The sequence below is a fragment of the Paenibacillus shirakamiensis genome, from assembly GCF_017874255.1.
Classification (GTDB): domain Bacteria; phylum Bacillota; class Bacilli; order Paenibacillales; family Paenibacillaceae; genus Fontibacillus; species Fontibacillus shirakamiensis.
This window is the reverse complement of sequence record NZ_JAGGLD010000007.1, coordinates 1-57,671: the sequence shown is the minus strand read 5'-3', so window position 1 is coordinate 57,671 and position 57,671 is coordinate 1. Positions and strand designations below refer to the sequence as shown.

Below are 57,671 nucleotides of genomic sequence, written 5' to 3'. Positions count from 1 at the left end.
TTCAGGTCCAACACCATACTCCAGGCGAGGTGACGGAAGAGCGGCACTCGGTCCCATGCTGCGAGAATACATTATTAGTGAAGCGATGCATGGACTGGGAATTCCAACGACTCGTAGCTTAGCTGTGGTAGAGACAGGGGAAGAGATCCTCCGTGAAAAGGCATTACCAGGTGCTGTTCTTACACGCGTAGCGGCTAGTCATTTACGTGTAGGAACATTTGAATATGCTGCGCAAATCGGCAACATCGACAACATCCGTATCCTTGCGGACTATACGATAGAGCGACATTTTTCTTATATAAAAGATAGTGAACTTCGCTACCTTCATTTCCTTCAGGAAGTGATTCGGCGTCAGGCTAAGCTAATTGCTAAGTGGCAGTTGGTGGGTTTCGTACACGGGGTTATGAATACCGATAATATGGCGATAAGTGGGGAGACCATTGATTATGGACCCTGTGCGTTCATGGATAGCTATGACCCAGCTACGGTGTTCAGCTCTATTGATCGGGACGGTCGCTATGCGTATGGCAATCAGCCCTATATCGGGGAATGGAATCTTGCTAGGTTCGCGGAAAGCTTACTCCCCCTCCTGCACGATGATCAGAAAGAAGCGATCGAACAAGCTCAGGAAGCATTAGCCCAGTATGCTACGGTATATCAAGAGGCTTGGCTGTCGGGCATGCGGGCGAAGCTTGGCCTAAGTAACGAGGAGGAGGGCGATGAGTTGTTAATTAAGGACCTCCTACAGATCATGCAGACTCATCGTGCGGACTATACGAATACTTTTGTCGCCTTAACTTTTGATAAGAAAATGACGATGTCCACTACCCCGGAGTTCATAAAGTGGCATGCCGTCTGGCAGGAGCGACTTGGCAGAGGGCAGGAATCGACGCTGACTTCACATCAGTTGATGCGAGACAGCAACCCTGCAGTTATTCCACGAAATCATCAGGTGGAAGCAGCGCTGGAGGCAGCGGTGAACGAGGGAGATCTTAGTATCATGGAGCGTCTTCTCGACATGATTGCTCATCCCTTTGCCCATACACCGGAGCAAAAAGCTTATGCTTCTCTCCCCATGCATTCAGGTGATTCTTATCGAACTTTTTGTGGTACTTAAGGAAAAAGAATGATTAGGATATATTAAAAATTAGATTAAAGAAGAATAAGGTTCCTGCTAGGAAGGGGCACTCTGAATTATAGGGTGTCTTTTTATTAGCGGAATTTTAGCAACACTTTTCATAATTTCTCGTTTATATAGTAAAGGGGGAGAATTATGATTAAATGCAGTAGCTATATATTGATTTTGTTATGTGTGGTTTGTTAATGGCAGGTTGCTTCAATAGAGAGCGCATTGACAGTTCCAAGTCTTCTTTGCTCGGTAAGGTTACGATTGAAAGATCGGGTAAGAATACAGAGGTCAACTATACATTTCTAAACGAAGGTAGTAACAAAGTCGGTATTATTGGGGGTGCCAGCTATAAGCTATATAAGAATGATAGATTATTGGAAGAGGGTGCCGTACCTATCAAAGATTATATAGATCTTAAGCCAGAAGAAACGTATGCAGATAAAAAAGTGTTTATTAATTTATTACCAGGCACATACCGTGTCGAAGTGCGTTGGGATAATACCATGGCAGTAGGGAATTTCACTTTCTAAATACGCTGAAAATAAAGATAAAAGCGTCTGCAAACAACTCTAATATTACCTTTTTATGGACATATATACATAGTTAACATGATTAACTTTACTTATGTGGCAAGCTTAGGTATGTTTTATATAACACCAAAATCTGACATACAATGTATGGACTAACCAAAGCTGGAAGGAAGTTAATCTTGTTCGAAACGTTACTGTTGAATTTCTTATTTTTGCTAGTACCTGTTGTTATTTATTTAATATTTTTTGAGAATAGTTCTTATACGTATGATCGAAGAATTTTTGTCCTGCTTTCTACTGTAGCGATGATCTTATGTCTTGCCAAACCCATCCAACTCGACATTGGATATATTTTTGACTTACGCTATATTCCTTTTGTACTAGTAGCTTTATTTGGTGGTTATAAGAATGCGATTCCAATCTATGTTGTCTTAAACACTTGTAGATTCTATATTGGGGGAAATGGAATAGTCTTCTCATTCCTATATTCGACAGCGTTCCTTATTCTAATTCCCTTGCTTCATCCTAGATTTATTAGATTATCATCTAGAAACCGAATAATTGCGGCTACCACCATTTCTTTTTTCAATGTAAGTTGTTACCTGTCTATACTGAGTTTTACGCAATATTTGCATAGTCCGCAATACAACATACTGGTATGGAATGCTTTAATCACGTATGGAGGAATGACGGGTATTCTCATGCTCTTAATCGAGAAAATCATGACAAATACTAAAAACCGTGATCGGATTCTCCAATCCGAACGACTCAATGTGGTTAGCGAACTTGCAGCAAGCGTATCTCATGAGATTCGCAATCCACTTACAGTAACTAGTGGGTTTCTCCAGTTGTTAAATCGATCGAAGACCCTAACTTCAGAGGAAAAAGGATACGTAGAAATGTCCCTACAAGAGCTAGAGCGCGCAGAGAAAATTGTCAGCGATTATCTTTCTTTTGCCAAACCTCAGACACCATTTATGGTGTTCTCTGATCTGAGTGCAGAACTGGAATATACTAAAAATATTATTGTACCCTATGCATCGATACATAAAGTGGAGGTCGTATTCAGCTTTCATAACACTCTCACAACGATTTATGATCGCAATCAGATCCAGCAGTGCTTGATCAACCTGTATAAGAACGGGATCGAGGCTATGAAAGAAACAGGCGGCGGTACACTGTTCATTGATATATCTGAGAAAAAGCAACAGATTATCATCAGCATTTGTGACACGGGTGTTGGTATGTCTAAAGAAGAGATTTCAAGATTGGGTAAGCCTTATTATTCTACGAAGGCAGAGGGCACAGGTCTTGGAATGCTTATGGTCTATACCACGATTCACAAGCTTAAGGGGAAGATCGAAGTGGTTAGCGATAAAGGTAAAGGAACTACGTTCCTGATTACCATACCTACTTAGAGCTACTTAGAGAGAATTAAAAGGCAGTGTACCAAGACGAAATAAAGTCTTGGTACACTGCCTTTTGACCTTTTTACGATGGTTTTAATACATGGCATGGATATTAGGCACTAATCATCGCGTGTAAGCTTGAAATCCGTTAAGTGAACAAATTGAAAGCCTTTCTGTAGCAGAGCAGGGATGGCTTGAATCATACCTTCGGCCGTAACCCTCCTAAAAGTAAGATTGAAATTAGTAGAGCATGGGGAATTCAGTTCATTCATAGAGTGCTGAATTCAAGGAAATACATACTATAATTCAGCTTCTAAGAAGAACTGTATCGGCAATAAAATAGGTACTCCGTACAGCCTGCGAAGAGGACATAGGAAGTACCTAATTTTCAATATTTTTTGTATACAATCTGCGTTATTTATTCATTAGTCCAACGTATTGCAGTAAACGGCTTAACATTACGCCTGTTTCTGCACGAGTTACGGAATCATTAGGTGCAAAACGACCATCGCTATGACCTTGAATAATGCCTGCTGCTTGAGCCGTTAGGATGGAGTCCCGTGCCCAGCTACCGATAAGCGATTGATCCGTAAAAGGACGATTTGTTGCTGTGATAGTTAATGGCTGCCCCACTAGTGTAGCAGCGCGGCTCATGAGCACGGCGATTTGCTCGCGCGTGATTGGAGCGTTCGGATGAAAGGTTCCATCCTCGAATCCTTCAATTAAGCCTGCCTGTTGAGCTGCCTTAGCAGCATCTGCATACCAAGCGGTAGCTGAAATATCTTTAAAAACAACAGAGGTTGATGAGACTTGCAAGTCCAAGGCCCGGGACAATAAGGAAGCGAACTCTGCCCTAGTCATGAATGCATTAGGATTAAAGGTTGAATTTCCCGAACCTTTCATGAGTCCTTTAGTCGTGAGTAGCTCAATATCCGACTTTGCCCAATGCGTAGACATGTCAGCAAAAGATTTGGACGGAGCTTGAACAAGTATAATGGTCCCGTTCTGCTGACTAATTACCATGGCCTGTCCTTGTTTGAATGTAGCGGGAACTATCGTGAACGGCCCATCTTGGCTCACTCGAACGGCTACCATGTGGCTTGGGTCGGCATTTCCTGTATAGGCTAGGGTCCTCGATATATATGTTACACCCATGGCAGTCATTATGGTATTTTTACCATTTTTAGCTGTGGCTTGAAGGGTGAAGCGGACAGCAGCACCGAGTGGTGTATATCCTGCAAGTTGAAGCTTATTCAAGGCTGCCGCAGTTTCAGTTCCCGTAGGGTTATCTAGACGAATCGAGATCGTGATATCATTCAGCGAACTACCTAGGGTCGAAGCGAGCTGAGAGAAAGGAATGGATCCTATCGGTAGACGATACCCAGCCTGACTGGAATCTATTTGAATGAGTGTAGTCTTGGGTACAGAAGAGCCTATCAATGATGAAGCAGGTAGCTGAAGTTCTTGATTATGGATCTGTCCTGAAGGTAAAGAAATATGCAGAACAGGATTCGTCAAGCTAGAACGGGTTAAGCGCTGGATTGCTTCATTTAGGATTTGTGCATCAATGGTGGAGACCTGAATAGGCCGCCCACTTGCATCGTTCTGTTCCTTGGTTACTATTCCTTGTGATGTAATCTCAGCACCAAGTGCTGTCGGTATAGAAGTCACTAGATTCGGCGTTGGTACTGGTGTTGGTGTTGGTAACGGATTCGGTGTTGTTGGTGTTGGCGTCGGTGTCGGTGTTGGCGTCGGTGTCGGTATTGGATTCGGTGTTGTTGGTGTTGGCGTTGGCGTCGGAACAGGCGTAATACTTGCCGACGCACGAGTGACTATGATCTTATAGTTGTTGGTAGTCGTACCATCCTGTGCTTGGACAGTTATGAGTATGGCGTTGGTACCTTCTTTTAAAGTGACGTTTTTAGTCTTTGAACTATCATAAGTTTCTCCATTGATATGGAGCAGGGATAGTGCATCTGTTGCTGATGCTTGAATATCAAGCGAATCCACATCATGCGCAACGTCTACGGTATAGTTCAGGACGGATGGTGAGAAGACAGGGCTTAACGTTCCTTGACTAACGTTTAATTGATGCAAAGTAGCTACATCGATTAATTTGCCTGCCTTCATGTCCGCTGCGACAAGCGCATAGTCTTGGACAGCTTGATGAGCATATCCCTCAGCTGCATCGAGCACAAGAGGGGTGAGTGTATCCCACTTCGGGGCCACTTCTGTAGCAAAGGCATCCTCAAAATTCCCCGTAAGTCCGCCCTGTGACGCATCTTGATCGGATCGTGAATGAGCAAATGCATAGGCTTTAGCTGCATCCGACACATACTGCCCGAATTCACTAAGGTTTTTAAATGTGCTGTCCGTATAGTCCCCTTTATATGGAGCGATTTCTCGAATCAAATAGTCACGATCGGATCCCGTCAGTACACCTAAATAGGTATCCGTATCATTAGATAGGGATTGATATGCCCGCTTGGAGAGGTTCGCATCCTGACGTTGTTCTTTCACGTCTAATAGAATGTCGTCTGTATCCGAAGATGTAGGACCTTCAATTAAAACGTTATAGCGCAGAACACCCATACTACCAATCCCTTGGTTAATCCGGCGCACTGTTTTTTTGACCGCGAAAAAAGAATCGAAATCTGAATTGCTCATCGTAAAAGCTGATCTAATATTCGTCTTGTAGCTGTTCCAATGCGAAGATAACTCGGCAAGCTCGGCTATTGTAGCCGGTTGATATTTGGTCGATTCTGGCTTCATAATATCTGCATTCCACTTGGCTACTTGCTGGGTACGTGCTATAGCTAATGGACCGGCTTTGTCTGTGACTTTTTTCATCAATGCCTTGGTATACACGGATAATTGATCACTTGTAAGCTTATAGGAAGTCTCGTCTTTACTACCGTCGTGAATACTGAGAACGGTGTCCTTATACGTATCCAGAAATTGTTGAGCCAAAGACCTGATATCGGTATCGGATGCGCCTGCAATTCCTGAGCCGGAACTGTCGTATTTCGCCAGGTAGATGCTGGTGGTGAAGCGAAGCAAATCTTCATAGAAATGGCCAGTACGTGAACTGTCAGGGTCATTTAAATCAAACACAGCATCCCCTTTGCCATCATTGAAGAAACCCACATTTTGAATATGTGCATCACCTTGTATATAGGATTCTATAGCATCGAAGGCATGTAGTGGCTGGGGTAAAGGGAGCACACCTGTCTGTAAATCTGCTTCGTATAGAGCATTCGTTCCTCGGAAAAAGGTAAATGCATTCCCTGCTAAGCCATTTGCACTATATTTATAGGCTTTGATAATAGGGTCGTTAAAGAACTGATTATCTTTCAATATTTGTTGTTCCACATAAGTTTTGCGTGCTTGGCTTGAGTCAGGAGCGGTAGTCGCTTTTTGCAACGTAATGCCTGAGATGGTATCGGAATCGAGCCAATTCCCTGCAACAACAGACCCTTTTATAACGACAGTTAAAGGAATGTCATTTCGCACTGGGGTTAAGGCTTTGCCATGAATTGCGAACCTGATCTGATTCGATGCTAAATCAGCGGAAGCTTGAACTGTAAATCCTTGCGGTAAGCCTGCCACCACATAATCTGCACCTTCAGTCAAAGGGTTGCTAGATAAATCACTGCGAAGCGTGCTAGAACCCGTCAGTTGCACTGAGAAATGGGCTTGTGTGGCATCCAGTTCAGTACTAGTGCTCATTTTGACTAGCGCATCACTGGCTACAGATACTCCCGTTACTTTCGGATGAGATGTAGCGTGAAGAAGCTGAATACCACCAATGGTATTAGAATCCATATAGGCATACGCAGGATCTAGTGCTCTACTTTTGATGACAACACTTAACATCGCGTCCGCCGTTATCGGCGATGTCGAAGTTCCTTGAACATTGAACAGAATAGATTGTCCATCTTCTGCGCCAGTTGCTGTAGTGCTCAGACCGGAAGGTAGGCCTTCTAAAGTATAGTCACTACCTTCTAGTAACGATCCCTTACGCACGTGTCCGACAGACAAATTAATTTTAAAAGTTTGTGCTGGATTTACCTCTGAGGAGTTAGCCATAGTAATCGTATTTGCAATCACATCTGCAGACCCTTGAATTAGAGGTTCACGAAAAGAGCTGTTTCTCGGACTAAATATACTCTTGACCGATACAAAATCTCCAGCGTTATCATCTGTATCTAGGCCGTTTCCGTACCCTGTAACAAATTTATCTGTGTCACCTATGATCGTACCCCTGGCATCAATACCTTTTCGCACAATGCTTTTTTGATAAGATCCATCCGGAGCCGCACTTGCCCCTTCATAAGACTTAGCTGTTCCGTAACCAACAAAATCAACGGCGGTTGAGGGTTTTTGAACCGTCAGGGCATCTGTTGAGGGAATAAGCGCAATTTTGCCACCGCTCTTGTCTAAATGAGGGAATATAGTAGGATCAACCGTGACATCTGCAAAATCATCCGTTAGAGGTGTCCCTATTTTGTCAGGATTCATGGCTTCTGAAGGTGATTTGGTGTTCAGCTTCACAAGATAGAAGCCGTGTGCTTTGATTGTACTTTTGGATGGATTTGTGCCTATAGGGGCGACATACCAGTTGGTACCCTCCGCGCTATTGGACAGCGCATACTGCACAGACCAGTTCGTTAATACCACATCTATATTAGAGGGATTATAGAGTTCAATATAATCATGAGAGAATGTGGACTTTCCCTTGCTTGAATTATCGGTTCCTCCCGCATAAATCTGACTGATGACCACATGATTGCCATTTTGGTAACTTGCTGCTTCAGCAACAGGAATGCTATTCCCAGTTACGAGTTCATTTAATAGGGGATTAAGGGCAAGCATACTGCCTAAAATAAGGGCGATAGCTCGTCTTTTCGGGGATAACAAAATAAAGGCCTCCTTATGGATAACAACTGAACTTAAACGTTAACGTTCTTGCTCATTATATGAACTGAATGTCACGCCACTGTTAGATCCATGTAAAGGCAGGGTTAACGGCAAGGTGAAAAAGCCTTAAGAAACCGCTATGAATGAGCCCTTTTACCTTTTATTTCCTATCAGGGAAAATTGCAATAAGATATTTGGTAGAACGTAATAATATTTATGTAAAAACTACCATTTCGTTTGTGAATCCTTGATTTTGTGTAATAAAGATAGAGAAGTTGAAAAGATTACGGTCCACAAAAAACTAATGAGGTGATGACATGTCTAACGCTCACATAAGTAATCAAGAGGCTGTGGAAACAGTCAGAGATCTAATTAAGGATATAGATACCGCTATGTTCACGACCCTAACGCCTGAAGGCATCGTGTCTCGTCCTATGAAAACACAAGAGGTCGAGTTTGATGGAGACCTATGGTTCATTACGAAGAAAGAAACCAATAAATATCAAGAACTTCTTCAGAATTCAAAAGTAAATATTGCTTATGTAGATAAATCTTATGTATCTCTTCGCGGGGAAGCGGAGTTAATTCAAGACCCGGCGAAAGTCAAGGAATTCTGGAATGTAGCCTATGAGAAATTGCTAGATGTCTCCTATGACGATCCAAGTCTAGTCCTAATTAAAGTGAAGGCAGAGACGGCGGAATACTGGGAGGCAGGCAAGAAAATCAAGCTTGTGAAGCATCTGTTCCAGAAGATGACCGGCAAAGAATCCGAGGATGCTGAGCTGAACAATACTGTAGAATTGAATTAAAAAAATGACATAAGGGCCAAAGTAATCGGCTCTTTTTGTTGTTATATATGCAATGCATTTTAGTTATTTTAAAATTATTATATTGATAGGAAGATATAGAGTAACTATAAGTAATAAATTATAATATTTAAAATTATTTTTATTAAATATTTCATAATTTTTGAACAATTTCTGAATTTACATAGGGAAATTTATAGATGGTGAAAAACAAAAAAAATTTTTCCAAGCGATTGTATCGATCGTCCTAGTACTCTCATTAGTAATAGCAACACAGTGGATACTGATGCCACATCTACAAATAAAGAACCTATGAAGAACACCGTATCCTACGCTTCAGAGATTACGTAGTGCATAGTAATTGTATTGCCTTAAACAAACTCTTTATGAAGAAGGAAAACATGGAGCAATATTTCTGCTGTGAAAAATCAACATGTAATTGAGACAGAATCGGTAACGTATAGCGATCCGATTACTCTTGAATATCTGTTAGATATACTTAAAGAAGATTTTGGCAGATAAATAGGTTTGATATAAAGAGTAAATTGTAACAATAATAGACATTCAAAAAACCCTAGGCAGTGCATTTTTATGTCTAAAAGAAGGTCAATAATTCAAACATTTATCCAAGTTTCTTAAAGAAGAAGCCGTTCGACTGTCTATGGAGGAAGAATGATACTATAGAAGTTTTTCTCCGAACATTTGTATAAACAAAAGATGCAACGTATCTGATGCTGTCTCAACTTTCAAAAATGAATTTTGTTGAAATGCACGCTTAAGAAATGTGGTCTAACTAATAGTTCGTTGTGAACTCATAAAATAAAAGAAGAATATTTCTAAAGCGATTTTGCTTTAGGAATATTCTTCATAAAAAAAGTAATTAGTTACATTGGAATAGTTAATCAAGCATTTTTTTAAAAGACTTTTAAAATAACTAGTTTTTATTGCTCATTAACATAACTTCTTAATCCTTCAAAAATTGAGTTTTTCTGTGAAAATAATTCTTTAGTTATTGAGACATCTCTAGCAACTTTCAGTTCCCCATCATCTTTAATTAGCTCCTTAAGAGCAGGGAAGATGTCTTCCTTTCCTTTGACAATCTCCTCTGCAATAAATGGTATAGCGGGAGTTCCTAGCTCAATTAGTCCATTAATTTTTTCGTTAATTTCCTTAGATGAACTGGAAATTTCATTCACCTTTAAAGGTATTGCTTTCAAATATTGTTTCCAGTTCTTTTCAAATGATTTTGCAGAATTCCACTCGGTTGAAGAATTCTTTTTTAAATCTGTTTTTGAAATCTTCTCTATTGCAATAGCTAAAATATATTCCTGAAGTCCATCATTAGGACTTTTTTCAATTTTCTCCTGTAATATTGGCAAAGCATTATTTCCTAAAGCTACAATACTTTCAAAGTCTTTATTGTCTTTTATATAATCATATGGATTAGAGCTCATCGCTAACTCTGTTTTTAATTCTACTTCTTTGTTGATTTTCCCTTTAATTAATGCCAGCTTTGTATCAACTTGTTTTTCAATTGAGGCATTTGCAAGATTATTATTAAGAAACAATGTAACTATAAGACTTAGACAGAATAGTGAAAGGACAATTAATGTTATTTTTTTCATTATTTAAATCGCCTCCGTTAATTTTTGTATTTTCTGATAGCGTAACCATAAGGTCCAGCACCTTTATATGGATTATGTCCAAGACTTTGTAATCTTTCAAGTTGTCCCCATTTAGCATTGCTGTAATTAGCATCTGCAACTTTACTGAAATGTGTAATGTTAGATTCGCTGGTGCCATAAGAGATAATCATTCCTGTTGTGGCTGGTTCGGAAAGACTGTAAGTAGATTTACCTTTGGTCGTCATATAATTACTTACTTGTGTTACATTTGGATTAGATGCCCCCCAGGGCCATTCCCAAACACTAGTATTACCTAATGCGTATGCTAGGCAATTGTAGGATGAAGTTGCATCAGCTAAGTAAGCATAATTTCCTGGGGTAATTACAATTGAGTCATATACTGATGTCGCCTGAGACAAGGCTTCTGCAGAGGCGGCACCTCCAACAATAGCGGATATCGATAAGGTAGTTGTAATTATCCATTTTTTTGCTTTTATCATATAAAATTTCCTTTCTTATAACTTTAGAATTTATCTAAAGTGTCAATTTTTATTTTTATTACAGTAAAATATTAACATATTATAATTAATTAGTAAATATACTATAATTAAGTAATTTTAGTTAATTATTATTATATGATAATTAATTAGGTGTTCTAGAAAATTTCAATAACTATAATCTTATAATAGAAATATAGAAAAAATTTTACTAAATTGGGTGCTAGAAATTACTGATATATTTTAATGATTAATCTTTTTATGAGGCTGTATAAACAAAGTAAGGAATTATCAATAAATTTTTTGAAACTTGAAACATTTATCCGTATTTTAAAGTGTTATGAATAGAAGGAGGGAAGAAATGGAAATTATACAGATCGATAAAAAACAACAATTAGAATATTTGGTTAATAAATACGGAGATATGGTGCTTCGTGTGGCCTTAACACACCTAAGAAACCTAACAGATGCACAAGACGTTTGTCAGGAAGTATATATCAAGCTAATGAAACATCAAAATGGATTTAATGATGCAGAACATGAAAAAGCTTGGATAATTAGAGTGACTATAAATACATGCAAAGATATTACCAAAAGTCCTTGGAGAAGTTGGCTTACCCCACTTGAAGAGATACCTTTGACAGATAATCATTTAGAGGATAATGAGATTATCTCTATCGTCTTAACGCTTCCTAGGAAATATCGTATAGTTATATATCTTTATTACTATGAAGGTTATAAAACAACAGAAATTGGAAAAATATTGAACTTAAAAGAAAATACAATTAGAACACAGTTACGACGTGCTAAAGAAACTCTAAAATTTAAACTTAATGGAGGTTTTGGGGATGACGATTAGAGATAAATATGTAAATGGGATGAACAAAATCATAATGAAGGATGAATTAAAACAATTAATAATAAAAAATGTTGAACGGAACAGTCCTGTTTCTCAACCTCTAGCGGTAATAAATCATTGTAAGGTCGTTATGGTCTCCATATCTCTAATAACTATATTTCTTTTTATAGGGGTAGCATTTTTCATTCAGATGGGAAGTCAAAACACTTCGTCACCATTTGGTGGCTTTGTAGTAACTGCTTATGCTGCAGATGGGACTTCTTCAGAAGTAAAGCCTAATGTAGAATTTCCGCTCGGTAAGTACTCATTATTTATGAGTAATGTACCGGGATTTCCTATAAAAATCGTTGCTAAAGATGCAGATGAAATTAAAGTGCTAACAATAAAAGGGCAGATTCTGCTATGGAATTCGAATGATGGACAGATAAATTTAAAAGGGAAAACAGCGACAATAAATTCAGGTGAATTGTTTTATTGGACACCGTTAATAGCTGGAGAACAATCAAAATTAGAAAAAAATACTTTAGTTAATGTAACTGCATATAAGAATAATAAAAAATTAGGTAGTAGTAAAATTGAAATAAAATTAGATGAAAATAACATATATAAAGGAATATTGATAATTGAATAATGACCTATAGGATCAATAAAAGTGCACACAGAAAATGCACAAAGAGAGGTCTTTCCTATGCATTATTTTACATCAAGTTTTACTCCAAGCTCTAGTCACAAAGGATGTGACTGACGTTTTTTACCCTTAATTAGAATTGGCTATAGATCAATTGTTAAATACGGAATTTAACGCATTTTTGTATTGTGAGAGGCTAAATTAATTCAAACCATGCCCAATTCAAGGAAAAAATTTCGTGCTGTAAAAATAAGCCTATAAGATCGCAGCAGAATTTGCTGCAAGGAAGAATTCTAGGTAAATAGATAAGCTCTATATTAGAAAAGAGGGGTATAACCCTCTTTTTTTGTTTTTATAAGTTGTGTATTTGTCATTTAAAGACATCATCTATGCTAAAAATAAGACAGATGAAGAGAACGGCATACATCCTAGCGACTAATAAAAAGCTCTAAATTATCTCCCATTTCATGTACTACCTGTATTCCATAAAAAAGGTTAGTCTAAGCACGTAGAAATGAGCATACATTTTATACCATTTAGTTCTAATTTGTTATAAAGTAATTGTATAACTCCAAGAACAATATCAGGCAAAGAGGTGCATCATGATACATATTCGCAGTTATGAAGCACAAGATCTGACGGCGCTAACTTCACTAATGGGTGATCTTGGCTATCCAACCGATGTGGATACGATGGCGAAACGGATGGATACGATAACAAAACTTCCACTCTATTATACTTTTATGGCTGTACTGGATCATGAGGTGGTAGGGATGATGGGGCTCCGCTTGGTCTATTACCATGAAGGGGACCAGGTTACGGCTCAGATTTCGACGCTAGTCACTAAAGCGGAGGTGCAGGGAAGAGGCGTAGGCAAGGCGCTTGTGCATTTTGCGGAACATTGGGCCAAAGAACAGGGCTCGCGGGATATTTACTTGAACAGTGGTACCAAACCTGAACGCGAAGCTGCGCATCAATTCTATAAAGCGATGGGTTATGAAATTAACGGCTATCGTTTTGCGAAGAAATTAGACTAAGCTTACGTTGATCACATCTCTACTAATCTAAGGGGGCACTTGGTATGGACAATTTGAAGTATCCAATCGGACCATTTGCAGGCAAAGCATCTTTAACTGATGAAGAACGGAACGCACTGATTGAAGAACTACCTAAGCTAACGATTCTTTTACAAGATACGCTTCAATCCTTAACGGAGGAACAGCTGAATACACCATATCGCAAAGAGGGGTGGACGGCACGGCAAGTAGTCCATCATCTGGCTGATAATGAACTGAATGCTTATTTTCGGCTCAAAAAAGCACTCACAGAGGACGAACCGATGGCAGGTACGTATACGCAGGGGTTATGGGCAGATCTTCCGGATTATGAATTCACGCCAGTTCAGGTATCCGTTACCTTCCTCGGTGCGCTTCAGCAGCGATTATACGTCTTGTTATCTCATCTGGAACCTAAGGATTTCAAGCGTTCATTTCGAACTCCGGCTTACGGTACACTGACCATTGACGATGCTTTGCAGCGCATGATTTGGCATAATAAGCATCATACAGCGCATGTTCAATTAGTAGTAGAAGGTACACATACTGAAGGATAGATAAAGTAAGGAATAGCTTATATTGGAGACCATTCCATCGGAATGGTCTTTTCAGATCAAAGTTTGTCATTTTGGCGTCATTGAGGATAAGTATACTTTTCTTACATAAGGACATTTGGGTAAGTTGCTTAATTTAAGAGGCATCCGACCATGTTCCTACAAAATATGTAGAAGAGGATGGTAATTGATTAATGAAAAGGTATTCAGTGTATAGCGTAGGGTTGTGTTCCATTTTAATGGTCATATTGTTAAGTGGGTGTGTTGTGACGAATGTAAATTCTGTCGAGATTAGTATTCCTAATGGAGATTTAACAGAATCTCAACATGCATATATTAGATATGCAACGGGTGAAGTAGCCACGGCAACAATCAACTCCTCTAATCCGACAAAAGTAGTGGTTCCAACCTCTAAGGAAGCAACCATTGTGGGGGGGTATATTAGTGAGGGAGATATCAGCTGGGTTCCTGAGTTTACTTATGGAAATATGTATCAGGTTATTGCGAATCATATTTCAGACCAGAAACCTAGTTTGCCTGTAGGGTATGTTGCTCTGGACCGTACTGCAGTAGATCCTGCTCGACCTAATGTAGTAGAGGCAACATTTGATGTCTTTGGAACAGATGGGAACCCTGTAACCGGTAGAACGGAAATATTTGCTCATTCGACAGATGCTAATATTACCTTTATGGATAGAGAAAATTTTGGATTGGGCAGTGCGAAAGAAGGGATTTCCTCTTATACAGTAAATGGACAAGTTACCTTTAACATAATATCGAGTCTTGAAGAAATCCCTGAGATACCGCTTACTTTATTTAGTGGATCGAAAGAAGTATATGTAGCAGGTAAGAAATCTACCCTAGAAGGCCTTGCGATTGAATATGCAGATAGGGATGCGGAGGATCGAGTAACTCAGAATGTAATCTTACCTAGAGCAACAGACCTATCCATTCCAGTAACATGGGAAAGTAGTGATCCAACAGTTATCTCCTCAAGTGGAAAAGTGCATCGTTCCAGCGAAGACAAGCAAGTAACCCTAACGGCTACGGTAGAAATTAATCAATTACCTACATCCCGTAAATTCCATTTAGTTGTAAGTCATAATCCTAGTGAGCTTGCCAATCTAAGTTCATTAAGTCTACAAGGAGTAAAGATGGATCAGACCTTTGATGCAAATCTTTACGACTATACCGCAACTGTACCCAATGAAATAGATAAGACAACAGTAGAGTATACAGCGGATATCGATACAATGGTTGTTCTACAATTAGAAGATGATCAAGTTAGTAACCCTATAAGTCTGAAGCAAGGTGTGAATGTAATATATCTTACGACTACAGCAGATGACGAAAGCACGCAACAATACACAGTGAAAATAACACGCAATAAACCAGTTGAGACACCAACACCAACACCAACACCAACACCAACACCAACACCAACACCAACACCAACACCAACACCAACACCAACACCAACACCAACACCAACACCGACACCGACACCGACACCGACACCGACACCAACACCAACACCAACACCAACACCAACACCAACACCAACACCAACACCAACACCAACACCAACACCAACACCCGTGATTGAAAAGAGTCCCTTTTTGTCTTCAATAGTGAAGAATGAGGATATGTTAGTCACTACTATAAAACAGACTTTAGAAGCTACGAAGGATGCCAAAATAACCTATGCAGATACCTTTAAGCATTGGGCTTCTGATGATATCGTGTTGGCTTCCCGTCTTCAGATCATTAAAGGATATGAGGATGGTAGCTTCAAACCCAATGCCGCTGTATCCCGTGCAGAATTCAGTGCAATGATTGCCAGAGCTTTCCACATGGAGACAGGGAGTCAGACCCTTAAATTTAAGGATGTTGATGACCAGAATTGGTCTAAGTCAAATATTGAAAAACTTGCATCTAACGGTGTTCTAAGCGGTTATCAAGATGGAACTTTCAAGCCTAGTCAATCTATTACACGTGCGGAAATGATAACGATCATTTCGCGTATTCTAAACTTAAAATCATTAAACCAACATAACTCAACCCCCTTATTCAAGGATGTTGCTAGTGGCTACTGGGCTCAAGAAACGATTGCAGATGCCACGGCCACAGGAATTATTAAAGGTACTAGCGTCAATAACTTCGCACCTGAGGAGAAAGCTACCCGTGCCGAGGTATTAAGTCTCATTCTTCGTACCTTGAAGATGGACACACATATTGCTGAACTATTGAAATAAATTTCACTGCAACTGCAGCCCTAGGCTGCAGTTTCTTGTTAATATGAAGATACAGGATAAAAAGCTTATATTCTGTAAGGAGCCATAGCTATTCATGAATGTTAATTTATATTTATCCTTATTGTTGATGGCTGCTACGGGTTGTTCCTGTATCTTAGTCTATCTTTCATGGAAGAGAAGAGAACTTCCAATTGCGACAAGTTATGGGCTGGGAATGTTAACGGGAGCTTTTTACACTTTTGGGTATGCCTTTGAAATTGTTAGTTCAACCTTAGATCAAATTCAATTCTGGCTCAGTATTGAATATATCGGAATACCTTTTGGAACAGTCTTTTGGATGGCTATGGTACTTCAATATACGGGAAGGCAAGCCTATTTGCGTAAATGCATATTCTTCTTACTAATGATCATTCCTGTAACGACATTTGTTGCTCATGCTACAAACGAATGGCATCATTTATTTTACAGGAGCATGACACTTGACTATTCCCAAGGGTTTCCTTTGGTGAAATTAGTGAAGGGACCGCTCTATCAAGTTCATGTCATTTACAACTACACGATGTTTTTACTGGGAATGCTGTTGTTATGGAAAATGTATAGACAAGCTGAACCCCACATGAAGAAGCAAGTAGCTTTAATGATGATTGGTTCCTGTGGACCCTACGGATTTACACTCGTGTACCTTCTTGGCATTTTACCTATCCCCATCGATATTTCTCCGTTTGGTTTTGTTATATCCGGTATTTTCTTCTTATTTGGAATTTATCATTTTAACATGTTAAGACTGGCTCCACTCGCATTTCAGAAGGTGTTCGAATCCATGCAGGATGCCGTTATTATTCTAGATCTAGATCATAATATTACTGGATTTAACGAATCAGCTAGCCTAGGGATTCAAAATCTAGAACGTAAGAAATCGATGGGACAATCCATCACACAAGTGTTATCTACATACCCCAAGCTGTTAGAAAAAGTACTACAGGAACCCTTTTCGGATAATAAGTTATGGATGTCTAATGGAGTAGAAGGTAGCTACTATAACGTTCAAATGTCTTATATTCATAGGAGTCAGCTTCATCATCATCCAATAGGGAAAATGCTTCTGCTAAAAGATATTACCCAGAGCGTCCAACTAGAGGAGGGTCTTCGAGAGAAAGCGAAACAACTTCGAGAATTAAATGTATTCAAGGACCAAATGTTCAATGTAGTTGCCCATGATATTCGTGATCCCCTTGCTGTACTCTTGAATCTCATGGAATTAATGGAGGAAGAAATGCAAAGATGTGGACGTAATCACGAAGAAATTGTTCAGGAGATGAGTCAACAGGTTCACAAAACTTTTGTCTTAGTAGAAAGTTTACTAGATTGGTTCCGTAGTCAGCGAGGGGGCATGGTATTTCGTCCGGTCGTAAGGGACTTAGCTCTAGCTTTCGAGATGAATAGACAGTTATTACAATCCCGAAGTGACAGCAAAGGAATTCAGCTGGCTTGTGACATCCCTACCCATATGTATGTCTTTGCAGACAAAGAGATGCTGGACTTAATTATCCGTAATCTCCTCTCCAATGCTATTAAATTTACGGGAATTGGAGGTAGCATTCTAGTTAATGCTGTGAAATCAGAAGATCACATCATTATTGCAGTAAGCGATTCGGGAGCAGGTATAAGCGCGGATCAGATGGATTCTCTTTTACATGAAGAATATGCTGTGTCATCTGAGGGTACGGCGGGAGAGCGCGGGGTTGGCCTGGGTCTAACACTCTGTAGAGAATTTATTCGCCTCAATGGCGGGAAGATTTGGTTTGACAGTATACCTTTGAAGGGGAGTACGTTCTATTTCACCATGCCTATTGCCTCCGAAGCTGTGGTATCTGAATGGAGTAGAAATAGAGGGAGGGCTATGGGATGAAAATTGTTCTTATTGATGACGAGAAGGCAATGCATCTAATTATGAAGCGAATGCTTAGTAAGATAGCGGAGGTGGAAGTCGTTGGAAGCTTTCAGGATACATCTACAGCAGAAGCATTTCTTCTTAATCATGAAGTGGACCTTATATTTATGGATATCCAGATGCCCCTAGAGAGTGGGTTGGATCTAGCTAAGCGATTGAGAGAGCAAAGTAGAACAGTGAAGCTGGTATTCCTAACTTCTCATACGGAGTATGCCTTGGCGGCCTTTGAAGTTTACGCTTTTGATTATATGGTTAAGCCGGTAGTGCAAGAGCGCCTTCGCCAGACCATATGCAGAGCCATAGCGTATAAACCTGAATCAAGTTATAGATCAGAGGACTATATTACTCCTATTAAATTAGTTATCAACTGCCTTGGACGTATGGAAATTAGGAGCCCTGAGCATGGACTTCTCAAGTGGAAGTCTAGCAAAAGTGCAGAACTATGCGGATATTTAGTGCTGCAGCAAGGTAGACTCGTATCTAGGGCCCGAATCATTGAAGATATCTTCGGTGGCATGCCTCGGAAAAATGCGGAAATTTATCTGAATACAACGGCATATCAATTGCGTAAGTTGCTGGAATCAAACGGGCTCAAAGGAAGCCTGCATTCGGATGGTCAGCATTATGCGCTGAACCTTGACCTAGCTCAAGTGGATATACATGTCTTTGAACTGGGATGCAAAAGTCTGAACTGGGACATTGCAACGATCGAAGAGGCCATGGTACTGGAACAACTATACATTGGTGAATTATTCGGGGATCTAGCTTATCCGTGGGCTTGGAGTGAGATCGAACGGGTCTCCTTGTTGTATACCTCTTTTACTCAGCGTCTATGCCAAGTCTTACTTGTCAAAGGAGATATCCAACCGGCCCTGCGGCTACTTATGAAGCTTACTTCTCATAATGAATTAGATGAAGAGACGATTCAGTTATATATGAAGGCTTTAGCCATGCAGCGAAATAAAGAGGCGTTGATTCGGCAGTACCAGCATTTTACAATTGTGCTACAACAAGAAATGGGGGTAAGTCCCTCCAAAGAGTTGAATTCTCTATACAACAAACTATTGTCGGAAGTTGTTAGATTATCATGAGTTAACTAGCAGGAGGGGGCAGGAATGAAAAGGGTCATCGATTACTATTCACAGTCTGATGAATGGGGAAGGCTGGACCGAGAGCCACTAGAGTTCATAATCAATCTTCACTATATGCAGCAATATCTGAGACGGGGTATGAAGGTACTAGATAATGGAGCGGGGCCGGGAAAGTATGCGATGGAACTAGCCAAACGTGGATTTACTGTTACATTATCTGATTTAACCCCTGAACTTGTCGATCAGGCTCAGCACAAGGCAGCCGAACTAGGCCTCATGAGCCACACGATACCCTAGACTCCATTCTGGAATTCAATCAGCAAGGTACATTCGACCATGAGGTTCAAGGGCGATTTACGGGTGCTTATTATTTTAATCTGCACGACATTGAGCCGTTCATGGAGCCCTATGGTTTTGAAAAGGTAGACATGATAGAATCTTCAAGTATTCGTTCGGTATTGAGTCTAGAGCAGGAACAACACTGGATTCAACAAGGAGAATATGACCGTATCATTCAGCGAAACTAACAAAATCTATTTCAGTAATAGATCATATTAATACAAAGCCTCAAAAGGACTCCGTTTCACGGAAGTCCTTTTTGGTCTAGATGAAATCTTTTCTATACTCATTAGGCGTACGGCCTTCGAGCTTCTTGAACACTTTACTGAAGTACTTCTCATCATGATAACCTACCATTTCCGCCACTTGCATGATGCGTAGATGAGGATTCATCAAGAGCAGCTTCGCTTTACGAATCCGAATATCACTTAAATAGTCGAGAATGGTCAATCCGAATTCTTGCTTGAATTTACGTGAAATATATTCACGGCTGAGAAAGAATTGAGAGGATATGTCTTGCAAAGAAATATCCTTGTTGTAATGCTGTTCCAGAAATCTGGCGATATCCCGCACCGTATGGTTGTCTTTGGAATGCCTTTGTGTCAAGGTACGAGAGGCAGCGGAGAGTCTAGCAACGATCTGATGTGTCCATCGCTCTGTATCCAGTTGCCCGGTCTCATCTAGCGGTAACGGAGTTACGGAGGATTCTAATTCATACTGTTCTTCCGCTTGCTTCGAGTCCAAAGATTCGGGTTCCGACCAATGATGCTGCATCCAGTCCCATTCGGTATTCCACCTTACAAGATGATCAGGGGAGAGATAGCCGAACTCAGTCACATGAGCGATCCATTGCGCTGCTTCCGACTCCATTTGTTCTAGGGATCCACTCAAGGCGGCTAAGCGAAATCTCTCTTCCTGCTGCGTGTTCCGAATCGATGCTTGTCTTCCATGTTCTTGATCGTGTTCTTCATGGAGATAGCGTAGATTTCCTATTACATTACGCTTCCAGAGCTTATCTACCGCTTCGGCATAGGCTTTGGGAATTTCGGATAGGACATTCTGTTGTTGGCACAGCCCAAAATGGACATTGCGTTGTAAGGTCTTCCGTATGCCCGCATTAATCTGAGTTAATACCGTAGATAAAGGGGCGGAGGTGTCCCAATATAGAATGACGATTTCCCCGAGCTTGTTAATATTCCGAATGGCAATGCCTTTGTTCCTCAGTAACTCCCCACATATATTGATCAAGGCAAAACTTAGAAGATGGCGTCGATTATGGAATTTGAGCAGCAGCCCTTCATCGAACTGAGCATCACTTAGGACCGCAACGGAGAAAAAGGTGGCCGTATGAGGAATTAAGGAGCGTTCTTGAAGTTCATTCAGGAACGATCTGTTAAAATGTTGGCCGGATACGAGCTCGGTAAGCAATCTGTCGTCATATAGAGGCTTCATTTGGTTCATCTGAATGTTCAACTGATTCATTTGTTGACGGCTTTGTTCTTCTGCCCGCCATGCATCTACCGCTTTAGTCAGAGCTTCATTAAGAGCTATCGGATCGACTGGCTTTAAAATGTAGTCCATTCCGCCGTTGCGAATGGCATGTCTTACAAGATCAAAGTCATCATAGCCACTAATGACGAGGACTTTGATATCAGGCATATGATTCTTCAGCCAAGTGAGCAGCGCAGCTCCATCTTTTCGAGGCATACGCATATCGGTCATGACGATCTGAGGGGACGCATGCTGAATGAGTTCAACCGCCTCTTCGCCGTCGGCGGCTTGGATTACCTCCGTAATTCCATGTCTGTGCCAATCTGCGAGTAGATTGATCGCTTCTCTAACATGCCGCTCATCGTCTACTATAAGTGCTTTCATTCGGTTTCTCTCCCTAATGCGATAATGTCTAAGGTGATCTGGATACCATGCGGACTCAGGTTCGATATAGTTAAAGTAGAAAGATTGTCCGAGTAAAGTTGAAGACGCATAAGCACATTGCTGAGGCCAATAGAGTTGTCGTCTTCCGTCAGCTCTAACTGTCTTGCTGTTTTTCCCAGCTTCTCTTGCAGCTTACTTAATGCTTCTTCCTCTAGAGAGGAACCGTTGTTTTCTATTATAATTGTAACTCTATGTTCATCTATAGCTCGTGTAGTGATGGACAGACAACCCACGCCAGCATAGTGTCCCATGCCGTGTTTGAAGTAGTTCTCCGCAATGGGCTGGAGAATCATCTTCGGCACGGAGAAGGATAGGCTATCCTCATCAATCTCCCATTTTACCTCAAGTTGATCCCCGAACCTTTCCTTTTGCAGTTCCAGATATAATTTCAAATGATTCACTTCGTCCTTAAGTGTGACGAGGGCCTCACTGCTGCGCATGTTATAGCGCATGATATTCGATAAGGAAGACAGCAGAGAATAGACTCGCGGTACATTATGCTGAAGCGCCAAAGTGCCAATAGATTGTAACGTGTTATATAGGAAATGAGGATTGATTTGAGCTTGAAGTGCCTTCAATTGGTTGGTCTTGTTCGCAAGTTCAAGACGGTATTCCCTTAGGATCAAATTATTAATGGTATCCATCATCTGCCTGAAGCGCCGGGACAGAATGCCGATCTCATCCGGGCTTGTCACTTGAATATCAACATCCAACTGTCCAGTCTGAACGACATTAATATAATGTGTAAGCTGCTTAATGGGCTTCGTAATTCGAATGGATATCCACAGCGTAACCAAGACGACCGCGAGCAATGCAAGAATCGCAATCGCTCCATTAATCAACACTAATTGTGTGGATTGCTGGTATAGCGAAGTATGAGGGATCTGCTTCACGAGGGTCCATGAGGCAAAACCCAGATTCAGTTTTTCATAGATACTCATAGCATCCTTATCATCAAAATAACCTTCATCATCATTTTTCAGTGCTTTCATGAACGCATGGTCCGGAATAAGCTTACCGATCTCATTAGGTTCATGACTATAAATCACGGTTCCTTTATCGTCAATTAGATAGAGCTGCTCCGAGCGGTTCTCGTAGAGTTGATCACAGATCGCATTAATGCCATCAAGCTTCACATCAATAGCAAGGAGCGCAAGTTGCTTGGAATCCGGTACGTTCACAATGGATCGATACAGGGAGAATACATTTCGGTCCGTATAGTCCGAAGGGGAACGTGGGAATCCATAGCTATCTAAGGCATGTACAGGCTGAATTGCCGTCATTCCTGAGCCAAAAGCTTGGATGTTACGGTACGGCTTTGCTCGGAATTCCCTACGAGGAACGCTGCTCGTCACCAGTGTAGATATATTCGTCACATTGTTGTGCAAATACACTTGATAGATATCCGGAGTGGTCACCTGAATCGTCTGAAGTGTGGTATAAATCTCGGAAATAATGGAATAATCGTCAGGTCGAAGCGCTAGATTCCTAAGAAAATGGGGGTCCGTATAGACGGACAGGGAAGCGCGATTAATTCCATTCAGATAGTTCACGAGATTGGTTTTCCCTTGATACATCAGTCTTACATTCTCGTTGACCGTCTGCTCTTTGACAGATTCACGTGTATGTACCAGGGTGAAAATGAGCGACAAAGATAGCGGAATGGTTGTCGCTAGCAGCATGAATTGAATGAGACGGGTTCGGATACTGCGAAATTTCATAGGTCACCTCTTAAAGATAGTTCACGTTAGTGGTCAATATTGTACTCCAAACGGATCAGTATTCTCCATGTTTATTCAAATGTATTTCATGCATACTTACTGTACACACTATACGAATTATAGAAAAGGGGGAAACCGGGATGCAACGAAAGAAGATGTCACGGCTCATTCAGCAGACGGTATTTGTAGGGCCGTCGGCTCTATTCTTCATTCTGATTGTGCTTGTCCCATTTCTGCTTGGAATATATTATTCCTTCACCAACTGGAACGGCGTAGGTTCTAGTGAGATCAAATGGGTCGGCTTAGATAATTTCAAACAAATCTTCATGCATGATACAAAATTCAGAGATGCATTTTGGTTCACGGTTAAATTCACTGTCTTAGGCGTTGTGTTGACCAACGTCCTCGGCTTTGTTCTGGGTTATTTACTAACCAAGCCACTCAAGACACGGAATGCGCTCCGTACGATTTTCTTCATGCCGAACGTCATCGGCGGATTGCTGCTCGGTTTCATTTGGCAGTTTATTTTCGTGAAGGGCTTTGCTTCGGTCGGAAAAGCAACAGGCTTGTCCTTCTTCTCCCTTCCGTGGTTAGGGACAGAGAATACAGCTTTCTGGGCCATCGTCATCGTCTTTGTATGGCAGACAGCAGGCTATTTGATGGTGATTTACATCTCTTCCTTCAACAACGTACCCAAAGATATTTTGGAAGCAGCCGAGATTGATGGAGCTAGTAGAGGGCAAGTTCTTAGAAGTATCATTATCCCGCTAGTAATGCCAGCGGTTACGGTATGTCTGTTCTTAGCAATCTCTTGGTCTTTCAAAATGTTCGATTTGAACCTCTCCTTAACCAAAGGTGGACCGTTCGGTTCTACAGAATCGGTAGCGATGAATATTTACAACGAAGCCTTTGCGAATAATCGACTAGGTCTCGGTACGGCCAAAGCCGTCATCTTCTTCGCTGTCGTCGCCATCATTACAAGTCTGCAAGTTAAATTTACGAAAAGCAAGGAGGTTGAAGCCTAATGAATACGGCCTCCAAAAGTCGTGTCTCCACCTTGTTGATTGAGTTGTTACTCATTATTGTGGCTTTGCTGTTCTTGGTTCCGTTCTATTTTCTCTTCGTGAACTCGGTCAAGACGTTCAGTGAGCTGCTCACGAACTCCGCGAGTCTACCGACTTCATTCGAATGGAGTAACTATACAAGAGCATGGAACATTACGAAGTTCCCTACAGCTTTCGGTAACTCTTTGATTATTACGGTATTCAGTAACTTGCTATTAGCTTTCTTTAGTGCCATGGCAGCCTATCAGATGGTTCGCCGGGATATTCGCTTCAACCGAATTCTTTTTGCGGTCTATGTAGCGGCCATGGTTATTCCGTTCCAATCTATTATGATTCCACTCGTTAAAGTAACTTCTACGGTAGGCCTGACGGACAGCATCCCAGGGCTCATTATCTGTTACCTTGGTTTCGGAATTCCGCTATCGGTCTTCTTGTTCCATGGATTCATCAAGTCGATTCCTCTGGAGATTGAAGAAGCTGCCGTGGTGGATGGATCGAATGTATATGGTGTATTTATTCGAGTGGTATTTCCGCTGCTCAAACCAATCTTCGTTACGGTCATCATTCTGAACACGCTGTGGATCTGGAATGACTATCTATTACCGTCCTTGATTCTTCAATCTCCTGAACTTCGGACGATTCCAATTGCGACTTTCGCTTTCTTCGGACAATTTACCAAACAGTGGGATCTAGCATTACCTGCCTTAGTATTGGGCATATTACCAGTGATTATCTTCTTCCTCGCGATGCAGAAGTATATCGTGGAAGGAATTACGCAGGGTGCGGTTAAGGGATAAGAGGAGATGGTCAATTTCATCTCCCTCATCCATCAATATAGTACCTGTGCAAAGGATTTCAGAATTTCTATACTTAAAAAGTAAGGGTTTACATGAATTTAATACAAAGAGATATAGATAAAGGGAGGATTCACCCATGAAAAAGTACAGTAAGCTAGCCTTAGTCTCCGTACTGGCTCTCTCCGTAGTATTGGCGGGTTGCGGTAAGAAAGACGATACATCCACAGAAGGCAACAAAGATACAGCATCCGGCGGCACCAAGACTATTAAAATTTTCCAATTTAAAGTGGAAATTGCTGAAGCATTGAACAAGCTAAAAACCGATTATGAAGCTGAACATCCGGGTATCAAACTAGATATCCAAACAGTCGGTGGGGGTTCAGATTACGGTGCAGCTTTGAAGGCGAAATTCGCAGGAAATGACGAGCCGGATATTTTCAACGTAGGTGGATATAGAGACCTCGATACTTGGTTCAATAATCTAGAAGATCTGTCCGCAGAATCATGGGTATCCGATGTAACGGATGTGGCTAAAGAGCCGATGACTAAAGACGGCAAATTGTATGGACAACCGATGAACGTTGAAGGGTATGGCTTCATTTATAACAAAGACTTGTTCACTAAAGCGGGTATCACCGAGACTCCAAAAACATTATCTCAATTGGAAGACGCGGCGAAAAAACTGCAAGCAGCGGGAATTACACCTTTTGAGAACGGATATATGGAAGGATGGGTACTTGGTAACCATAACCTGAATGTAGCTTTTGCTCATCAAGATGATCCGAATGCATTTGTAAAAGGTCTAAATGATGGCACTGCTAAAATCAACGGTAATCCGGTATTTGAGAACTGGATTAAACTGCTTGATCTTACTGTGAAATACGGACAAAAGAATCCACTAACTACAGACTACAACACAGAAGTTACGGCATTTGCTAATGGGGAAGCGGCAATGACGCAACAAGGCAACTGGACCCAAGTTCAAATCGATGGCATTAAAAAAGATCTCAACATTGGCTTCTTGCCGATGCCAATTGACGAAGATGCTGCGAAAAATGACAAATTGCTTGTCGGCGTACCTAACAACTGGGTGGTTAACAAGAACTCTGCTGTGAAACCTGAAGCTAAAGAATTCTTGAAATGGTTGGTTACCTCTGAAAAAGGTAAAAAATATATCACAGATGAATTCAAATTTATTCCTGCCTTCAAGAGCATTGAAGCTAGCGATACAATAGGACCACTAGGTAAAGAAATTCAGGCTTATAGTAAAGCAGGCAAAACACTAAGCTGGGAGTTCAACAAATTCCCTGATGGTGCCTTTAACGAGTTCGGCAGCCAAATGCAAGCTTATGTAGCAGGCAAGTCTGACAAAGCTAAACTATTCGATGGGCTGCAACAAACATGGGATAGCTTGAAAACAGCTAAATAATATAAGACACGACATATGAATGAAAAGGCATCTTCCGTTATGGAAGATGCCTTTTTTTATTTTGACAAATAAGTACACCCCTGACAGATTATGATGATGCTGCTTGGAATGATACACTAATGATGAAGCATTTCAATCGGATCTGAATTTTATCTATACAAGTACAAGGGGGAAGCACACATGTTAGATCTATTTATAAGAACGGAAGTTCAGCGTGAATGGGTAGAGCGTCTAAAGGAGAAGAAATCTTCTTTTATGGAACGGGGGGTGGAAATCGACCTATTGGGAACTTTCCCCGGGGATAACATTCAGGAATTAATCGAAATGGGGTATACGCGCTCTACTTTGCCTGTGGACAGAGGGGGCTATGGACTTCGGGTAGTAGATATGGTTCTACTTCAGGAGACACTAGCAAGCTACGACGCATCTACGGCATTATCTATCGGATGGCATCTGTCTGTAGTAGGAGAATTGTTCGAAAAGCAATTGTGGACATCAGACAAAATGACATGTATCGCTGAGGAAATTGCCAAGGGGGCTTTACTGAACCGGGCAGCAAGTGAGGCACAGACGGGGAGTCCGACAAGAGGGGGCAGACCGGGAACGGTGGCGGTAAGAGAGGGTAAGAATTGGATCATTACAGGCCGCAAAGTATACACCACTTTATCCCCTGTACTTACTTATTTTCTAGTCTCTGCATGGATCGAAGAGACACAGTCCGTGGGCCAATTTTTGCTGCATAAAGACGTAGCGGGCCTCCGTATTGAAGAGACCTGGGATACCATGTCACTTAGGGGAACGGGCAGCCACGATCTCATCTTAGATCGAGTTAGAGTAAGTGAAGATCAGCTCGTAGAACCGGGAAGACGAACTACAAGCGGAGGTGCTAAACCGCTTAACGGTTGGTTGCTTCACATTCCGGCATGTTATCTAGGCATTGCTCAAGCGGCGAGAGACTACGCGGTACAATTCTCTACGGAATATTGTCCTAATAGTCTGAATGGGCCGATTAGCCAGCTTCCTAATGTACAGCATCTCCTAGGCCAAATCGATCTGGAATTAATGAATATAAGACATTTCCTATATAGTGTAGCTGAAGCGTATGACGATCCATCCCGAAGACAGTTGTTGAAAAATGAGCTTGGCGCTGCCAAACATGCCGTGACAAATGGCGCTATTTCCATTGTGGATCAGGCGATGCGCGTTGTAGGCATACGCAGCCTTCAGCGGGATAATCCGCTGCAGCGCTATTATCGAGATGTTCGAGCTGGACTTCATAATCCGCCTATGGACGATGCTGTGATCCATGGTATTGCCCTGTCTGCTATCGAAGGAGCTAAGGGGTAAGATCGACCTTGTCTTTCTGAACGACAGAGACCCTGAATGCGGGGGCATTCTCGAATCAGCAGATGGAAATCAAATATAGTTGCCACCTCTGTAAGTCAATCGTTATGATAGGAGGAAACACTAATTCGCCAAGAAAGGACGAGGATCTTTATGAAGCGTATCACCATACTTATTGCAGATGATGAAGCAGAAATTGCAGACCTAATCGAGCTCCATTTAAGCAAAGAGGGCTATCATATATTGAAGGCAGCGAATGGAAATGAGGCGATTCAGGCCATTCATACGCATGCCATAGATCTGGTTATTCTAGATATCATGATGCCTGAGATGGATGGATACGAAGTGACTCGTCAAATTCGGGGACAGCACCAAATGCCAATTATTTTCCTAAGTGCGAAGACATCAGATATGGACAAAATTACGGGGCTTGTGATGGGCGCCGATGATTATATGACGAAGCCGTTCAACCCTATGGAGCTTGTGGCTAGGGTGAATGCACAGTTACGCCGTTCTATGCAGTTGAATCAGTCCAGGTCAGGGACGACAACGCCAGTTATCGAAATGGGTGGACTTGTAATCGATTCGGATCAACGTTCGATAAGTCTATATGGGGAAGCGATTGAGCTAACCCCCAAGGAATTCGATATTTTATACCTGCTGGCGAGTTATCCGAAGAAAGTGTTCAGTGCAGAGAATATTTTTCAGCATGTATGGGGAGAGAATTACCTAGAAAGCGGCAATACGGTCATGGTACATATCGCTATGGTTCGCAAGAAGCTGGGGGAAGACAAGAATAAGAACAAATGGATCAAAACCATTTGGGGGGTAGGGTACACGTTCAATGGATAAGTTGCTTCGGAGCTTTCGGTTCAAAATGATTGTATTATTAGCGCTAAGTATGGTCGTATCAGGAGCTTTCACCTATATCCTCTACCGTGCGCTTCAATATTATTATCACTCCAAAGTGAAGCATGAGGATCCGCTAGCGGACGTGCGTTACTTTATGAGGAATATTGGCGATTTGAACTTTTTTCTAATTATCTTCATTCCCCTACTTGTCCTGTTCTTCTTCCTCTTTACTAAGCGCTATTCGGCTTATTTCAAGGAGATTTCTAAAGGGATTCATCATTTGGCTAGTGGAGATTTCGAGAACAGAGTCCAGATCTCGGCGCAGGATGAGTTCGGGAAGATTGCGAACGACATTAACCGAGCAAGCGCAAAACTTCAACAAGCCGTTCAGCGGGGAGATTTCGCTGAGAGTAGTAAGGATCAGCTCGTGCTGAATTTGGCACATGATTTGCGTACGCCCTTGACTTCTGTGTTAGGCTACCTAGATCTCGTTCTCCAAGATGAACACTTATCATCAGAACAGATTAAGCACTACACCTCCATTGCCTTCACCAAATCGAAGCGGCTGGAGAAGTTAATCGACGAATTATTTGAAATCACCCGTATGAATTTTGGCATGGTTAGTATTGATAAACAGCCGATTAACCTAAGCGAACTGCTTTTTCAGATTAATGAACAGCTTTATCCAGTCATGGAGAAAAATAATCTGCTGGTTCGGCTGGATCTAGCGCCTAAACTTAATATTCATGGAGATGGAGAACTCTTAGCACGGGTGTTCGAGAATTTACTGACAAATGCCATTCGGTATGGAAAAGAAGGTCAGTTCGTAGATATCACGTGTATGTTAGAGGGCGAAGAGGCTGTCGTCCAAGTGACGAATTATGGGAACTCTATTCCGATAGAAGAAATACCTCATTTGTTCGATATGTTCTTCACAGGAGATAAGGCCAGATCTAATCAAGGAGGCACAGGCCTCGGGTTATTCATTGCCAAAAATATTGTTGAGCAGCATCAAGGGGCAATATCTGTTCAGAGCAATGTGATTCGAACGTGCTTCGAGGTACGATTACCGCAGTAATATGCCAAATTTAAGAAAAATTTTATAGTTACCCTACTTCGATTTAAACAATTGTTCTCTAGACTAGTATGCATACTAGATGTAGGAGGAACTTGGAGAATGAAAAAGTGGGTTTTTTGGCTTGTAATTTTGCTGCTGCTGATAGCATATGGGATGACTTGGCTCATTCCGGATGACAAACAAAAAATAGTGAATATCATCGATTCCGATGCGGAGATTTCAAGCGGTGACCTTCACATCCAACCTACGCAAGTTCATAAAGGGAATCTCGTCCTTGTAAATAAGCGATATCCTCTAGACGAGGTAGGCATTCAGCCAGACATTGTAACCCTTGCGAAGAGGAAGGAACTCATTCAGGGCTATGCGCTAATGAACGAGAACTTGCGTTTGTCAGAGCATGTAGCTCAGTTGTTTAAGAGCATGGTACTTGATGCAGCGGATGATCATGTGAACCATTTTTTAATCAGCAGTGGCTTTCGAACTTTTAAGGAGCAATCTCGGATTTTTGCCGATAAGGGAGATGCCTATGCTTTGCCCGCCGGACACAGCGAGCATAATCTAGGGTTGTCGTTAGATATCGGATCTTCACAGGGAAAGATGAGCCAAGCGGCCGAGGGCCAGTGGCTGAAGGAGCATGCTTGGAATTATGGATTCATCTTAAGGTACCCCCAAGATAAAACAGAAGTTACAGGCATAGCTTATGAGCCATGGCATTTTCGTTATGTAGGACTACCTCATAGTGTACTGATGCGGAAGAAGAATTTTAGCTTGGAGGAATATATAGAGGACATTAGGCACCAGAAGACGATGAATGCCGAAGTAGCAGGGCGTACGTATACCATCTCCTATTATCCTGTATCGAAGACAAGAACAATTAAGATCCCTCTTCATCAGCGCTATGAAATATCTGGTGACAATCAAGGAGGGGTTATTGTGACCACCTATGCGAAATGAGGCATGATCTGATCTTGAATACAAGTAGAGGTACAAGTTTTCGCAGGGCGATCTACTATATATCATCAGGTAAAGAATTGAAAAGTATCTTCCGACCTATACGACAAATAGTGCGTTGTGTTCATATCGAATTATGTCGAATCGTGATAAGTTTGAGATATCCAGCAACTGAATAGGCAAACCTATAGAAATGTAGGGACGCAAAGCTACAGGGACTAAGGTGGAAACTAAGTCAGCCAGCCGCCAAAGAGTGCGTGTCGCTTTTTGTCTACAGATGGGGTGGAATTTGAATGCCAACATTCAATGCCGACCGCATTCTAGAAGCAAAGGAAGCTGCTCTGAGGAGTAGCTTTTTTCTATTCAGGAGGAGGAAACCAAACTTAGGGGGAAATTAGCGTGTACAAAATCATAGCCATCGCAACTTCTGCAGCTATGCTAGTGAGCTTTACAGGTGGCATCGATCAGGTCAAAGCAAGTGGAACCACAGCCGTACATACAGTAAATACAAAAGCACTAAGTACAAAAGCAGTACAGCGGGAAGAAGCACCTAATGCAGCGTCGGTATCCCCATTTAGCTTAATCGGACAAGATCTTCTACAGAATTATAATTCAGTCTTCAAAATGAGCTCGGCCAATCTAAAATCAGTTACGAACAACGGAGGCAATTATGCTAGTTCCGTACTAAGCAAGGCTACAGACGGGGATTTCACCACACACTGGGAGACGGGAAAACCCAATACGTCTACGTTTACGAATGAAGTTGTATTTCAATTAGGCGAGGCAACCACCTTAAATCGTATCGTATATGCAGCTAGACAAGACGCTGCTAAGGGTAAGGGCTTTGCCCAACAGTTCGACATTTATAGTTCGCCTACAGATGTGGGAGATAACTACACGCTTGTCTCTTCTGGAGAATATACGGGGTCTACAGGAAATATCGTAGAGATCAAATTCGCCCCTACGTCCTTCAAGCGGATTAAATTTGTGTATAAAAAAGCGAATCAAGACTGGGCAAGTGCAGCAGAGTTCGCCTTCTACAAAGAAGATCCAGTAAGTGATGCGGTGAAAAGTCTATTCACTGATGGAACGATGAGTTCGGTAGTGCCTGAATATAACAACGTCGCCAAAATTAACGCCCTGGATGAAGCGGCTAAGGTTCACCCCCTATATCCTCTTTTCAAAGATCAGCTTAATTTGGCAAGACAATTGGTGAATGGAGAAGTTCAGACCGAAGGTACGATGATTACGGCGGAACAACACGGAGATATGAAGAAGCATGCACAGCAGAATCTGCGCATGAATTTCGGAACGAACAATCAAGCGACCGGATTTGCAGCTATCCCAGGTCGTACAATTAATGTATATGTAGATGTTGAATCGAAAGATAAATTGCCTTCACTCGTGTTCTCTCAACAAGATGGGGGTTGGAATAGCTGGGCAACTTCAGTAGCGCTGCATCAAGGAAAAAATACGATTACGGTACCTGCTATTGCTTCGAATAGCTCCTATGAACATGAAGTAACTAAGGGGGGGACGGTCTATATCGTTAACCCATATACCGCAGCAGAACAAGGCAAGGCTCCAGTCCTTCGTTTTGAGGGTCTAGACAAAATTCCTTTCATGACGAAGTCTACGGATGTGGCACAGTTCAAAGAATTCCTCACGACATATAAGAATAAAGTAGATCAAGACGTAGCGGCGCATCCGGCTGTGAAAGATCGCCAAGTCATCGACGTTGTGGAACTAGCAAGTGATCGCGTCATTTTCACAGGTACGGCTACAGAAGCCTACAATCAATATGTTACGCTAGGTAAGAATCCAGTAGATACCTTGACGAACTATGATATATGGATGAATCGAATCTTTGATTTCTATGGTCTGGATGGGAGCAGTGATCTTCAAGACCGGAAGTTAATGCGTGAGAATATTCGCTTGATGCAGCCATATGGCTTCATGTATGCGGCAGGGGATCATGTAGGTATTCAATTAGGACAAGTAGAAACCATGCTAGGAAACTTTACACCAGGTTGGGGGATCAGTCACGAGATTGGCCACCGCCTTGCAATAGGTGAACGGGAGTACGGCGAGATCAGTAATAATATGATTGCTATGGGTATGTCTGTAGCTTATAACGACATGGATAATCGTATTCCCTACGAAGACGAGATCTACAAGAATGTCATTGCAGAGAATAAGAAGGCTATGGATCAAGTCTCACTCTTTGGTAGACTCGGAGCTTTCTGGCAGTTAGAGCTAGCTCATCCCGGGTACTGGGCTGAACTTAACCGTCTGTACCGTGAGCGTAAAGTATCCCTTTCTAACGGAGATAATTCTAAGCAACAATACTTAATTGACTTCTCTTCCGAAGTATTAGGCCAAGATTTAAGCAGTTATTTCGCAAGACACGGGTTCACTGTAAATCCAGAGACCAAAGCCAAGACGGCTAAGTACCCGGCACCTCTTAAATTATGGTACTTGAATAATAGCTTAGTAGGGTACAAGGGAACGGGCATTGCGAACAAAAATGTACCTATCAAAGTAACGGTGGGTGTGAACGCCACAGCGAAGTCCAACACACTGAATTTCACTATGGATGCATTAAATAAGAAGGATTTCTTAGGCTATGAGATTTATAGAAATAATGTATTGGTAGGGTTCACTGGAACCGACCAATTCGTAGATACGAACATAGATCCTACTGTGAACTATACGTATAAAATCATCGGCTATGATAAAAAACTCAGCGCCCTGAATCCTGTGGAACTAAAGGCATTCAAGCCGACGTTATCTGCGGAGAATCAAGTTACACTTAAGCTCAATCAAGCTTTTGATCCGATGAATTATGTGAAGGCTCTAGATTATCAAGGAAATGATATTACGAGTACCGTTGTGATTAAATCCAATACAGTAAACCTTACGCAAAAAGGGAACTATCAGATTGTCTATGAGATCAAGAGCGGAGAGTCTACGGAGACAAGAACAACGAATGTTGCGGTCACAAGTGATTACGCGTACCTGTCTGATCTGAATGCAGTCTCTGCCCGTGTAGGTTGGGGCGACTTAAAGAAAGATAAAGCGCCAGCGGGGGGTACGATCACGTTACTCCGTCAAGGTGCACCCGCTACCTATACCAAAGGTCTGGGTGCGCATGCCAACTCTGAGGTCGTATATAACGTAGAGGGCAAAGGATATGACTCGTTCGAAAGTTATGTCGGCATTGATCAAGCGGCGAAAAACTCGGTTGCATCTGCGACATTTGAAGTCTATGTGGATGGGATTAAGGTCTATTCCAGCGGCGTCTTCAAGTCGGGAACCGATCATGAATTTGTACAGGTTCCTATTACAGGAGCTAAAGAAATTAAGCTTGTAACTACGGATGCAAATGATAACGGCATCTCGTCGGATCATACGGTGTGGGCAGATGCCAAGTTCACTAAAGGTTCTAGCGCACCATCTCTGAGCTTACCTGAGAGCATGACGTATGTGAAGTTGAATACACCCTATGATGTTCTACAAGATGTGCAGGCCTCCGATATTGAGGACGGTAACCTTACAGGCGCCATCCATGTGGAAGCGGATGAATTCAATACGAAGAAGACAGGTACCTATCCAGTGAAGTACACCGTGACTGATAAAGATGGAAATACAATCTCTAAGACGCGGACTTTCGTAGTGTACAGTGCAACTGCATACGTGAGCGATGTGAACTGGGTTTCGGCAACGACAGATTATGAAAGTGTACGCAAGGATAAATCCATATCTAACAATCCGCTTAAGGTGCTTATGGATGGTCAGGTGCAGACTTTCAATAAAGGAATTGGCACGCATGCAAACTCGGAGATTACTTATAACTTAACGAATACAAGGTATGATTACTTCGAGACGCTTGTAGGGATTGACCACAATATTCCGAATCAAGATAATTCCAGTGTAATCTTTAAGATTATGGCCGATGGGCAAGAAGTATTTAATAGCGGTGTCATGAAATATACAACGGAAGCCAAGCGTATACGTATTTCTGTGCAAGGCGTACATGAACTCAAATTGATCGCAGAAGATGCTGGAAATGGTATAAGTTCAGACCATGCAGATTTCGCAGATGCGAAATTCTTAATTCTGAACAATATACCGACACTTACAATTCCCACACCCAAATCTACCAAAGTGGGCGAAGTGGTATCCTTGGATGAAGCATATTCAGCTCTCGATTCAGAGGATGGGGATCTGACTTCAAAAGTAATCGTAAGCGGTGCGGACAAAGTTGACTTTAACCAAGCTGGAGAGTATCCCATCACATACACGGTAACGGACAGTGATGGCAATACGACTACGCAGACAAGAACGATTGCCGTTGTGGATATGCAGAATTTCAAGTACCTAACCGATTATAATTGGAAAACAACGCAGTATAGCTACGCCGCACCTCAAAAGGATATTTCCATTAGCAACAATAAGCTGCGCCTTACGAATGCAGCGGGGTCCGAAGTGTCCTATACCCGCGGGATTGGAGCTCATTCGACTTCCACCATTGTCTATGATCTCAGCGATAAGAACTTTGATTATCTCACCTCCAATGTAGGGGTAGATCGCCAAATGTTCGGTTCCATCGGATCTGTTAGCTTTGAGGTCTATGTCGATGGCGTGAAAAAATTCGATAGTGGACTTATGAATTCTAGAGATCCACAGAAATCGCTAGAAGTAGATATTAACGGTGCCAAGGAATTGAAGCTCGTCGTAACCGATGGGGGTAATGGCAACGGTTCAGACCATGCCTCATGGGGAGATACGAAGCTTTATACAGCTACAGGACAGTAACTAACGGAATAGTCAGTCATATAAAAACAAGCAGCACTAGAAAAACTCAACAAAAAACCGCCTCCGGTATATCCGTTGGCGGTTTTTGTTGAGTTTAACTGAATTCACATTTCATAAGGCAAAGCAGGTAACCGTATAGTAATGGTTGTTCCTTCCCCGAGGGTACTGGAGAGATATAGACCATATTGTTCCCCAAAGTAAAGCCGGATTCGCTCATTCACATTGATAAGTCCAATGTGGCTATCGGGGTCTACATCCATATGATCAAATAATCTTTGCTGCATAGAATATAGCTGCTCATGGTTCATACCTACGCCGTTATCTCGTATCGTAATGAGCAAGAAATGATCCGAGAGCGAAGTAGATACTTCGAGTAGCCCTGTCCCGACTTGCCGTTCTAGTCCATGAATGATGGCGTTCTCAATCAAGGGTTGTAGCGAGAAATGAACTACCTGGAGTGTATCCGTACCTGGAGCCAATTCCTCGACATAGTTAATTTTATCGCCGAAACGCATTTGCTGAACTTTGACATACAGTCGAATATGCTCTAGCTCTTGGTATAGGGGAATGATATCTTTGCTCATCTGGGTGTGAATTCGGAAGAGCTGTCCGAGAGTTCCCACCATTTCGGCGATGTCGCGTTCTCCGCTAAGAATAGCTTTCATTTGTACAGACTCTAGCGTATTGGCTAGAAAATGGGGATTAATCTGACTTTTCAGTGCACCTAGGCGAGCGATTTTTTGCTGTGCTTTGGCCATAGAAGACCTTTCAATATAATTTTGAAGTTCGGCCACCATTTTACGCAGTCCTTGATACAATACACCGAATTCATCTCTGCGGGTACTGCCGAGGTCCACATCAAAGTTCCCCATACCCACCTTCTCCACCTGTCTTTTGAGCAGAATAATCGGCTTGGTCACCCGCGACCGCATCATGACCATGAAGAGAATAGCCATGCCAATGGAACCCACGGCAAGCGCTAAAATAATCTTACTCAGCAGAGCCGAATCTTTTGTCATCTCTTTCTCATCAATATATTGAATGACTTTCCATCCCGAATAAGGAGAGGTGACAAAGTTGAGATAGGAATTATGCGAAGCATAGGATGTACTGAAGCTCCCAGACGTTTCCGTTAATACTTTGTTAAACTTTTGGTTGTCGATTTTAAGGGGTTTGGAGATATTTTCATTCCCTGGTTGATTAGAAGCATAGATTATGGCCCCCGTCTGATCGGTGATAACGAACTTTCGCTTGGTATTCTCTGATAAATTCAGAATCTCGCTCAAAGAATCGAGCCGGATATCTACCAGCATCACGCCTAGTGGCTGTTTGCCACCCGTCTTGTTAATCACCCGAGCAATCGAGATGACTTTCTCTGTGGAGTTCATCTTATGAAAAGGAGTATGGGTGCCAAAAATAACGACTGCTCCTTTTCTGGCTAGTGTCTTCTGGTACCATTCATCTTGTTCAAAATGGGCATAATTGATATCTGCCCGATTGAAGTTCGCTGAGAAGAAGAGTTGATGCCCCGAGTAGATCTGCACACTATTTACATTTTTAATCGTCATCTCAAGCGTGGCAATAAAATGCTGAATGACGTATTGATAGTTGATCTTCTGATCTTCCGTAGGATTGCTGATCCAATTCTCCAGTGCATTCTGAAGTTGTCCATCCATATGGGCGTATAGGGTCCCTTTCTCAATACTTTGTAGATACTGATCAATATTGAAGGACAGGTTATTCAGGATTAGATCGGAGCTATTCTTATATTCAGTCTGAACTGTCTGGAGCGAGACGCGATAAATAATGCCTGATATTAGCATCAGGGGTAACGTAATGGTAACAATCATGAGGACGAAGATTTGTGTATTCAGGTGCCTCATATAGAAAAGCTTGCGAAACTGCAGTGGACTGTTCAATCCATCATCCCCATTTGTTTTCGATAGTCGGTGGGTGTCATATTCGTGAATTTACGGAATGTTTTGACGAAATGTTTGTAGCTTGTGTATCCGCATTTTTGGCATATATCCGTCATCGCATCATTAGACTCAAGCAAGCAGCGCTTCGCATAATTCATGCGAATTTCGGTGACGAAGGTCATGTAATTTTTGTCTAGCTTGGTTTTGAACAGACGACTTAGATAGGAGGGGTTGTAAAAAAATCGATCTGCGACCATCTGCAAGGTAATCTCTTGATCCATATGCTGCAAGATATACGTCTCAATCTGCTCGAATAACGTGATATCTGTAGGTTTGACGGAAGAAATTCTAGCGTCCTCTTGGAGCTGAATCATCCATGTGGCAAGCCAATCCAATAAGGTCGATACCGAGTCGAAATCGTCCACGAAGCGTAAGGTGATTAACTTCTCGGGGTATACCTCTTCCAGCTGAATGCCATGTTTGCCTGCAAAGCGAATGGCGACTGCAATCATTTCTTGAAGCAAGCTAAGCCATTGCTCTAGCGTGAAGTGCTGAATTTTGGACTGATAGTCTACAGACAGTCGGTTCATCAATTGCTGTATCTGTAAACCGTCACCTTGCTCAAGGTGCGATAAGAGTTTCATTTTATCCTGTTCCAGCAAAGGATGCACCGGATTCCATGCAGACTCGGAGCCAGAGTGTAGTGATTCATAGAACGTCTGATGAGCAGTAGAACTGAATCGCTGAAATAAAGCTCTATCCGTCTGCTTCAGAAGAGAAGGTAGATCGTTCAGTTGTGGCGTAGCCACTCCTGCTGCCATGTAGAGATGTACATGGTGTGAACTGCTTTCTTGGTACAACAGGTCTGTGATCTCTTGATATTGTTGTGTAGTGAGCTTCGGTGTGAGAAATGCAGCAGTTTCTATCTCTAATATTGTAAACGCATACAATTTAGATTGATGCAGATAAGTGAATAAGACCGGGTGTATATTCGGCAATTTCAGATACATAGTCAAGGCTTTGGTGAGAATGGGTTCAGCATGGAGGCGCCACCATGACCTGGATTCTAACAATGCGTCAGGCTGGGGTACATATGACAAGACAAAGGGTTGAAAAAGACAATTAGCGCTGTTCAGATTGCTTAGACTACTCCAGAGATCCTTTTCTAAGGCAGGGGAGATCATCTCGTCTTCGATCATTTGCTTCACCAGTTGACTCCGCTGTAACCGAAGTCCATGCTGTTGATTCAGTTGTAGCATAGACGCCTTCTGCTGTGACTCACGTAACCGCTCCAGATGCTGAATGCAATCATGAATAGTCCTCATACTCTCCTCATATTGAAGAGGCTTTAAGAGGTAAGCAAATACATTACCTAAGCGGATGGCTTTTTGCGCATAAGCGAATTCATTATACCCTGTCCAAATGACGAATAGCGTATCGGGAAGATCCTGCCTGAGTGCTCCAATCATATCGAGTCCATCCATTAGAGGCATGCGGATATCGGTGATGACTAGATCGGGTCGCTCTTTTCGAGCTATTTCGACACCTTCCGAACCATTCTCTGCTTCATATATAGTATGAAATCCAAGCGCGTTCCAATCAAAATACTGCATGAGGCCCTTACGAATTAACGTTTCATCTTCAACAATTAGCAAGGTGTACATAATCATCTACCTCCGATGCCTGAGCTTTGTAACGTCGTAACACAATTGTAGGGGATCAGGAGGAAAAGGAACAAACAATATCTGGGTATAGTCAATTTAGAGGGATGAAAGTAAGAATTGGGGTATTTAGAAAGGGCCGTATAACGCTCTATAATAAGTAATGAAAGCGCTATACAAAATAGAAAATTCAATCATTCTAGGGGGAAAGACATGAACATTTTCAAAAAAGGATGTATGACGTTGCTAGGCGTTACCCTAATTAGTACGCAATTGGTAGCCTGTGGATCAACCACCGATACCCCTAAGGCAAGTGAATCCGGAAAAGCGAAACCTGTCGAAATTACATGGTGGAATTTTCCGAGCTTCCAAGCGTTAGATGGTGAAGTAGGGAAATATGAGAAACAACTTATTGCTGCATTCAATAAGAAAAACCCAGATATTAAAGTCAATCTTGAAATGCTTACTTATGAAGCTGGACCTGAAAAGCTCAACGTGGCGATTGCATCGAATACAGCCCCGGATGTCATCTATGACGCGCCTGGACGAATTCTAGATTGGGGTAAAAAAGATTTACTTGCACCCCTGAACGATATGATTACTGACGAAGTGAAAAAGGATGTCTCCCCTGCACTGATGAAGCAGTCGATGGTGGGCGATCAAGTGTATATGTATCCAATTAACACAGCGCCATTCATGATGGGTATTAATAAGACGATCTTTGAGAAGATTGGTGCACTGGATTTGCTTCCGCTGAACAAACCGGACCGTACGTGGACATTTGATGAATATAAGAAAGCACTTGAAGCTGTAAAAGAAAAAGCACCGGATGTCATTCCTTCCGGATTCTTCGCGAAGAGCCAAGGCGGAGACCAAGGAACGCGTGCGTATATCGCTAACTTAAGTAACTCTTCATTCTTCAATGATGATTACTCCAAAGTCGCTATCAATACAGATAAAGCTGGCGCAGCGCTAGACTGGATTGCTCAAGGCGTGAAAGACAAATTAGTCGTATCTGGTGCCGAATCCCTGACAGGCGCGGATGTGAATGACTTGTTCTTGCAAGGTAAGCTTGCTGTTACATTGAACTATTCTCCAGTGCTTAAAGCTCAGAACGCCACGCTGAAAAAAGCGAAGTTCGATGACGTGCTGGTTCCATTCCCAACGATTGATGGAGCAGCACCGAAGCTTGAGCCTTACCTTGGCGGCATGGCCGTCTTTAATAACGGAGACCAAGATAAAATTGCCGCATCTAAAAAGCTGGTTGATTTCATTGCGAATGATCCAGAGTGGGGTAAAAAGAACTTGATTCAGACCGGCGGATTGTCGGCGCGTAATTCCATTACAGGCCTTTACAATGACCCTGAGTATACGTATGCCGAACTTGCTCGTAAGTTCTATGGCAATCCTCCGACTGTAGCAGACGGCTATGCTGAGATTCGTACCTATTGGTTCCCAGAATTGCAGCGTGTCTTGATTGGTCAGGCTACAGGTAAGCAGGCGCTCGATTCATTTGCGGAGAAGGCCGATGCCGCAATTACTAAAGCTAAAGCAGCCTTGAAAAAATAACGAACCTTTGAATCAAGCTCATAAATCTAAAAGTAAGCATTTATCTTTCATAAATTGATTCTAGATATAAAAGTCTGGAGTAGCGCGCGTCAATCGTGTGCTACTCCTTTCAACAAAGAGATGGAATGAGGAGAGAACAATCATGGAAACGAGAGTCCGTAAGCTGAACACCCCAATGTTACGTGACTGGCTCATGAGCTATCTGTTTTTGCTACCGGCATTTGGATTTTTCCTATTATTCGTAGCCTACCCTATGTTAAAAGGGATTTACATCAGCTTCTTCAATTATTCCTTACGTAAGTTTACGTTCATTGGTCTAGATAACTATATTAACCTCTTTCATGATGAGGTGTTCTTGAAATCGCTTTGGAATACTACCTTACTTGTAATTATTACTGTGCCTATAGTCATCGTGTTCTCTATCTTTATAGCGATGAACATATATAAGAAGAAAGAACTGGCTCGTTCGTTTTTTAGAGGTGTATTTTATCTGCCTGCTGTATCCTCTGTAGTCAGTATTACCGTGGTGTGGGGCTGGATCTACCATCCGAACTACGGCATTTTGAACTACATTACGGGATTGTTCGGAGCCGAACCGATCTCTTGGCTGGGGAATACACATACCGCCTTATTATCCATTATCGCTGTACTCATCACTACGTCTGTTGGACAGCCCATCATTCTGTATGTAGCTTCACTAGGTAACATCCCGACTTCCTATATTGAAGCAGCTCAAATTGATAGAGCTTCCTCATGGCAGATTTTCCGTAAAATTATCTGGCCCATGCTGATGCCAACGAACCTGTATATTATCGTAATCACGACGATCAATACGTTCCAGTGCTTTGCCCTGATCCAATTGCTTACCTCCGGGGGACCTTTCTATAGTACATCTACCGTAATGTATGGTGTATATGAGCAGGCATTCAAGCTGGGTAACTTTGGGATGGCTTCTGCGATGGGTATTGTGCTAGCTGTAGTCATTGGCGTAATCTCTATCATTCAATTCAAATACTTTGGCAGCGATGTGGAGTACTAGGAGGAGGAATAACCTATGAGTTCATCAGTTCAAGCGGATTTGAAGACACGTCTTCCAAGTTCTAAAGAAATTCGAAAAAAACAGGAGGGGAGTATAGGGAAAGTCCTTTCCAACATCCTGCTTGTTATAGCTACGTTATTCTTCTTGTTCCCTTTCTACTGGATTGTCACCGGTGCGTTCAAGAAACAGACGGTGGCTACCGCTATTCCGCCGGAATGGTTCCCTGTGCATCCCACATTAGAGAATTGGACACAGTTATTTAAGAATCCCGTCTGGCGCTGGACGCTCAACAGTTTCATTGTGTCCTGCGGCGAGATGATTGCAATCTGTCTAGTTGCTTCTCTTGCAGGCTACGTACTAGCTAAGAAATTTTTCCCTGGTCGTAAATTAATATTTGGTCTATTCGTAGGTGCCATGGCGCTTCCAAAGCAGGTTATTCTCGTGCCCCTCTTCACGATGTTAGCTGACTTTGGATGGGTCAATACGTATCACGGCTTGATTCTTCCTGCGATTGGTTGGCCGTTTGGCGTCTTCCTGATGAAGCAGTTCTCTCAGACCATTCCAAGTGAAGTGTTAGAAGCTTCAAGAATTGATGGTTGTTCCGAAGTTCGCATGTTCTCCACAATTATTTTGCCTTTGCTTACGCCGGCTTTAGGAGCATTGGCGATCTTTACCTTCATTGGTTCTTGGAACGATTACTTCAGCCAATTAATTATGACAAGATCTACGTCCATGATGACCTTGCCGCTTGGGATTGCCACGCTACAAGGAGAATTCACCACCGATTACGGAATCATGATGGCGGGGGCTGCGCTAGCTTCGGTGCCGATGATCTTAATTTTCTTAGTCTTCCAAAAAGCATTTACGCAAGGCATTACGATGGGTGCTGTGAAAGGCTAAATTGTACAGTTACAGCAAACCTATATAGATTAAAGTCAGGCTTTGCCTGATCATATCAACGTAATCACCGTCTTTCGGGTAGGTACCGAAGGGCGGTGATTTTTATTTTATAATTGATTATGCTGAATAAACTTTGTCAGTCTTTTTTTGTAAAGAGTAATCTGATTCTAGACATTCTCATACCGAATTCGGTGCTCTTGCTTCATCCGAATATAATCCGGGTCTGTCTTGGCCTCATTCCATTTCGCTTTAAAAATTGCCGCGGCTTCAGCCTTGATGGGGTCGTTCTGAAAAGGAAGGATCGTGCCATCTTCAGGTGAGTACTTGCGTCCGCCTTTGTGGTTCGTATACCTTCGTGCACGCGTATATCCCATTTGAAGAAATTTGCGTGCCATGTCTATACCTATAAAGTCATGGTTGCTCTTATAGTCTAGAAAGAGTTGATAGATAGCTTCCGATGAGGTCCTAGCAATCTCTGGGGTCTTGAAACGCCAGTGAGGCAGAATCTCGCTTTTATAGGGCTCTACTAACAGAACCCCTTGCTCACCCCGGCCGATGGTATAGAGCTCAGGTTGGTCTCGGAGATTGAGTTCAGCATAATTCAGCGAATAGTCAAAAGGTTTCATGCTTTTCGCGCCTCCATTTTTTGCGCCTCTATTTTTTTGAAATATATCTGCCATTTACCCAGTGAATGCATTCGTGAACAAAATGGAAAATATTTAAAACATGTGTGTTAAAATGAAAACGAACTCGCAGCATCCGTCTCATCTTTTTGAATAGGAGGGATACGATATGGGAATTACCGCGCTTTTTCTAATTATAGGGGTTATATTTTTTGTGTTTATGGTACTGTACTCACTCATTAGAATGATACCTCAATTCACTAAACGTAGAGCAAGTCTCCTAGCGCTTATGCTTACCATTATAGGTGGGTATATCTGGATGAACAATTTCATGGATCATCTGTTCGTCCCCATGCCATAACCTGAAGATGTAACGCACAGGGAAGCTTCGTAGAACATGGTTTGCCAACATCATAACACTATGCCAGAATGTTCATATTAACTATAGAATGCGAAATGGAGAACGAATGCTGATGTCTACTTTACCTCATTGTCCCAAATGTAATTCCGTATATACATATGAAGATGGAGATCTGCTCATCTGTCCTGAATGTGCACATGAATGGAGCCTGACCCAAAGTTCTGAGGAGCCTGAAGAGTCTAGAATAATTAAAGATTCCAATGGAAACGTATTAAGGGATGGCGATACCATAAGTGTGATTAAGGATCTCAAGGTCAAAGGCAGCTCTTCCGTCATTAAGATCGGTACCAAAGTGAAGAACATTCGTCTTGTGGATGGCGATCATGATATTGATTGTAAGATCGATGGATTTGGTGCGATGAAATTGAAATCCGAGTTTGTCAAAAAGATCTAATTCAAAATATAGGTGTGTGACGAGATGGAAACTAGGCCCGAACCTATGCCCAAGGGCAAAAAACCTTTATATATCGCCGTCTATGATACATTGTACAAGCAGATCATGCAGGGTGTCTTTCCCTCCGATAGCCAGCTCCCTACAGAATCAGAATTAGCCAAGTTGTTCGATGTCAGCCGCATGACATTGAGACAAGCTCTGGCGCTATTGCAAGATGATGGACTGGTGAAGAGTATCCATGGCAAAGGGAATTTTATTACGAAAGCGCATCCTAACAAGAGTGCGACATTAGGTCTGGAGAAGATCGGCAATCCCATGTACAAATGCCATACGGAGCCTATAGATGACGTGGAACTGCACTTTAGACTAGATCTCGAAAGCGAGTATACGCAGGAAGTACTTCAGAGGAAAGCTGCGGCTGTAGTAGCCATTGAGCGTCTTTACAAAAGTAAGGGTGATGTGGTGGGCTATTCCTTTACATTTATGGCGATTGAGACGGTGTCGGAGATGAAGCTGGATTTACAAAATGAACCCCAGTTATTAGAGATGTTGGAGAGCAAAGTGTATGAACTTGCAAATTCAGCCATACTTGACATTAAGCGTTCAACCTTTGTGAAGGCAGCCAATCAATCGTTCACCATGGTCGGTAGTGGGGAATGTGATGTACTGCTGGAGAGTGTATACATCCGAGAAGATTACCCTGCCGTGTACAACAAGTATTATATTCCAAGAGAATTTAGTCAGCTTAAAGTTCATGCATCGAAATAGTCTAATTTAGACAATCTAAGCAGTGTAGTTCCTTCGGGAAGCTACGCTGTTTTTATTTTCATGTTTATTTTCATGGATTAGATGGGTTGATAAAAAGAGGATGATTATGTTATTTTGTTTATATACCAATTAGACAACATATTATACAACTAAATATAGTTGTAAAAAGGAGAGATTGTAATGAGCGAGATTCAACACAAAGAAACCCCGCACATCAAACCAGAGGGAGCAGAAATTGCCGAGACGATTCTTTTACCAGGAGATCCACTTCGTGCAAAATTCATTGCTGAGACGTACTTAGAAGATGTTGTCCAGTTCAATAAAGTTCGGGGCATGCTTGGTTATACAGGAACATATCAAGGCAGAAGAATTTCTGTGATGGGTACGGGCATGGGAACTCCGAGTATGAGCTTATATTCATGGGAATTGATTCATGTATTTGGCGTGAAAAACCTCATTCGAATTGGGTCCGCGGGTGCGATTCAAGATCATCTGAACCTGTATGATATCGTGTTCGCCATGGGTTCAGCTACAGATTCCAACTATGGACACCAGTACAATTTGCCGGGTCATTACTCTATTACCGCATCATTTGAATTGTTGGAGAAAGCCAAGAAGATTGCCGATCAAAAGGGACAAAAAGTTCACGTAGGTAATGTTCTTTCCAGTGATATTTTCTATAACGCAGATCCTACAGCACTGCAAAAGTGGAGCGAGATGGGTGTCCTATGTGCAGAAATGGAATCCGCAGGATTATATATGAACGCAGCTCATGCAGGCGTAAATGCCCTATGTATCCTGACCATTAGCGATCATATTTTTAGACACGAGTCTACTACGCCTGAAGAAAGACAAACTGCTTTCACTAAAATGATGGAAATTGCTCTAGAGCTTGCTTAACGATCAAAGGATAACAGAAGGGATTGAACCTGAATGGCTACATCACATCAAAGTTTATCCAATACGCAGGGTCATCACGTAAAGAAGGCTGTACCGATTATCTTGTTATTCTTCGTCTTTGCTTTAATTATTGATAATTCATTCAAATTAATCTCTGTAGCGATCGCAGATGATCTTGGAATCTCAGCAACCACAGTGAGCTGGCAGGCTACCTTAGCGGGGCTTATCATTGGAATTGGAGCCGTTGTATACGCTTCCTTAGCGGATTCCATCAGTATTCGGAAGCTGCTCAGTACGGGAATTATCCTAATTTGTATCGGGTCAGTGATGGGATTTATATTCCGAGATTCCTTCCCGCTCATTCTATTGTCACGGATTATTCAGACCGCCGGGCTTGCCTCAGCGGAGACGTTATATGTCATCTATGTCATGAAGCATTTACCCAAAGATGAGCAGAAGAAATTTCTAGGATATAGTACAAGCAGCTACTCGCTTTCACTGGTCATCGGTTCGCTTACGGGCGGATACATCTCTACGTATCTGAACTGGACGATACTGTTTCTTGTGCCGTTATTGTCACTGATTCTATTACCTTTTATATTGAAGTACCTGCCTAAAGAACAGTCGACCAGTAAAAGTTATGTGGATGGCGTTGGCCTTCTTCTCATTGCGGCGATTGCCACCTCAGTCATGTTGTATCTTACGAATTTCAACTGGTTGTATATCTTGATTTTTATAATTACGGCAGCGTTGTTCCTGCTCTATATCACTAAGAGTAAGAAGTCATTTATTGATAGCTCGTTCTTCAAAAATAAACGCTTTTTGTTCACGCTTACGATTGCGTTCATTATTTATTCGGTGCAATTGGGCTATATATTCATGTTTCCTTTCTTGCTTCAGAAGATGTACGGGCTCCAGCTGGATAAAATCTCACTGCTCATGGTGCCAGGCTATATTGTGGCTGTCATTGTGGGGGCCATGTCCGGGAAGATCGCCAAAGTGCTATCCAATCGGCAAACGGTTACATGCGCCATGCTCGCCATTGCAACTAGTCTGATCGTGCCTGCTTTAACGGGAAGCAGCTCTATGATCGTCTACGTGTTCTCCATGATGTTGTTCTCAGGATCATTTGCCCTGATGTATGCTCCTATGCTGGATACATGTGTAAGCGCTATCCCTGTAGATAAATCAGGAACGGCTGTAGGCTTCTACAATTTGGTGCTGAATGTAGCGATGTCGATTGGTATTGCGTATACAGCATCCATGATTGAAGTAATCTCTTATTCGGCCGTACTGTACGTACTAGCTCTGATAGCCCTATGTTCACTAAGCCTATTCTGGTTACTGGTAGCAAGAAAGCTGAAAATTTCCTAAGTGCTCCCTACATTAATCTGTCTACATGCTCGTTACATTGTGATCTCAAGTAACACATGCTAAGGTGGGTAGATAACCAAAACTACGGAACACTTAGCGGAGGTGCATAGATGAGAGCATTATTTATTGGTGGAACAGGGACAATCAGTTCAGCCATCTCAAGACAGTTACTTGAGCAGGAATGTGACCTGTATCTACTGAATCGGGGACATCACAACGATACCCTACCTGCGGGAGCCACACTGTTAACGGCAGACATTCATGATGAGGCAAGCGTTGCGAAGCTTATTCAAGATTTGACGTTTGACGTAGTTGTGGATTTTATCGCCTTTGAGCCGGAACATGTGGAGCGAGATTATCATTTATTTAAGGGTAAGACGAGACAATACATCTTCATTAGCTCCGCTTCCGCTTATCAGAAGCCTTTGTCAGATTACCGAATTACGGAAGGAACCCCGCTAGCGAATCCATACTGGGAGTATTCCCGGAACAAAATCGCTTGCGAAGACTATCTGATGAAGCAATATAGGGAGCAGGGTTTCCCGATTACCATTGTCAGACCTAGTCATACGTATGATGAACGCTCTATTCCACTAGGTGTGCACGGCAGCCGTGGTACATGGCAGGTAGCCAAACGGATGCTGGAACAGAAAACGGTTATTATTCATGGGGATGGTACATCGTTATGGACGATGACGCACTGTGACGATTTTGCTAAGGGGTTCATTGGCTTAATGGGGAACCTTCATGCAATTGGGGAGTCTGTTCAGATTACATCGGATGAGACGGTGACATGGAACCAGATCTATCAGACCATCGCCGATGCGCTGGGCGTGGAGTTGAAGGCCATTCATGTGGCTTCGGAGTTCTTGGATGCATGTAGTCAAGAAGATTATCAAGGCGGACTGATCGGGGATAAGGCCAACTCCGTTGTATTTGATAATACGAAGCTCAAACGGCTAGTACCCGGTTTTGTCGCCACCACGCGACTGGATCAAGGCATCAAGCAGACGATTGACCACATTCTAACCCACCCGGAGCTTCAAAAAGAAGACTCTGATTTCGACCAATGGTGTGACAAGGTCATCATTGCACTTGAAGCGGCCATGACGGTGATTAGGAGCTAGGTTGCTTCATAAATATCCTTTTAAAGAGTACTCTTGGGGGTACTCTTTTTTAATTAGACCATTTTGTACATTAGGATATCATCTACATCAAAATAACACCCCAAAATAAGCGCAGAATTTTCACATACTCTGTCTTTATTATGGGGTGTTTTCTTGATTTACAAAGCGTTCTGAATCACTTTCTTATAGAACAGAACGGATAGTAGTCCAAAAATGGAATACAGCGCTGTATAGAATAACATGATGAGAATCATCGGTGTCCATAGCTCCGTACCGAAGAAGAACCAGCCAGATTTAATGGCGAAATAACTGTGGAGAAGACCTATGACTAAAGGAATTCCAAAGTTAAAGAGCTGTTTCACTTGAATGCCGCGCAGGATGTCGCCTTGCGTATAGCCGAGCTTCCTAAGAATAGTATAGTTCGGTTGTTCTTCCTCACCTTCATCCACTTGCTTGAAGTATAAAATACAACCAGATGTGATGAGGAAGGCAAGTCCTAAGAATCCCACAATGAACATAATAAGTCCCATGTTGTTCTTCTGATTATGAATCAGATCAAGCTGTGAGTTAAAACCTCCCCGATCTTGGTAACCCATTTTGTGAAAGAGGATGTTCGCCTGCTCTAATTGCTTGGGGTCCTTAATATCAATCCCAATGTAGGTAGAGGATTCCGTTCTTTGAATCGAAGGATCTTGATTTCTAACCAGGCGTTCAAACACAGATTGGTCTACAATTAAGGTTGGCATGCTCCCGTTGGTGAAGTACCAAGAGACTACAGCGTCCTTGCTTGAACTGGTGAGTTTTAAGGGGAGCTGAATATTTTTGCCTTTGAGTACAAGCTTTTCATTTAACGTAAAGGATAAAAATTGATCCAGAGCATCGCTGTATCCCGTGAACCCAGTCTCTCCAGGAGCAATATCTACTCCATTAAGCGAAGCATCACTCACTACAGGAAGCTTAGCTTTACTCGGGTCCCAGTGCATTCCTGCTTGATTGGATTGAATCAGCTTGGATGCATCTACTGTCGCCTGAATGACCTCTCGGTGTGTGGTTACATATTCAATATGTTGGGCTTTGAGTGCCTGTGTAAATTTCTGCTCATCCTTGAATTGAAGGACGGAGAAATCATTGGGCACACTTAGTTCCGCAGACTTCTCGGCTGAATAGTAGGAGATATAGGTCAGAGACAGCAGCGCAATCGCAAGGGCAGACACGGTAGTAATGATGGTAAGTACCAAGGCATTCGACTTCATGCGGAACATGATGGAAGATAGAGATAGGACTTCATTTAAGGATAAATAACCGCCTTTGCTCTTACGAATCAAGTTAAATAGGAAGCTAACCGATCCTTTATAGAACAAATACGTACCGATTATGACTGAACCAAGAATGATCACCATCGAGATCAGAAGTTGATTCATCGAACCTAACTCCCCACTGAAGAGCGTGGTGGATTCGTAATAGCCGAGTGCTATCAGCCCAACACCAAGTAGGCCGAGAATCATTTCCCAGATCGATAAGTTTCTGGCTTTACCTTCTGCGGAGGACTTGACCTTGAATAGGGAGAGAATACTCTGTCTCTGTACAAAAACAAAGTTCAATAACATGATAAATACGTAAATTACAGCAAACACAATTACCGTCTGTAACAGCGCCTCGGGCGAGAAGCGTAGACTTGCGATCCCTTGTACACCTGTGATTTTGAACAATATCATCAGAATTAAGCGGGAAACAGAGAATCCCACGAATATCCCAGCGAGCAGAGAGCCAAAGTACAGCATGAGATTTTCCAGACTTAAGATTCGGAAGATCTTGCCCTTGGTCATCCCGATGAGTTGGAACAATCCAATCTCCTTACTCCGGCGTTTAATGAAGATGTTATTGGCATACAGTAGGAAGATGGCCACAATGACAACGAGTAGGATCGATGCGGCTTTGAGGGCGGCTCCTCCTTTAATGGAACCTTTACTTGCATCCAGCGCAGGATCATACTGCAAGGTCACGAAGGCAAAGTATAGCGCCACACTGAAAATAAGGGCGAAAATATACAAATAGTAATGTTTTAGATTTTTGCGGAAATTGCGAAGGATAAGCTGATTAGTGTTCATGCGGAACACCGCCTAGAACCCCTTGGGTTTTCATGATGTCATTGAAGAAGGCTTGTCTCGTCTCCTCGCCCTTGTGCAGCTGAGTATAGATCTGCCCATCTCGGATGAAGATAACCCGGCTGCAATAACTTGCCGCCAGCGGGTCGTGGGTCACCATGACGATGGTCGCCGCTCGTTTTTGATTCATTTCACTAAGCTTATTCAGCAAGTCTGATGCAGATTTCGAATCAAGGGCCCCGGTAGGTTCATCGGCAAAAATAATGCTAGGTTCATGAATGAATGCCCGCGCAGCCGAGGTACGCTGCTTTTGTCCACCCGAAATTTCACTGGGATATTTGTCTCTTAGATCGAAAATGCCGAGTTCCTTGGCGACAGCTTCAAAACGCTGATCGGCATCTGTTCTGGATACTTTGCGGATCGAAAGGGGCAGCAGAACATTTTCTTTGACGGTCAGCGTATCGAGCAGATTATATTCTTGAAAAACAAAGCCTAAATAATGTTTGCGGAATTCCGCCAGTTCTTTCTCTTTCATCTGTGTAAATTGCTTGCCCTCAATGGATATCGTTCCCGTGCTTACCTTATCAATTGAAGAGAGCACGTTCAGTAATGTGGTTTTGCCAGAACCGGAGGCCCCCATGATGCTGACGAATTCACCTTGATCTACACGGATATCGATGCCTTTAAGCACCTCTTGTTTATTCAATTTATTGCCAAAGGTTTTTGTGAGTTTATGTGCTTCGAGAATAACCAATAGTTTTCACTCCTTTTCTGTATACCTTTATCATAGTGGAGTGGAATCATACTTTCCCTCGTTTCGCCGAACAATGTGTATAAGCATGTGACGATTTCGTCACATGCTTAGGAGGGCGGAAAATGCATTTTTCTCCGGAAAAATGAGGGTGAAAATTGATTCTTGACCGAGCTTCGAGCTTACTTCAATATGGATGAGCAGAGAATGCGCGGCTTTTTGAGCAAGATATAGTCCCATCCCTGTAGAAGCGCTGTCCCCGTGATGCGCCGTAGAGGTGAAGCCCTTCTCGAAGATGCGGGGGAGATCCTTAGGATCTATCCCTCGGCCATAGTCTGTAATACGTAGATGTGTTTTGCCATGGATAAAAAGGCTTTCGATCACAATATCAGAGGCATGACTGTATTTCACAGCATTGGTAAGGATCTGCCTAATTATAAAGCCAAGCCATTTCATATCACTGAGTACAGTGGGCACGGATAGATGGACATCGAAGCCGATCCCTTTCTGCATGCACCACGACTGAAGGGCCTTAATTTCTTGATAGATCAGTGGTTCTAGCGGGGCTTGTTCCATATATACATCGTTTTGGATAAATGGAATACGCTTATGGTGTAATTGTTGATCTAGAAGGAGATGCACGCGCAACCATTCATACATGAGCTGGCCTTGGAGTACTCTGTCCTCCATCCGTTCGATCATGAGCTGCATCGCAGTGAGTGGGGTCTTCACCTCATGAATCCATGCTAATAGATCATCCTTTTCCTGTTCAACGTCCATAAGATGCTGCGAGGCCTCTTGGCGGGCGCGATCCGTCTGTTGCGTGATCAAATCTAAGGTAAGCTGTTCAAAAGGACTTGAAGCCTCTTCCAGCGTAGATAGATCATAGCCTGGTTCCCAAGCTACAATATTGCGATAAAAGCGAGTCTCTAGAAAATATCTAACTATGAGAAAGACCCCAAAAACCAGGCCGAATAGAAAGATAACATAGATAATAGGCTGAAAAGGAATTTCAGCATCCACATATCCAATGAACATCAGGAGTAGGAGTAGCCATAAGAACAGGACAATCCAACTAAGTCGCTCTCTTACATACGCCCTTATCATAAGCTCAAGACCTCTTCTGAAGCTTTATATCCTTGACCTACTTTGGTCTCAATATAAGGATCAAGCCCAAGGATTTCAAGCTTTTTGCGCAGGCGATTCACATTCACGGTGAGCGTGTTATCGCTGACAAAATGCTCATGATCCCACAAGCTACGAATCAGCTCTTCTCGGCTGACGATTTGGTTTTTCTGCTCAATGAGTATTTTCAGAATGTACATTTCATTTTTAGTTAGTTCTACGGCGCCCTTTTCATTAGAAATTGTGTTTTTTACATATTCCACAGTAGCCCCTCGCCACGTTCTGAGTTCAATACGGTCGGTATTATAATTGTACACCCGGCGTAAGATGGCTTGTATTTTAGCAATCAGGACATCGAAATTGAACGGCTTCTGAATGAAATCATCGGCCCCAAGCTGCATGGACATAATCATATCCGTCGGATGATCTCGGGAGGATAAGAAGAGAATCGGTACGTTCGAATGCGAACGAATGATTCGGCACCAATGGAACCCATCGAATTTGGGCAACTGGATATCAATGAGGACTAGATCCGGCGCGCTGGCCGTGAACTCAGGGATAATATTGCTGAAATCCTGTACGCCTATAATGTCATAGGACCACTGGGAAAGTCTGTCCTTGATCTCTTGGAACAAGGTCATATCATCCTCAATTAACATAATGCTGAACATCAACGTTTCACCACACGATCTGTTATTTCTATAATCAGTGATTTCTATAAATCATAGTATAGTTAACAATGCTCTGAAAGTATAATGCAATAGACGAAGCCCAGAGGCTTCGTCCCTTTACTATGTCTTGGGAGCTCATTTTTTAAGCATAAATCTTCTCTTTACTAACTATATGACAATTGTCATAGGGAAAAGGTGACAAGTTGGAATTCCTAACTCTTCTTAGAATTCGTAAGATAAAGTCAAACAAGAGATGAGGAAGCGGGAGTGTGGGATGATGAGTTCATTAGCTATTCAAATGCAAGGTGTGACCAAAATATTTAAAGGTAAAAAAGCAGTCGACAACTTGGATTTGAAAATAGAGCGAGGAAGCGTAACTGCCTTGCTTGGCCCCAATGGAGCAGGGAAAACCACGATCATATCCATGATGCTAGGACTTATGAATCCAACGAGCGGTAACATCAGGCTGCTTGGCGGAGACCCACGAACCCGAGCGATTCGCGGCCGAATCGGTGCCATGCTTCAGGATACGAGTGTAATTGATAACTTGAAGGTAGGAGAGACCATTAATCTTTTTAGAAGTTACTATACCCAGCCGCTTGCGTTAGAGCAACTACTTCTCCTCTCCGGTCTAAAGGAGGAACAAGGCATTATGGCTTCCGCATTATCAGGTGGACAGCAGCGTAGACTGGGCTTCGCCTTAGCTATGGCGGGAAACCCTGAAATATTATTCTTAGACGAACCCACAGTAGGCATGGATGTCCGTTCACGAATTCTTTTTTGGGATACGGTAGAGGGCATGGCCTCACGAGGGAAGACGGTTCTACTGACCACTCATCATTTGGAGGAAGCAGATCAAGTAGCGGGAAGAATCGTTGTGGTGCAGCAGGGTCAATGTATTGCTGATGGTACCCCAAGCAGTATCAAGGCTCTAGCCTCGGGGCGTACGATTAGTTTCACTGTAGGAGAAGAGGTGACAGAGGAGCAGCTTCAAGGTGTGCCTGGCATTTCAGGCATAGAGTGGAAGGGACGAAGAGCTAGACTATACAGTTCAGACACTGACCTTTTAATGAGGACATTAATTGAATACTCCATTCCCATGCAAGACATTGAAATTCAAAGTGGGGGTCTAAATGAGGCATTTCAAAGACTCCTTCAACAAGACTATAAAGGAATTATGTAAAGGAGAGATGATGATGAATTACTATATTAAGTCTTCATGGGCCCAGGTTCAGGCGGAGTTGCTTCGTACGTTTCGAAATCGGCGATTTATTTTCTTCTCGATTCTAATGCCGGCCGCATTTTTCTTCTTATTTACAGCGGTTGTTGGAGGTAGTGACGTTCCTTCTTATTGGTCTGCTTATTATTTGATGTCGATGACATCATATGGAGTAGTAGGGGCAAGTCTAGTCACTTTCTCGCAGCGGATATCCAAAGAACGCTCTGCTGGCTGGATTCGATTGTTAAGATTGTCCCCGCTGCCCTCAGGATCCTATGTGTTATCCAAAATCGCTGCACAGGGAGCTATTAATTTAATCTTAATTCTCACGATGTTCCTCCTTGGGCGAGTAGGTAAGTCGGTGCATTTATCTTGGTCAATCTGGCTGGAAGCAGGTCTATGGATCTGGGTGGGGGGATTTGCGTTCATGGCACTAGGTTTATTCCTTGGCTCTATGAAGAATAGTGACGTAGTCCAAATGATAAGTATGGCTCTATACATGTCTCTTTCTATAGTAGGTGGACTGTGGATGCCCCTCTCTTCTCTACCTAGCGTGCTACAGAATATTGCAAAATTTACACCAACTTACCGCATGGGAGAAGGGCCATGGGCATTAGTAGAAGGGAGAGCGCTAGACTGGACGGGTATAGCGATTCTATCTATGTACATTATCCTTTTTATGGTACTATCCAGCTATATCATGAAAAGACAGGAAGCGATATAGGATGGCATCACAATCAAAAAACTCTCGAACGGGAACCCCTATATATTACTCTCTATTATGGCTAATCTATCTAGTGTTTCCGATATCAATCTTAATCACATTACCTCTATCACAGATGATGATTTCTTTCGCTATTCTTGGGGTTTTCGTAGCTTTGTATGTATTTAGTATGAACTATAAAAAGTACCGTCTGCTTTCTGTCTGGATTCAAATCTTGATTATTGCTTATTTTGCATTAAAGATCGATATTAGCTTTCTTTTTATGGCTTTCTTTCCTTCACCGATTGTTGGTTTTATTCCATCGACTAGACAGATGATTTTAGGGATAGCAGGACTTTTAAGTTTGTTCACGGGCGTCTTATTTCATTATCGAATGGATCTCAGCATTCAAAATATATTCCAACTCACGCCAGCGATGGTGATTATTGTGCTGATGCCCTTAGGTATGAAGATAGGGCAGAAATCACGTCATCTCAGAGAAAAGCTTTTTGTGGCAGAAGAGGAGATTGCACGTCTTTCTAAGAATGAAGAACGGCAGCGGATTTCTAGGGATTTGCATGATACGCTTGGGCATACGTTGTCACTCATTACTTTAAAGGGGGAGCTAGCTGAGCGATGGGTCATGCAGCACCCGGAACGGGCTATCCTTGAAATTCGCGATATTCAGGCGACTTCCCGCGCTGCACTGAGACAGGTGCGTGAGCTCGTATCCGGCATGAATGGGGCAACAATTCGAGATGAGCTGGTCCATGCAGCACAGATTTTGGCGGCTGCGGGGATAGATTTTGAAGTGAAAGAGGCGGTTGGCCTACCTATGCTCCCACCTCTAATAGACAATATATTAGGGATGTGTCTGCGGGAATCCGTAACTAACGTTGTAAAGCATAGTCAGGCATCTCAAATCACCGTTATGCTAGGACAAGAGCAGAGTGGGATTACACTCGAAGTTCATGACAATGGAAGAGGGGTTCAGACGGAATCTACACGGTCTACGGATATATCTCAATTGGGGAGCGGTGTACGAGGCATGAAAGAGAGGCTCAATTTGGTAGAGGGTGTTCTGAGCATACAATCTGAACTTAATCAGGGCACCATAATGAGCTTTAAAATTCCTTTAACACAGAAAGGATCTGTGACGTCATGAGAGTCGTATTAGCTGAGGATCAGACTATGCTTCGAGGAGCTATGTCTACACTGCTGGAGATGGAAGATGATATTGAGATGGTGGGACTAGCATCAGATGGAGTAGAGGCTATGGAGCTGATTGAGTCGCATCAGCCAGATATTTGTGTCTTAGATATTGAGATGCCTAGGATGACGGGACTTGAATTAGCTGAACAATTAAAAAGTAGTGAGAACCCCTGCCAAGTTGTCATTCTGACGACATTCTCTCGCTCCGGATATTTTCAACGTGCGATGAAAGCAGGTGTCCGTGGATTTTTGCTGAAAGATGCTCCGATTAGTGAATTGGTAGCTGCGCTGCGTGCTGTCCATAGGGGAGAACGGGCGATAAGTCCGGAGCTAGCCTTGTCATTCTGGGATGCTGAGAATCCTCTGAGTGCGCGAGAGCGAGAAATTCTGAAGCTTGCGGGTGATGGGCTGGCTACTGGGGATATTGCGGAGAGGTTATATTTGTCCGCGGGTACGGTGCGTAACTATCTGTCCGAAGCGATTCAGAAGGTAGAAGGGAAGAACCGAATTGATGCATACGCCATTGCACAAAAGAACGGCTGGCTTGACTAGGCGTTCTTTTGTTGCATTTGTCTGAATTTTTCGTAAAAATTACAGAATAGATAGAGTTTTAACCCCGCCCTTACATAAACATGACATAACACGCACACTCAAGCCCTAGGATGGAGACTGATGGTTTCTATACTATAAATGGGGTGAGCCTGTGTATTCAATGCAAAAGATGAAGAGTTTTACTTTACTGCTAGTGATTATAATGGTGATCGGAGCAGCCTTTCCAGCATGGAACGTTCGTGCGGAAGAAGCGGCCGTTGCAACGCCTGTAGATCTCGTAAGTAAAGGTTCTTCATGGAGTTATTTTACCGATAAAGATACAGATCAGAGTGCAGCTATGACAGGCGCAACCTCTTTTGATTTCTCGACATGGACGAAGGGGAATGGTCCTTTTGGATATAAAGAACTTACAAATGGTAGTGGTGAGACGGCTACTTACACCCTTACCAATGAGTGGGCACCCAAAACAGAACCAGGAGAAACTAAAATATTTGATGATAAAATAGCTACAATGATTAGTTATGGCACAGAAAGAAAAAAGAAAAATATTACTGCTTATTTCAGTAAGGTAATCTCGATAAAAGATATCCAGAATTATGATAACTATCAAGCTACATTCGGCGTGGATGATGGCCTTGTATTTTATGTCAATGGTTCAGAGGTGTATCGAGCAAATATGCCAGCAGGGGCAGTTGATCATAATACAGTATCTGTAGATAATCCAAATAATCCAAAAATTTATAAAGCCGATTTAACTTCAGTGTTAAAGGCAATTCTTAAAGATGGGAACAACGTTTTAACAGCTGAAGTACACAATTCAAGTGGTACGAGTTCGGATCTTTACTTTGATATGATTCTAACAGCTACTCCAAAATCCTCTACAAGTACTGGCACTGGCACCGATAATGGAACTGGAACTGGAACTGGAACTGGAACTGGAACTGGAACTGGAACTGGAACTGGAACTGGAACTGGAACTGGAACTGGAACTGGAACTGGAA

The 57,671-nt window shown here is 42.4% G+C and carries 46 protein-coding genes, 1 pseudogene and 1 riboswitch (1 of these 48 running past the window's edge); of the genes and pseudogenes, 35 read left to right on the top strand and 12 right to left on the bottom strand.

All coding sequences use genetic code 11. The features are described 5' to 3' along the window. The 3 genes from J2Z69_RS16215 to J2Z69_RS16205 form a co-directional block, all read left to right on the top strand. On the top strand, positions 1-1,117 hold the 3' portion of the coding sequence (locus J2Z69_RS16215) for a protein adenylyltransferase SelO (RefSeq protein ID WP_209864991.1). Its footprint begins 350 nt before the window's first position; only the last 1,117 of its 1,467 coding nucleotides appear in the window; the start codon falls outside the window, past its left edge; its stop codon occupies positions 1,115-1,117. Between the two features lie 191 nt (positions 1,118-1,308). Further along, complete coding sequence (locus J2Z69_RS16210) at positions 1,309-1,659, top strand: hypothetical protein (protein WP_209864988.1); 351 nt, start codon at positions 1,309-1,311, stop codon at positions 1,657-1,659. 179 nt (positions 1,660-1,838) lie between these two features. Further along, on the top strand, positions 1,839-3,077 hold the full coding sequence (locus tag J2Z69_RS16205) for an ATP-binding protein (protein ID WP_209864985.1): 1,239 nt from the start codon (positions 1,839-1,841) through the stop codon (positions 3,075-3,077). A gap of 405 nt (positions 3,078-3,482) precedes the next feature. Here J2Z69_RS16205 and J2Z69_RS16200 read toward each other — a convergent pair whose 3' ends face one another. Further along, on the bottom strand, positions 3,483-7,988 hold the full coding sequence (locus J2Z69_RS16200) for a DUF2252 family protein (protein ID WP_209864982.1): 4,506 nt from the start codon (positions 7,986-7,988) through the stop codon (positions 3,483-3,485). A 317-nt stretch (positions 7,989-8,305) separates the two neighbouring features. Here J2Z69_RS16200 and J2Z69_RS16195 point away from each other — a divergent pair, with 317 nt between their 5' ends. Continuing rightward, the gene (locus J2Z69_RS16195) at positions 8,306-8,797 is read left to right on the top strand and encodes a pyridoxamine 5'-phosphate oxidase family protein (RefSeq protein ID WP_209864979.1); all 492 of its coding nucleotides are present in this window, start codon (positions 8,306-8,308) and stop codon (positions 8,795-8,797) included. Between the two features lie 938 nt (positions 8,798-9,735). Here J2Z69_RS16195 and J2Z69_RS16185 read toward each other — a convergent pair. Continuing rightward, complete coding sequence (locus J2Z69_RS16185) at positions 9,736-10,419, bottom strand: hypothetical protein (protein ID WP_209864977.1); 684 nt, start codon at positions 10,417-10,419, stop codon at positions 9,736-9,738. Between the two features lie 17 nt (positions 10,420-10,436). Next, positions 10,437-10,919: a DUF7689 domain-containing protein gene (locus tag J2Z69_RS16180; protein WP_209864974.1), complete on the bottom strand. Its 483-nt coding sequence runs from the start codon at positions 10,917-10,919 to the stop codon at positions 10,437-10,439. Between the two features lie 358 nt (positions 10,920-11,277). Between J2Z69_RS16180 and J2Z69_RS16175 the strand changes: the two genes are divergently transcribed. The 9 genes from J2Z69_RS16175 to J2Z69_RS19340 all read left to right on the top strand — a co-directional run bounded on the left by J2Z69_RS16175 (position 11,278) and on the right by J2Z69_RS19340 (position 19,836). Then, on the top strand, positions 11,278-11,775 hold the full coding sequence (locus J2Z69_RS16175; protein ID WP_209864971.1) for a sigma-70 family RNA polymerase sigma factor: 498 nt from the start codon (positions 11,278-11,280) through the stop codon (positions 11,773-11,775). Continuing rightward, on the top strand, positions 11,765-12,406 hold the full coding sequence (locus J2Z69_RS16170; RefSeq protein WP_209864968.1) for a hypothetical protein: 642 nt from the start codon (positions 11,765-11,767) through the stop codon (positions 12,404-12,406). The genes J2Z69_RS16175 and J2Z69_RS16170 overlap by 11 nt, the downstream gene beginning before the upstream one ends. 599 nt (positions 12,407-13,005) lie before the next feature. Continuing rightward, complete coding sequence (locus tag J2Z69_RS16165; protein WP_209864965.1) at positions 13,006-13,440, top strand: GNAT family N-acetyltransferase; 435 nt, start codon at positions 13,006-13,008, stop codon at positions 13,438-13,440. Positions 13,441-13,484: 44 nt separating this feature from the next. Continuing rightward, positions 13,485-14,015, top strand: coding sequence for a YfiT family bacillithiol transferase (locus tag J2Z69_RS16160; protein WP_209864962.1), 531 nt, complete (start codon positions 13,485-13,487; stop codon positions 14,013-14,015). A 263-nt stretch (positions 14,016-14,278) separates the two neighbouring features. After that, the gene (locus tag J2Z69_RS19205; RefSeq protein ID WP_209864959.1) at positions 14,279-16,267 is read left to right on the top strand and encodes an S-layer homology domain-containing protein; all 1,989 of its coding nucleotides are present in this window, start codon (positions 14,279-14,281) and stop codon (positions 16,265-16,267) included. 94 nt (positions 16,268-16,361) lie between these two features. Continuing rightward, positions 16,362-18,176, top strand: coding sequence for a sensor histidine kinase (locus tag J2Z69_RS16150; RefSeq protein WP_209864956.1), 1,815 nt, complete (start codon positions 16,362-16,364; stop codon positions 18,174-18,176). Further along, positions 18,173-19,309, top strand: coding sequence for a response regulator (locus J2Z69_RS16145; protein WP_209864953.1), 1,137 nt, complete (start codon positions 18,173-18,175; stop codon positions 19,307-19,309). The genes J2Z69_RS16150 and J2Z69_RS16145 overlap by 4 nt, the downstream gene beginning before the upstream one ends. 24 nt (positions 19,310-19,333) lie before the next feature. Next, entirely contained in the window at positions 19,334-19,606 is a 273-nt protein-coding gene (locus tag J2Z69_RS19200) for a class I SAM-dependent methyltransferase (RefSeq protein ID WP_245339408.1), read from the top strand. Between the two features lie 101 nt (positions 19,607-19,707). Next, entirely contained in the window at positions 19,708-19,836 is a 129-nt protein-coding gene (locus J2Z69_RS19340; protein WP_281069420.1) for a hypothetical protein, read from the top strand. Between the two features lie 76 nt (positions 19,837-19,912). Here the strand turns inward: J2Z69_RS19340 and J2Z69_RS16135 are convergent, their stop codons facing one another. Beyond that, positions 19,913-21,523: a response regulator gene (locus tag J2Z69_RS16135; protein ID WP_209864950.1), complete on the bottom strand. Its 1,611-nt coding sequence runs from the start codon at positions 21,521-21,523 to the stop codon at positions 19,913-19,915. Beyond that, complete coding sequence (locus J2Z69_RS16130) at positions 21,520-23,304, bottom strand: sensor histidine kinase (RefSeq protein ID WP_209864948.1); 1,785 nt, start codon at positions 23,302-23,304, stop codon at positions 21,520-21,522. The genes J2Z69_RS16135 and J2Z69_RS16130 overlap by 4 nt, the downstream gene beginning before the upstream one ends. 140 nt (positions 23,305-23,444) lie before the next feature. Here J2Z69_RS16130 and J2Z69_RS16125 point away from each other — a divergent pair, with 140 nt between their 5' ends. The 8 genes from J2Z69_RS16125 to J2Z69_RS16090 all read left to right on the top strand — a co-directional run bounded on the left by J2Z69_RS16125 (position 23,445) and on the right by J2Z69_RS16090 (position 35,637). Beyond that, on the top strand, positions 23,445-24,329 hold the full coding sequence (locus tag J2Z69_RS16125; RefSeq protein WP_209864944.1) for a carbohydrate ABC transporter permease: 885 nt from the start codon (positions 23,445-23,447) through the stop codon (positions 24,327-24,329). After that, positions 24,329-25,165, top strand: coding sequence for a carbohydrate ABC transporter permease (locus tag J2Z69_RS16120; protein WP_209864941.1), 837 nt, complete (start codon positions 24,329-24,331; stop codon positions 25,163-25,165). The genes J2Z69_RS16125 and J2Z69_RS16120 overlap by 1 nt, the downstream gene beginning before the upstream one ends. A 136-nt stretch (positions 25,166-25,301) precedes the next feature. Continuing rightward, the gene (locus J2Z69_RS16115) at positions 25,302-26,594 is read left to right on the top strand and encodes an ABC transporter substrate-binding protein (RefSeq protein WP_209864938.1); all 1,293 of its coding nucleotides are present in this window, start codon (positions 25,302-25,304) and stop codon (positions 26,592-26,594) included. 180 nt (positions 26,595-26,774) lie between these two features. Continuing rightward, complete coding sequence (locus J2Z69_RS16110) at positions 26,775-27,941, top strand: acyl-CoA dehydrogenase family protein (protein ID WP_209864935.1); 1,167 nt, start codon at positions 26,775-26,777, stop codon at positions 27,939-27,941. Between the two features lie 150 nt (positions 27,942-28,091). Continuing rightward, complete coding sequence (locus J2Z69_RS16105) at positions 28,092-28,790, top strand: response regulator transcription factor (RefSeq protein ID WP_209864931.1); 699 nt, start codon at positions 28,092-28,094, stop codon at positions 28,788-28,790. Continuing rightward, positions 28,783-29,868 carry a HAMP domain-containing sensor histidine kinase gene (locus J2Z69_RS16100; protein ID WP_209864928.1) on the top strand — a complete coding sequence of 362 codons (1,086 nt, stop codon included), beginning with the start codon at positions 28,783-28,785 and terminating at the stop codon, positions 29,866-29,868. The genes J2Z69_RS16105 and J2Z69_RS16100 overlap by 8 nt, the downstream gene beginning before the upstream one ends. 99 nt (positions 29,869-29,967) lie before the next feature. Beyond that, positions 29,968-30,822 carry a M15 family metallopeptidase gene (locus J2Z69_RS16095; protein ID WP_209864925.1) on the top strand — a complete coding sequence of 285 codons (855 nt, stop codon included), beginning with the start codon at positions 29,968-29,970 and terminating at the stop codon, positions 30,820-30,822. Positions 30,823-30,987: 165 nt separating this feature from the next. After that, positions 30,988-31,070: riboswitch (cyclic di-GMP riboswitch) on the top strand. 148 nt (positions 31,071-31,218) lie between these two features. Further along, positions 31,219-35,637 (top strand): NPCBM/NEW2 domain-containing protein, encoded by a 4,419-nt coding sequence (locus J2Z69_RS16090; RefSeq protein WP_209864922.1) that lies wholly within the window; start codon positions 31,219-31,221, stop codon positions 35,635-35,637. Between the two features lie 104 nt (positions 35,638-35,741). Here the strand turns inward: J2Z69_RS16090 and J2Z69_RS16085 are convergent, their stop codons facing one another. Continuing rightward, complete coding sequence (locus tag J2Z69_RS16085) at positions 35,742-37,556, bottom strand: cache domain-containing sensor histidine kinase (protein WP_209864919.1); 1,815 nt, start codon at positions 37,554-37,556, stop codon at positions 35,742-35,744. Then, a complete protein-coding gene (locus J2Z69_RS16080; RefSeq protein ID WP_209864916.1) occupies positions 37,553-39,220 on the bottom strand; it encodes a response regulator in 1,668 nt (555 codons plus the stop codon). The genes J2Z69_RS16085 and J2Z69_RS16080 overlap by 4 nt, the downstream gene beginning before the upstream one ends. A gap of 210 nt (positions 39,221-39,430) precedes the next feature. On the opposite strand from J2Z69_RS16080, the gene J2Z69_RS16075 reads away from it, so the two are divergent. The 3 genes from J2Z69_RS16075 (at position 39,431) to J2Z69_RS16065 (ending at position 42,725) form a co-directional block, all read left to right on the top strand. Beyond that, positions 39,431-40,786 carry an ABC transporter substrate-binding protein gene (locus J2Z69_RS16075; protein ID WP_209864914.1) on the top strand — a complete coding sequence of 452 codons (1,356 nt, stop codon included), beginning with the start codon at positions 39,431-39,433 and terminating at the stop codon, positions 40,784-40,786. A 142-nt stretch (positions 40,787-40,928) separates the two neighbouring features. Continuing rightward, positions 40,929-41,825 (top strand): carbohydrate ABC transporter permease, encoded by an 897-nt coding sequence (locus tag J2Z69_RS16070; protein ID WP_209864912.1) that lies wholly within the window; start codon positions 40,929-40,931, stop codon positions 41,823-41,825. A 15-nt stretch (positions 41,826-41,840) separates the two neighbouring features. Beyond that, on the top strand, positions 41,841-42,725 hold the full coding sequence (locus J2Z69_RS16065) for a carbohydrate ABC transporter permease (protein WP_209864910.1): 885 nt from the start codon (positions 41,841-41,843) through the stop codon (positions 42,723-42,725). Between the two features lie 167 nt (positions 42,726-42,892). Here the strand turns inward: J2Z69_RS16065 and J2Z69_RS16060 are convergent, their stop codons facing one another. Further along, positions 42,893-43,351 carry a DUF4385 domain-containing protein gene (locus tag J2Z69_RS16060; RefSeq protein WP_209864908.1) on the bottom strand — a complete coding sequence of 153 codons (459 nt, stop codon included), beginning with the start codon at positions 43,349-43,351 and terminating at the stop codon, positions 42,893-42,895. Positions 43,352-43,517: 166 nt separating this feature from the next. Here J2Z69_RS16060 and J2Z69_RS16055 point away from each other — a divergent pair, with 166 nt between their 5' ends. From J2Z69_RS16055 to J2Z69_RS16030, 6 genes are all read left to right on the top strand, one after another. Beyond that, positions 43,518-43,709 carry a hypothetical protein gene (locus J2Z69_RS16055; RefSeq protein WP_209864906.1) on the top strand — a complete coding sequence of 64 codons (192 nt, stop codon included), beginning with the start codon at positions 43,518-43,520 and terminating at the stop codon, positions 43,707-43,709. Between the two features lie 112 nt (positions 43,710-43,821). After that, complete coding sequence (locus J2Z69_RS16050) at positions 43,822-44,163, top strand: zinc ribbon domain-containing protein YjdM (RefSeq protein ID WP_209864905.1); 342 nt, start codon at positions 43,822-43,824, stop codon at positions 44,161-44,163. Between the two features lie 24 nt (positions 44,164-44,187). Beyond that, a complete protein-coding gene (locus J2Z69_RS16045; protein WP_209864902.1) occupies positions 44,188-44,931 on the top strand; it encodes a GntR family transcriptional regulator in 744 nt (247 codons plus the stop codon). 180 nt (positions 44,932-45,111) lie between these two features. Further along, a complete protein-coding gene (gene deoD, locus J2Z69_RS16040; protein ID WP_209864899.1) occupies positions 45,112-45,831 on the top strand; it encodes a purine-nucleoside phosphorylase in 720 nt (239 codons plus the stop codon). 33 nt (positions 45,832-45,864) lie between these two features. Further along, positions 45,865-47,205, top strand: a complete 1,341-nt coding sequence (locus tag J2Z69_RS16035) for an MFS transporter (protein ID WP_209864896.1) — start codon at positions 45,865-45,867, stop codon at positions 47,203-47,205. 110 nt (positions 47,206-47,315) lie between these two features. Beyond that, positions 47,316-48,332, top strand: coding sequence for an SDR family oxidoreductase (locus tag J2Z69_RS16030; protein ID WP_209864893.1), 1,017 nt, complete (start codon positions 47,316-47,318; stop codon positions 48,330-48,332). Positions 48,333-48,490: 158 nt separating this feature from the next. Here the strand turns inward: J2Z69_RS16030 and J2Z69_RS16025 are convergent, their stop codons facing one another. From J2Z69_RS16025 to J2Z69_RS16010, 4 genes are all read right to left on the bottom strand, one after another. Continuing rightward, entirely contained in the window at positions 48,491-50,440 is a 1,950-nt protein-coding gene (locus J2Z69_RS16025; protein ID WP_209864891.1) for an ABC transporter permease, read from the bottom strand. Continuing rightward, positions 50,430-51,191, bottom strand: coding sequence for an ABC transporter ATP-binding protein (locus tag J2Z69_RS16020; RefSeq protein WP_209864888.1), 762 nt, complete (start codon positions 51,189-51,191; stop codon positions 50,430-50,432). Before J2Z69_RS16020 ends, J2Z69_RS16025 begins: the two co-directional genes overlap by 11 nt. A 99-nt stretch (positions 51,192-51,290) precedes the next feature. Next, positions 51,291-52,295: a sensor histidine kinase gene (locus J2Z69_RS16015; RefSeq protein WP_209864886.1), complete on the bottom strand. Its 1,005-nt coding sequence runs from the start codon at positions 52,293-52,295 to the stop codon at positions 51,291-51,293. Next, positions 52,292-52,984, bottom strand: coding sequence for a response regulator transcription factor (locus J2Z69_RS16010; protein WP_209864884.1), 693 nt, complete (start codon positions 52,982-52,984; stop codon positions 52,292-52,294). The genes J2Z69_RS16015 and J2Z69_RS16010 overlap by 4 nt, the downstream gene beginning before the upstream one ends. Before the next feature lie 277 nt (positions 52,985-53,261). Here J2Z69_RS16010 and J2Z69_RS16005 point away from each other — a divergent pair, with 277 nt between their 5' ends. The 5 genes and pseudogenes from J2Z69_RS16005 to J2Z69_RS15985 all read left to right on the top strand — a co-directional run. Further along, positions 53,262-54,167: an ABC transporter ATP-binding protein gene (locus J2Z69_RS16005; RefSeq protein ID WP_209864882.1), complete on the top strand. Its 906-nt coding sequence runs from the start codon at positions 53,262-53,264 to the stop codon at positions 54,165-54,167. A 13-nt stretch (positions 54,168-54,180) separates the two neighbouring features. After that, entirely contained in the window at positions 54,181-54,927 is a 747-nt protein-coding gene (locus J2Z69_RS16000) for an ABC transporter permease (protein ID WP_245339407.1), read from the top strand. Position 54,928: 1 nt separating this feature from the next. Further along, positions 54,929-56,071 (top strand): sensor histidine kinase, encoded by a 1,143-nt coding sequence (locus tag J2Z69_RS15995; RefSeq protein WP_209864876.1) that lies wholly within the window; start codon positions 54,929-54,931, stop codon positions 56,069-56,071. Further along, the gene (locus J2Z69_RS15990) at positions 56,068-56,670 is read left to right on the top strand and encodes a response regulator transcription factor (RefSeq protein ID WP_209864873.1); all 603 of its coding nucleotides are present in this window, start codon (positions 56,068-56,070) and stop codon (positions 56,668-56,670) included. The genes J2Z69_RS15995 and J2Z69_RS15990 overlap by 4 nt, the downstream gene beginning before the upstream one ends. Before the next feature lie 193 nt (positions 56,671-56,863). Further along, positions 56,864-57,671, top strand: a pseudogene (locus tag J2Z69_RS15985) (hypothetical protein); the annotation flags it as partial.

Excerpts from the sequence above, each read along its gene's own strand:
- J2Z69_RS16210 (WP_209864988.1), top strand. The coding sequence starts at position 1,309 with ATGTGTGGTTTGTTAATGGCAGGTTGCTTCAATAGAGAGCGCATTGAC.
- J2Z69_RS16195 (WP_209864979.1), top strand. The coding sequence starts at position 8,306 with ATGTCTAACGCTCACATAAGTAATCAAGAGGCTGTGGAAACAGTCAGA.
- J2Z69_RS16185 (WP_209864977.1), bottom strand. The coding sequence starts at position 10,419 with ATGAAAAAAATAACATTAATTGTCCTTTCACTATTCTGTCTAAGTCTT.
- J2Z69_RS16180 (WP_209864974.1), bottom strand. The coding sequence starts at position 10,919 with ATGATAAAAGCAAAAAAATGGATAATTACAACTACCTTATCGATATCC.
- J2Z69_RS16175 (WP_209864971.1), top strand. The coding sequence starts at position 11,278 with ATGGAAATTATACAGATCGATAAAAAACAACAATTAGAATATTTGGTT.
- J2Z69_RS16170 (WP_209864968.1), top strand. The coding sequence starts at position 11,765 with ATGACGATTAGAGATAAATATGTAAATGGGATGAACAAAATCATAATG.
- J2Z69_RS16165 (WP_209864965.1), top strand. The coding sequence starts at position 13,006 with ATGATACATATTCGCAGTTATGAAGCACAAGATCTGACGGCGCTAACT.
- J2Z69_RS16160 (WP_209864962.1), top strand. The coding sequence starts at position 13,485 with ATGGACAATTTGAAGTATCCAATCGGACCATTTGCAGGCAAAGCATCT.
- J2Z69_RS16150 (WP_209864956.1), top strand. The coding sequence starts at position 16,362 with ATGAATGTTAATTTATATTTATCCTTATTGTTGATGGCTGCTACGGGT.
- J2Z69_RS16145 (WP_209864953.1), top strand. The coding sequence starts at position 18,173 with ATGAAAATTGTTCTTATTGATGACGAGAAGGCAATGCATCTAATTATG.
- J2Z69_RS19200 (WP_245339408.1), top strand. The coding sequence starts at position 19,334 with ATGAAAAGGGTCATCGATTACTATTCACAGTCTGATGAATGGGGAAGG.
- J2Z69_RS19340 (WP_281069420.1), top strand. The coding sequence starts at position 19,708 with ATGGAGCCCTATGGTTTTGAAAAGGTAGACATGATAGAATCTTCAAGT.
- J2Z69_RS16135 (WP_209864950.1), bottom strand. The coding sequence starts at position 21,523 with ATGAAAGCACTTATAGTAGACGATGAGCGGCATGTTAGAGAAGCGATC.
- J2Z69_RS16130 (WP_209864948.1), bottom strand. The coding sequence starts at position 23,304 with ATGAAATTTCGCAGTATCCGAACCCGTCTCATTCAATTCATGCTGCTA.
- J2Z69_RS16125 (WP_209864944.1), top strand. The coding sequence starts at position 23,445 with ATGCAACGAAAGAAGATGTCACGGCTCATTCAGCAGACGGTATTTGTA.
- J2Z69_RS16120 (WP_209864941.1), top strand. The coding sequence starts at position 24,329 with ATGAATACGGCCTCCAAAAGTCGTGTCTCCACCTTGTTGATTGAGTTG.
- J2Z69_RS16115 (WP_209864938.1), top strand. The coding sequence starts at position 25,302 with ATGAAAAAGTACAGTAAGCTAGCCTTAGTCTCCGTACTGGCTCTCTCC.
- J2Z69_RS16110 (WP_209864935.1), top strand. The coding sequence starts at position 26,775 with ATGTTAGATCTATTTATAAGAACGGAAGTTCAGCGTGAATGGGTAGAG.
- J2Z69_RS16105 (WP_209864931.1), top strand. The coding sequence starts at position 28,092 with ATGAAGCGTATCACCATACTTATTGCAGATGATGAAGCAGAAATTGCA.
- J2Z69_RS16100 (WP_209864928.1), top strand. The coding sequence starts at position 28,783 with ATGGATAAGTTGCTTCGGAGCTTTCGGTTCAAAATGATTGTATTATTA.
- J2Z69_RS16095 (WP_209864925.1), top strand. The coding sequence starts at position 29,968 with ATGAAAAAGTGGGTTTTTTGGCTTGTAATTTTGCTGCTGCTGATAGCA.
- J2Z69_RS16080 (WP_209864916.1), bottom strand. The coding sequence starts at position 39,220 with ATGTACACCTTGCTAATTGTTGAAGATGAAACGTTAATTCGTAAGGGC.
- J2Z69_RS16075 (WP_209864914.1), top strand. The coding sequence starts at position 39,431 with ATGAACATTTTCAAAAAAGGATGTATGACGTTGCTAGGCGTTACCCTA.
- J2Z69_RS16070 (WP_209864912.1), top strand. The coding sequence starts at position 40,929 with ATGGAAACGAGAGTCCGTAAGCTGAACACCCCAATGTTACGTGACTGG.
- J2Z69_RS16065 (WP_209864910.1), top strand. The coding sequence starts at position 41,841 with ATGAGTTCATCAGTTCAAGCGGATTTGAAGACACGTCTTCCAAGTTCT.
- J2Z69_RS16060 (WP_209864908.1), bottom strand. The coding sequence starts at position 43,351 with ATGAAACCTTTTGACTATTCGCTGAATTATGCTGAACTCAATCTCCGA.
- J2Z69_RS16055 (WP_209864906.1), top strand. The coding sequence starts at position 43,518 with ATGGGAATTACCGCGCTTTTTCTAATTATAGGGGTTATATTTTTTGTG.
- J2Z69_RS16050 (WP_209864905.1), top strand. The coding sequence starts at position 43,822 with ATGTCTACTTTACCTCATTGTCCCAAATGTAATTCCGTATATACATAT.
- J2Z69_RS16045 (WP_209864902.1), top strand. The coding sequence starts at position 44,188 with ATGGAAACTAGGCCCGAACCTATGCCCAAGGGCAAAAAACCTTTATAT.
- deoD (WP_209864899.1), top strand. The coding sequence starts at position 45,112 with ATGAGCGAGATTCAACACAAAGAAACCCCGCACATCAAACCAGAGGGA.
- J2Z69_RS16035 (WP_209864896.1), top strand. The coding sequence starts at position 45,865 with ATGGCTACATCACATCAAAGTTTATCCAATACGCAGGGTCATCACGTA.
- J2Z69_RS16030 (WP_209864893.1), top strand. The coding sequence starts at position 47,316 with ATGAGAGCATTATTTATTGGTGGAACAGGGACAATCAGTTCAGCCATC.
- J2Z69_RS16025 (WP_209864891.1), bottom strand. The coding sequence starts at position 50,440 with ATGAACACTAATCAGCTTATCCTTCGCAATTTCCGCAAAAATCTAAAA.
- J2Z69_RS16015 (WP_209864886.1), bottom strand. The coding sequence starts at position 52,295 with ATGATAAGGGCGTATGTAAGAGAGCGACTTAGTTGGATTGTCCTGTTC.
- J2Z69_RS16010 (WP_209864884.1), bottom strand. The coding sequence starts at position 52,984 with ATGTTCAGCATTATGTTAATTGAGGATGATATGACCTTGTTCCAAGAG.
- J2Z69_RS16005 (WP_209864882.1), top strand. The coding sequence starts at position 53,262 with ATGAGTTCATTAGCTATTCAAATGCAAGGTGTGACCAAAATATTTAAA.
- J2Z69_RS16000 (WP_245339407.1), top strand. The coding sequence starts at position 54,181 with ATGAATTACTATATTAAGTCTTCATGGGCCCAGGTTCAGGCGGAGTTG.
- J2Z69_RS15995 (WP_209864876.1), top strand. The coding sequence starts at position 54,929 with ATGGCATCACAATCAAAAAACTCTCGAACGGGAACCCCTATATATTAC.
- J2Z69_RS15990 (WP_209864873.1), top strand. The coding sequence starts at position 56,068 with ATGAGAGTCGTATTAGCTGAGGATCAGACTATGCTTCGAGGAGCTATG.